Consider the following 57,671-nt stretch of genomic DNA (forward strand, 5'->3'; position numbering starts at 1 on the left):
GTCGACGATCAACACCATGGTCGACCAGCTCTCCGCCTTCGCCGACGAGGTCACCCGCGTCGCCCGCGAAGTCGGCACCGAAGGCAACCTCGGCGGACGGGCCCAGGTCAGAGGCGTCTCCGGGGTGTGGAAGGACCTCACCGACAACGTCAACTTCATGGCGGACAACCTGACCTCCCAGGTCCGCAACATCGCCCTCGTCTCCACGGCGGTCGCCCAGGGCGATCTCGGCAAGAAGATCACGGTCGAGGCGAAGGGCGAGATCCTGGAGCTCAAGTCGACGATCAACACCATGGTCGACCAGCTCTCCGCCTTCGCCGACGAGGTCACCCGCGTCGCCCGCGAAGTCGGCACCGAAGGCAACCTCGGCGGTCAGGCCCAGGTCAGAGGCGTCTCCGGGGTGTGGAAGGACCTCACCGACAACGTCAACTTCATGGCCCTGAACCTGACCTCCCAGGTCCGCAACATCGCCCAGGTCACCACCGCCGTCGCCAACGGCGACCTCTCCAAGAAGATCACCGTCGACGCGCGCGGCGAGATCCTGGAGCTGAAGGACACCGTCAACACGATGGTGGAGCAACTGCGGGCGTTCGCCGACGAGGTGACGAGGGTGGCCCGCGAGGTCGGCACCGACGGCCGGCTCGGCGGGCGCGCCCAGGTGCTGGGCGTGTCCGGTGTGTGGCGGGATCTGACCGACAACGTCAACTCCATGGCCGACAACCTGACCTCACAGGTCCGCAACATCGCCCAGGTGACGACGGCGGTCGCGAACGGCGATCTCTCCAAGAAGATCGACGTGGACGCGCGCGGCGAGATCCTCGAACTGAAGACCGCCATCAACACCATGGTCGACACCCTCTCCTCGTTCTCCTCCGAGGTCACCCGCGTCGCCCGCGAGGTCGGCTCCGAGGGCCAGCTCGGCGGGCAGGCAAGGGTCGAGGGCGTGTACGGCACCTGGAAGCGCCTCACGACGAACGTGAACGAACTCGCGCTGAACCTGACGACCCAGGTCCGCGCCATCGCCGAGGTCGCGTCGGCCGTGGCCCAGGGCGACATGTCCCGCTCGATCACGGTGGAGGCGCGTGGCGAGGTCGCCGAGCTGAAGGACAACATCAACCTGATGGTGGCCAACCTCCGCGAGACGACCCGCGCGAAGGACTGGCTGGAGTCCAACCTCGCCCGCCTCGCCGCCCTGATGCAGGGCCACCGTGATCTGATGGAGGTCGCCGATCTGATCCTGCGCGAGCTGACACCGCTGGTGAAGGCCCAGTACGGCGCCTTCTACCTGGCCGACCCCGACCAGGACGGCGCGGCGCTGCGCACGGTGGCCCCCGGCAAGGGCCTCGCCTTCATCGCGGGCTACGGGTCGGCGCAGGACGCGACGGTCGAGACCGGCGGTCTGCCCGTGCACGGTCTCGTCGCCCAGGCGGCCCGCGAGAAGAAGCGGATCCTGGTCGAGCAGACCCCGCCCGACTACATCAAGATCAACAGCGGTCTGGGGGAGGCGGCCCCGTCCAGCGTGGTCATCATCCCGATCCTCTTCGAGGACAAGCTCCTCGGCGTGATCGAACTCGCCTCGTTCTCCCGCTTCTCGGATGTCCATCTGGCGTTCTTCGACCAGTTCGTGAACACCATCGGCGTCGCGATCAACACCATCATCGCCAACTCCCGCACGGAGTCCCTCCTCGGTGAGTCCCAGCGCCTCGCCATGCAGCTCCAGGAACGCTCCGACGAGCTCCAGAAGCAGCAAGCGGAGCTCCAGCGATCGAACGCCGAACTGGAGGAGAAGGCGGCCCTGCTGGCGACCTCCTCCCAGTACAAGTCGGAGTTCCTGGCGAACATGTCGCACGAGCTGCGCACACCGCTCAACTCGCTGCTCATCCTGGCGCGCCTGCTCTCCGACAACCCGGACGGCCATCTCTCCGACCAGGAGGTGCAGTTCGCGTCGACGATCCACCGCTCGGGCTCCGACCTCCTGCAGCTGATCAACGACATCCTGGACCTGTCGAAGATCGAGGCGGGCCGGATGGACGTACGGCCGAAGCGGCTGCCGCTCATCAAGCTGCTGGACTACGTCCACGCCACGTTCCGCCCGCTCACCCTCGACCGGGGCCTGGCCTTCGAGGTCACGGTCGGCGAGGACGTACCGCGCGAGATGTACTCGGACGAGCAGCGCCTCCAGCAGATCCTGCGCAACCTGCTCTCCAACGCGATCAAGTTCACCGCGTCCGGCAGGGTCGAACTGACCGTCAGCCGCGTCAAGGATCCCGAGCACCGCTACGCCCGTGAGGACACCGACGAGGTGATCGCGTTCGCGGTCTCCGACACCGGCATCGGCATCGCGCCGGAGAAACTGCCGGTGATCTTCGAGGCGTTCCAGCAGGCCGACGGCACCACGAACCGCAAGTACGGCGGGACCGGCCTCGGGCTGTCCATCAGCCGGGAGATCGCGGGTCTGCTGGGCGGCCGGATCATCGCCGAGAGCATCCCCGGCAAGGGCTCGACGTTCACGCTGTACGTGCCCGTCTTCAGCCCCGGCCACACGGTGACCGGCGGCGCCGAGGACCCCGCCACGGCGCTGGTCCCCGACCAGTTGGCGGCCGAGCCGTACCCGGCCGCACCCGAGGACGACACCTGGCCCGCGCCCACCAAGCTGGAGGCGTGGAAGGCGGGGCGCGCGGGCCAGATCCTTCCGGGCCGCCGGGTGCTGATCGTGGACGACGACATCCGCAACGTCTTCGCGCTCACCCATGTCCTCGGCCGTGTCGGCATGCCGGTCCTGTACGCGGAGAACGGGCGGGAGGGCATCGAGACCCTGGAGCGCAACCCGGACGTCGAGCTGGTCCTGATGGACATCATGATGCCGGAGATGGACGGCTACGAGACGATCTCCGCCATCCGCCGCACGCCCCGCTGGGCCGGTCTGCCCATCGTCGCGCTGACCGCGAAGGCGATGCCCGGCGACCGCGAGAAGTCCATCGCCCGGGGCGCCAACGACTACGTACCCAAGCCGGTGGACGTCGACCAGCTGCTCACCGTGGTGTGCGCCGTCCTGGACCCCGAGGGCGTCGAGCCGTCGCCCGAGAAACGCACCGAAGAGAACGAGGCATCCTCACCATGACCACTCAGGACCGGACCGACGGACGCGCGGGCATCCTCCTCGTCGACGACATGGAGGACAACCTGATCGCGCTGGAGGCCGTCCTGGCATCGCTCAACGAGCCGCTGGTACGGGCCCGTTCCGGCGAGGAGGCCATGAAGGCCCTGCTCCGGCAGCGCTTCGCCGTCGTCCTCCTCGACATCCGCATGCCGGGTATGGACGGTTTCGAGACCGCGGCCAACATCAAGCGCCTCGACCAGACCAAGGACGTCCCGATCATCTTCCTCACCGGCACGGACGCCGAGATGGGCTACGCCTTCCGCGGCTACGCCACCGGCGCCGCCGACTATCTGACCAAGCCCTTCGACCCGTGGGTGCTGCGCGCGAAGGTCAGCGTCTTCCTGGAGCTGCACCGCAAGACCCGCAAGCTGGAGGCCCTGCGGGCACGGCAGAGGGAACAGGCGGAACAGGTCCTGTCCCGCCTGAGCGCCCTGGAGAAACAGCTGTCCGAGGAGTCCCCGGACCTGGCGGAGGCCCGCATCCAGGTCCAGGAACTCCGTTCCCTGGTGACCAGGGACCACACCGGCTGACCCGAAAGAAGCGCGGGGCGCTACTTCTCCCTGGTCCCCGCGTACATCTCGTCGATGAGGTGCTGGTACTCCCTCTCCACCACCGGCCGCTTCAGCTTCAGGCTCGGCGTCAGCTCACCGTGCTCGACGTCCAGGTCCCGCGGCAGCAGGCGGAACTTCTTGACGGTCTGCCACCGCTGCAAGCCCTGGTTGAGCTGGGTGACGTACCCCTCGATGAGCTCCACCGTGGCCGGGGCCGCGATGATCTGCTCGTACGACTTGCCCTCCAGGCCGTTCTCCTTGGCCCAGCCGAGGAGGGCCGGCTCGTCGAGGGCGATGAGGGCCGTGCAGAAGTTGCGGTCGGCGCCGATGACCATGACGTTGGACGTGAACGGGCACAGCGCCTTGAACTGGCCCTCGATCTCGGTCGGCGCGATGTACTTGCCGCCGGAGGTCTTGAACAGGTCCTTCTTGCGGTCGGTGATCCGCAGGTACCCGTCGGGCGACAGCTCGCCGATGTCACCGGTGTGGAACCAGCCGTCCGCCTCCAGGACCTCGGCGGTCTTGTCCGGCAGCCCGTGGTAGCCCTCCATGATGCCGGGGCCGCGCAGCAGGATCTCGCCGTCGTCCGCGATGCGCACCTCGCAGCCGGGCAGCGGCTTGCCGACCGTCCCCGTACGGAACGCCTCGCCGGGGTTGATGAACGACGCCGCGGAGGACTCGGTCAGGCCGTAGCCCTCCAGGATGGGGATGCCCGCGCCGGCGAAGAAGAAGCCGATCTCGGGTGCGAGTGCCACCGAGCCGGAGATACAGGCGCGCAGCCGCCCGCCGAACGCCTCACGCAGCTTCTTGTAGACCAGCGCGTCGGCGACCTTGTGCTTGGCCCCCAGCCCGAACGGCACGGACGCGGTGCCGGTGCGGCGGAAGTTGTCCTGGCTGACCTTGGCGTACTCGCGGGCGACCTCGGACGCCCACTGGAAGATCTTGTACTTGGCGGCGCCGCCCTCGCGGGCCTTCGCGGCGACACCGTTGTAGACCTTCTCGAAGATGCGCGGCACCGCGGCCATGTACGTCGGCTGCACGACCGGCAGATTCTCGATGATCTTGTCGACCCGGCCGTCGACGGCGGTGATGTGCCCGACCTCGATGTGCCCGGACAGCAGCACCTTGCCCATGACGTGCGCGAGCGGCAGCCACAGGTACTGCACGTCCTCCGCGCTGAGCAGACCGGTCGCGGCGATGGCCTTGCCCATGTACGCCCAGTTGTCGTGCGGGAGGCGCACGCCCTTGGGGCGGCCGGTGGTGCCCGAGGTGTAGATGAGGGTGGCGAGCTGGTCCTTGGTGATCGCGCCGACCTTCTCCTTGATCAGGTCGGGGTTCTTCTCCAGGTACGCCGTCCCGCGCTTCTCCAGCTCGGCGAGCGAGAGGATCCAGTCCTCCGAGAGGTCGGCGCCCTCGGGGTCGATGACGATCACATGGGTCAGCTCGGGCAGCTCGGCCTTCTTCTCCCGCGCCTTCTGAAGCTGCTCGGCGTTCTCCGCGATGAGGACCTTGCTGCCGGAGTCGGACAGGATGTACGCCGACTCCTCGGCGTTGGTCGACGGGTAGATCGTCGTATTGGCGGCGCCGGCGCACATGATGCCGAGGTCGCACAGGATCCACTCGATCCTCGTGGCGGAGGACAGCGCGATGCGCTCCTCCGGCTGTACGCCCAGCTCGACCAGGCCGGCCGCGATCGCGTCGACACGCGCGGCGGCCTCCGCCCAGGTCAGCGGCTTCCAGTCCGAAGGTCCCTGGCCTGAGGCCGGCGGCACCGGGTAGCGGAATGCCTCCGCGTCGGGCGTGGCCGCCACGCGCTCCAGGAAGAGGGACGCCATGGACGGCGGGCGGTTCTCGATCAGGGTCTGTGTGTCGCTCACGACATCCTCCGGGGCCCGCGACAGTGCGGCAGGGTCAGCATGGACTGTGCGGCTGGCTCAAAGCGGCTGTTGTTTAACTCGCGAGTAACCATCGAGTGGTGATCAGGGTAGAGCGAGGTTGGCTGGTTCGTAAGGGGCGGCGGGCCGTCACTTTTCACCGAGAACGACCGTACGAGCACGCGGCCGCCGCGCCCCGCAGACATGCGGGCCCGCCGCGCCGAAACGCGACGGGCCCGCATTCTGCCCAAGTTTCCGGGGGTAACAACGGCTACCGCCGGAACCTGAGGAGATCCCCGCAGGTGGCTACTTCTTGCCCTTGGCTCCACCGGCGCTGTCGTCACTGGACAGCACGGCGATGAATGCCTCCTGCGGAACCTCCACAGAGCCCACCATCTTCATCCGCTTCTTGCCCTCCTTCTGCTTCTCCAGCAGCTTCCGCTTCCGGGAGATGTCACCGCCGTAGCACTTGGCGAGGACGTCCTTGCGGATGGCGCGGATGGTCTCACGGGCGATGACCCGGGAGCCGATGGCGGCCTGGATCGGCACCTCGAAGGCCTGCCGCGGGATCAGCTCGCGCAGCTTGGCGACGAGCCGCACCCCGTACGCGTACGCGGCGTCCTTGTGGGTGATCGCCGAGAAGGCGTCCACCTTGTCGCCGTGCAGCAGGATGTCGACCTTGACCAGGGAGGACGTCTGCTCGCCTGTGGGCTCGTAGTCGAGCGAGGCGTAGCCGCGGGTCTTCGACTTCAGCTGGTCGAAGAAGTCGAAGACGATCTCCGCCAGGGGCAGCGTGTAGCGGATCTCGACGCGGTCCTCGGAGAGGTAGTCCATGCCGAGCAGGGTGCCGCGCCGGGTCTGGCACAGCTCCATGATCGAGCCGATGAACTCGGTGGGGGCGAGGATCGTGGCGCGCACGACCGGCTCGTACACCTCGTTGATCTTGCCCTCGGGGAACTCGCTCGGGTTGGTGACGGTGTGCTCGGTCCCGTCCTCCATCACGACCCGGTAGACCACGTTCGGCGCGGTCGCGATCAGGTCGAGGCCGAACTCGCGCTCCAGCCGCTCACGGATCACGTCGAGGTGCAGCAGCCCGAGGAAGCCGACGCGGAAGCCGAAGCCGAGCGCGGCGGACGTCTCCGGCTCGTAGACGAGCGCGGCGTCGTTGAGCTGGAGCTTGTCGAGGGCCTCGCGCAGCTCGGGGTAGTCGGACCCGTCCAGCGGATAGAGCCCGGAGAAGACCATGGGCTTGGGGTCCTTGTACCCGCCGAGGGCCTCCGTGGCGCCCTTCTGCTGGCTGGTGACGGTGTCACCGACCTTGGACTGGCGGACGTCCTTCACACCGGTGATGAGGTAGCCCACCTCACCGACGCCGAGGCCGTCGGCCCCCAGCATCTCGGGCGAGTTCGTGCCGATCTCCAGCAGCTCGTGCGTCGCGCCCGTCGACATCATCTTGATGCGCTCACGCTTGTTGAGCTGCCCGTCGATGACCCGGACGTACGTGACCACGCCGCGGTACGAGTCGTACACCGAGTCGAAGATCATCGCGCGGGCCGGGGCGTCCTTGACGCCGACCGGGGCGGGGACGTCGGCGACGACCCTGTCGAGCAGCGCGTCGACCCCGACACCGGTCTTGGCGGAGACCCGCAGCACGTCGTCGGGGTCGCACCCGACGAGGTTGGCGAGCTCCTCGGCGAACTTCTCCGGCTGGGCGGCCGGCAGGTCGATCTTGTTGAGGACCGGGATGATCGTGAGGTCGTTCTCCATCGCCAGGTACAGGTTGGCGAGGGTCTGCGCCTCGATGCCCTGCGCGGCGTCCACGAGCAGGACGGTCCCCTCGCACGCCGCCAGCGACCGTGACACCTCGTAGGTGAAGTCGACGTGCCCGGGGGTGTCGATCATGTTGAGGATGTGCGTGTTGCCCGGGTCGCCGGTCGGCGCCCAGGGCAGCCGCACCGCCTGGGACTTGATCGTGATGCCGCGCTCACGCTCGATGTCCATGCGGTCGAGGTACTGAGCACGCATCTGCCGCTGCTCGACCACACCGGTCAACTGGAGCATCCGGTCGGCGAGCGTGGACTTGCCGTGGTCGATGTGCGCGATGATGCAGAAATTGCGGATCAGAGCCGGGTCGGTACGGCTCGGCTCGGGCACATGGCTAGGGATCGCGGGCACGCAGGGTCCTGATTCTTGAGGCGTCCGCAGCCGTCTGCGGTCTCGGGTCGGATCTAGCGGGTCTGTACGAACGGGGTCTACCGGGTCTATGCGTAGGCTCCATGGTCCCACGGGCGCGGGGCTGGGGCGGGTTTGGGCCACTCGCGGAGCCACTGGTAGCCTGGGTGGCTGTGTCTCATGCCCTCTCTGCAGGAGGCACATCCCAAAGAAAACCAAAGGTGCCCGGGGTCCGCATGCCCTGCATGTCCTCGGTCGCCAGTAGCTGAGAAGGCTCATTCGTGGCGAACATCAAGTCCCAGATCAAGCGGAACAAGACCAACGAGAAGGCGCGCCTGCGCAACAAGGCCGTCAAGTCGTCGCTCAAGACCGCGATCCGCAAGGCCCGTGAGGCCGCTGCCGCGGGTGACGCCGAGAAGGCCACCGAGTACCAGCGCGCTGCCGCGCGTCAGCTCGACAAGGCCGTCTCGAAGGGCGTCATCCACAAGAACCAGGCCGCCAACAAGAAGTCGGCGCTTGCTTCCAAGGTCGCTTCCCTCAAGGGCTGAGCTTCACCTTTGATCTGACCGCCGGACGGACCCGTAGCGGGCCCTCTCTCATCCGCTCCCGCCCGGCACCCCTGGACCTGCACGCGGCCTGCGTTCGCCACGCGGGTGCAAGTCCACCATCGTGAAACGAGGACCCCGTCGCCCTCCCTTCCCCAGGGAGGGCGACGGGGTCCTCGCGTTGCGCGCCGGTGCGCGCCGGTCTTCGCGTGAGGGGCCGGTGCGCGCCGCGCGGGTGCGCGATCGTGCCGGGCCGCGGGCTCCGGGACCACTCACCCCCGGCGGGACCGCGCCGCCCGAGCGATGGTCACGACCGCCTTCTCCAGCGCGTACTCGGGGTCGTCCCCGCCGCCCTTGACTCCGGCGTCGGCCTCGGCGACGGCCCGCATCGCGACGGCGACCCCTTCCGGTGTCCAGCCCCGCATCTGCTGCCGCACCCGGTCGATCTTCCACGGCGGCATGCCCAGCTCCCGCGCCAGGTCCGCCGGCCTGCCGCCCCGCGCGGACGACAGCTTCCCGATGGCTCGGACGCCCTGCGCCAGCGCGCTGGTGATCAACACGGGCGCCACCCCGGTGGACAGGGACCACCTGAGCGCCTCCAGCGCCTCCGCCGCCCGTCCCTCGACGGCCCGGTCGGCGACCTCGAAGCTCGACGCCTCGGCCCGCCCGGTGTAGTACCGCCCGACCACGGCCTCGTCGATCGTCCCCTCGACATCGGCGACCAGCTGCGACGCCGCCGACGCCAGCTCCCGCAGATCGCTTCCGATCGCGTCGACCAGCGCCTGGCACGCCTCCGGTGTCGCGGACCGCCCGAGCGTGCGGAACTCCCCCCGCACGAACGCCAGCCGATCCGCCGGCTTCGTCATCTTCGGGCAGGCCACCTCCCGCGCCCCCGCCTTGCGCGCCGCGTCCAGCAGCCCCTTGCCCTTGGCGCCGCCCGCGTGCAGCAGCACGAGGGTGATCTCCTCGGCGGGGGAGCCCAGGTACGCCTTCACGTCCTTGACGGTGTCGGCCGACAGGTCCTGCGCGTCGCGCACGACCACGACCTTCCGCTCGGCGAACAGCGAGGGACTCGTCAGCTCGGCGAGCGTGCCCGGCTGCAACTGGTCCGAGGTGAGGTCCCGCACATCCGTGTCGGCGTCGGCGGCCCTGGCGGCGGCCACCACCTCCCGCACGGCCCGGTCGAGCAGCAGCTCCTCCTGCCCCACGGCGAGGGTGACAGAAGCGAGGGGATCATCGTGAGCGGTCTTCTTGGCCATCACGCACAGCATCCCACGGGGCACCGACAACGAGCCCTACGGCTCCTCACGCCACCCCTCCCACTCCCCCGCGAACTCGTCCAGGGCCACCGGGTCGAGCCGCCCGTCCTCGTCGCGCAGCACCAGCAGCCACTGGGCGTCCTCCGCGTCGTCCTCCCCGGCCAGTGCGTCCCGCACCAGCTGGGGCTCCTCGTTCAGCCGGAACCGTTCCCCGAGCGCTTCCGCCGCCTCTTCCGCGGCGTCACGATCGGGCAGCACCAGCACATGTCTCACATCGCTCACTCCCCCATTTTCCGCGACCCGCCCGCCACCCCACGCCGGGCATCCCCACGACGGGCACCCCCACGCCCGGCGCCCACGCCCGGCGCCCACGCCCGGGCCGGCCGGTGGCCGGGCCCGCCCTACTTCGTCCCGCGCACCTCCGGCACCCGCCCCAACTCCATCCCGAAGCGCTCCCGGTACACCGCCAGGACCTCCTCGTCCGTCCCCAGCTCGGTCACCTCCTTCTCGCCCTCCCGGGACGTGACCGTGAGGGTGCGGCCGCTGAGCGTCATCCGTCCACCGTCGTCACCGAGCCGCGAGCAGACCAGCGACCGGGTGAAGTGCGAGGCCGGAGAGGTGCTGTGCCACCACGCCCCGGCCACGAAGTCCCCGAGCACCCGCGGCCGCACCTCCAGCCGATACTGCGGCCTGCCGTCCCGCAGCACATCCAGGTCCCCGAACTCCCGCGCCCCGCTCTGCCGGTCCGCCTCCACCACCCGGAACGTCCCCGCCGGGTCCTCCTGCTCCCCTCTCCCCCCGAACTCCAGCGGATAGTGGCTGTTCGACCCGAACCCCACATCCGCCAGCCAGTCACCTCCGTCCACCGTCCGCACCCGCAGCGCGAGATGGTCGTACGGGATGCCCAGGCGCTTCTCGTCGTCGTAGACCCGTGCGGCGAGCAGCGTCACGTCGAAGCCCAGCGCCGCGAGCATCGCCCCGAACAGCCCGTTCAGTTCGTAGCAGAAGCCGCCCCTGCGCTCCCCGACGATCTTGTCGAGCAGCCGCTTCTCCTCCAGCACGATCTCCTCCCCGAGGTGGATCGACAGGTTCTCGAACGGCACCGTCCGCAGATGGCGCAGGTGCAGTTCACGCAGTACGTCCACGGTGGGCCAGGCCGGGTGCTCGGCTCCGATGCGGCGAAGGTAGGTTTCCAGCTCTGCGGTATCCATGACCTCAGTCTCTCGCCACCAGCAGCTCCTCGGCCGTACCCGCGACGGCGATCGCGCCGTCCTCGTCCGTACGCAGCACCGCGGCGCCCCCGCCCCGCAGCGCCGCGACCGTGCTCGGCGCCGGGTGGCCGTAGGGGTTGTCGGCACCCACCGAGATGAGCGCCAGCCGCGGCGCCATCGCCCGTATCAGGGTCGGGTCCTGATAGGCCGAACCGTGGTGGGCGACCTTCACCACATCCACCGCTGCCAGCTCCGCGACCGCCGGGGATCTCGACAGCTCCCGCTGCGCGGGCGGTTCGAGATCGCCGAGCAGCAGCAGGGTCAGCCCGGCCGAGCGGACGAGCATGGTCACACTGGCGTCGTTCGGCCCGTCCGGGGTGACCGCGTCGCCCGGCGGCCACAGCACCCGCCACGCGAGGCCCCCGGTACGCCGTTCCTGCCCGGCGACGGCGCGGGTCACCGGGACCCGCCGCGCCGCCGCCTCCCTGTGCACGAACTCGGCCTGGTCCGCGGGCTCCTGGAACCCCGTCGTCTCGATCGCCCCCACCGCCCGCCCCCGCAGCACCCCCGGCAACCCGGCCACATGGTCGGCGTGGAAGTGGGTGAGCACCACGAGAGGGATCTCGGTGATGCCGAGGGCCGTCAGGCAGCGGTCCACCAGCACCGGGTCGGGGCCGGCGTCCACGACCACCCCTGTGCCGTCGCCCGCCGCCAACACGGTCGCGTCTCCCTGCCCTACGTCGCACATCACGAACCGCCAACCGGGCGGGGGCCATCCCGTGATCACCCTCGTCAGGGGCGGCGGCTGCACCACGGCCAACAGGAACACCAGCAGGCAGGCCCCCACCAGCCACGGGCGGCCCACCAGCCGCCGCCCGAGGAACACCGCCACCACCGTGACGAGGGCCAGCAGTGCCGCGCCGGTCAGGCTGCCCGGCCAGTCCACCCCGGCGCCCGGCAGGGACGCCCCCGTGCGCGCGATGTCCGCGATCCATCCGGCGGGCCAACTCGCGCACCAGGCGATGCACTCGGCCACGGGCATCGCGATCGGCGCCGCCGCCAGCGTGGCGAACCCCAGCACCGTCGCCGGCGCCACGGCGAACTCCGCCAGCAGATTGCACGGCACCGCCACCAGGCTCACCTTCGCCGACAGCACCACCACGACCGGCGCGCACACCGCCTGCGCGGCCCCCGCCGCCGCCAGCGCCTCGGCGGGGCGGGGCGGCACCCGACGCCGCTGGAGCGCCGTGCTCCACCGCGGGGCGAGCAGGAGCAGCGCCCCGGTCGCCAGGACGGACAGCAGGAAGCCGTAACTCCGGGCGAGCCACGGGTCGTACAGCACCAGCAGCAGCACGGCCGTCGCCAGGGCGGGCACGAGCGATCTGCGGCGTCCCGTCACGATGGCCAGCAGCGCGATCGACCCGCAGGCCGCCGCGCGCACCACGCTCGGCTCCGGCCGGCACACGATCACGAAGCCGAGCGTCAGCGCACCGCCGACCAGCGCGGTCGCCCGCAGCGGGATCCCCAGCCGTGGCGCGAGCCCCCGCCGCTCCGCCCGCTGGGCGAGCCCCGGCGGGCCGATGAACAGGGCCAGCAGGATCGTGAAGTTGGCACCGCTGACCGCCAGGAGATGAGTGAGGTCCGTCGCCTTGAACGCCTCGTCCAACTCGGCCGGCACCCGCGAGGTGTCCCCCACGACGAACCCCGGCAACAACGCCCGCGCATCCCCGTCCAGCCCGTCCGTCGCCTCGCGCAGCCCCTCCCGCAACCGCCCCGCGAACCGCTGCGCCGCACTCGCCCCCTCCACCACCTCCGGGGGCCTGCCCCCTCGCACCCGCAGCACCGCCGCGACCCGGTCTCCCCCGGCCAACGCCGGTACGGCCCGCGCGGCCACCCGCACCCGCGTCGACGGCAGCAGCGTGAGCCACGGCGAACTGCCCCTCTCTCCCGCCGGCGACCGCCGTGCCATGTCGACGATCACCAGTACCGGCGTCCGTGTGTCCACGACCGCCCCGTCCGGCCCCTTCACCCTTCGAACCTCGGCCTGGAGGAGCACGGCCGTCGGGTTGGCGTGATTGCCGTTGATCCGCGGGCGGGTGAGCCGGGGATCCGACGTCAGCTCGACCTCAGCGGTGACCGGCGCGTACCGCTCGGCCAGCCGGGGAACCGGGCCACGCCGCAGATCCGCCCCGTGCAGCCCGGCGGAGACAGCCGAGGCGGCGACACAGAGCAGCACGGCGGCCACGGACACCTTCGCTCCCGCGGAGCAGGACGGCAGACGGGCCGAGACCCGATTCACCAGCGGCAAGGGATCCACCAACGGCACAGGGCCCACCTGCGGCTCGGGACCGCTCCTCGGCTGCGGGCACACGTGTGGGTTCGGGCCCACCTGGGGCTCCGGCGTCACTCCGGGTTCCGGCCTCATGCGAGGCTGCCGCCCGCCCCGGGGTTCCGGCCTGACGGGTGGCTGCCGCCGGGTCCGAGCTTCCGACCCCAGGCTAGGCGGCCGCCCGCCCCGAGGTTCCGGCCTCACACGAAGCTGCCGCCCGACCCGCGACGCCAACCCCCGCCCGCGGTGGGCCACGAGCAGCCCGACCCCCGTGACCAGGCTGACCGCGACCACGCCGACGACCCAGCCGGCCGAGGCGTGCACCATCAGCGCCGCCGTCCCCCACGCCGCCAGCGCCGGTGGCACCAGACGCAGGTCCGTCGGGCCCTCCTGTCTCGGATGGGCGACGCCGAGCCGGTGCTCGGAGGCCGCGTGCACGGCCGGACGGCGCGGACCCACCCGACCCACCCCGCTACGCGACTCGACACGCGCCCCGACCCGCACCTCGGCGGGCACCGACACCCCTGTCTCCGGCGCGCTCATGGCCGTACGAGGGTCCGCAGGTCGGCGAAGCGGCGGTCGCCGATGCCGTTCACCTCGCGCAGCTCGTCGACGGAGCGGAAGCCGCCGTGTGCGGTGCGGTAGGCGATGATGTGCTGCGCGAGGACGGGACCCACTCCGGGCAGCGTGTCGAGTTGCTCCGCGGTGGCGGTGTTGAGCGAGACGGGCGTCGCGGGCCCCGCTCCGGCGACCGTTCCACCAGCCCCGGCCCCGGATCCAGCCCCGGCCACACCGGCACCGCCCACCCCCGAGCCGGCACCCGCACCCGCACCCGCCCCTGCCGCCGCTGCCGGACCGCCGACCAGGACCTGCTCTCCGTCGACGAGGAGACGGGCGCGGTTGAGTCCGTCGGTGTTCGCGCCCGGCCGCACTCCGCCCGCGGCCCGTAGCGCGTCGGCGACACGGGAGCCGGCCGGCAGCCGCTGGATGCCGGGGCGGCGGACCTTCCCACTGACGTCGACGACGATCGACGGCCCGGCCGTGGGCGCACCGGTCCCGGTAGGAGCCCCCGCTCCGGCCGTCGGGCCACCGCTGTCCTCGCCGAACGACGCCGCCGGGGCCGACGGGGCTCCCGCCCGCACGACCTCGGGTGCGCTGACCTGCTGGGTCCGGCCGGCCCAGAAGTGCTGCCCCGCGAACACCGCGGCGACGACCAGCACGACGCTCAGCGCGACCACGCTCTTGCGCTCGATGCCGCACCGCGCCTGCAACCACAACGGCAACCGCTCCCGAACAGCCGGCCCCACCCGATCCCGCCGGCCGTCCCTCACACCTCCGCCGAGGGCATCACCGCCACCGTCGCCGCCAGGGTCCACGCCACCGCCCCGGCCGACGCCACCACCGCTGTCGAAGCCGCCACCACGGTCAAGGTCACCATCACGGCCGAGGTCACGCCCAGGGGCAACATCCCCATCCCTGCCACCTCCACCGCAGGCGTCCCCGTCCCCGGCATCCCCCGCCCCAGAATCCCCATCCCCGGCATCCCCGGCCCCCACGGCCGCCCCACCCCTCCGCCCACCCGGCGGCCCATGCCCCAACTCCCGTGGCTCGGCGGCGCTCTCCGGGAACAGCGCCTCCGCGCGCAACCTCAGCGTCTCCGCCGTGGCCCGGTGGCGGCCGGCACGGCCCCTCGGCCGCCGGGCGCGGTTGCGGGCGCGGCCGTCGGAGGACGGACCCCGCCCCGGCCCACTGGTGACTGTCGCTGTACGTGAACGTGATCGAAGTGCCATGCGACGAGGATGGGCCAATCCCGCACATCCACGATGATCTTGCTGAATTCCCGTGGATTACTACCCAGTTGTGGATAACTCCGTCACCCACACGAGCGACATGCCACACCAACAGCAGCAACCCGCCACCCGCCACCCCTCACCGAGGAGAGACAACCGCCGCCAGCAACCCCGGCCCCGTGTGCGCACCGATGACCGCTCCGACCTCGCTCACATGCAGATCGGCGAGCCCCGGAACCCGCTCCCGGAGTCGCTCCGCGAGCGCCGACGCCCGCTCGGGCGCGGCGAGATGGTGGACCGCGATGTCGACCGGCGCGGCACCGGCCCGCTCCGCGACGATCTCCTCCAGGCGGGCGATCGCCCTGGAGGCCGTGCGCACCTTCTCCAGCGGCTCGATGCGGCCGCCGTCCAGCCGCAGCAGCGGCTTCACCGCGAGCGCGGAGCCGAACAGGGCCTGCGCCGTGCCGATCCGGCCGCCCCGGCGCAGATAGTCGAGGGTGTCGACGTAGAAGAACGCGGACGTACCCGCCGCCCGCTTCTCGGCGGCTGTCACGGCCTCGTCGACCGTGCCGCCCGCCTCCGCGGCCCCGGCGGCGGCCAGCGCGCAGAACCCGAGGGCCATCGCGACCATCCCGGTGTCCACGACGCGCACCGGCACGGGTGCCTCGCGCGCGGCGAGCACGGCGGCGTCGTACGTGCCGGAGAACTCGGCGGACAGGTGGAGCGAGACGATGCCCGTGGCGCCCGCCTCGGCCACCTTGCGGTAGGTCTCCGCGAACAGCTCGGGGCTGGGGCGGGAGGTGGTGACGGGCCGTCGCTTCTGCAGTGCCTGGGCCAGGGAGCGGGCCGAGATCTCGGTCCCCTCCTCGAGCGCCTGGTCGCCGAGGACCACGGTCAACGGCACCGCGATGATGTCGTGACGCTCCATCGTCTGCGGCGGCAGATAGGCCGTGGAATCGGTGACGATCGCGACATGGCGGGACATGAGCTGGAGGTTACCCGCCAAGTCCCGTCGACGGCAGCCCGGCCCCACCGACCGCCTCGCCACCGCGTCGGGCCGCGCCGCACCTCATCAAGTCGTGCTCTCCGGGCGCGGCTTCTTCTGCCACGGATACGTCGGGCGGGGCCCGGGAGGGGTGATCGCCGGCCGGGGCGGCTCCTCGGTGGTGCGGGCCTCGGGGCTCTCCTGCCACTTCTGTCCACCGGAGGCGGTCGGCTCGGGCTTCGGCGCCTCGGGCCAGACGTGCGCGGGCTCGGTCGGATCGGTCGTCCAGTGCCGCAGCGCGCCCGCCTCGACGTCGATCTGGGCGCTGAGCGTCTCCAGGTCGTCCTCGGCGAACTTGCGGGCCCGGTCGTGGGCCGCCCAGCGCAGGGCGTCGGCCGACTTGATGATCTTCTCCGTGCGCGTGCGCAGATCGGGCAGCCGCTGGACCAGCTTCGCGCGGTCCGGCTCGGGCTCCAACCGCCTGAGCTCGTCGTCCAGCTCACGGCCGTGCCTGCTGAGCTGCTGGAACAGGGCGAGGGACTCCTTCAGGGACTCGTCCTCGCCTGCGCCCGCCTGGAGCGCCTCCTGGGTGGCCCGCATCGAGGTGCGCAACCTCAGGCGCAGGTCCGCGAGTTGGCCGACGGGGCCGGGCTGGGCGAGGCTCCTGGCGCGCAGGGTGGTGTCCTCGACCGTCCGCTTGGCCTGGGTGATCGTGCGGTCCACGCCGCGCTTGGCCGCGCCGACCGCCTTCACCGTGGCGTAGGCGCCCAGCACCACGCACAGCACGAAGAGCAGGGCGACGATTGCGATCACGGCTTCCACGGCGCGCTCCTCCTTCGACCGGCACGCCACATACTGCGGCGCTCTTCCACGGTAAACGCAACGGACAGGTCCACAGTTCCAGCAGAACCCCGAACCTGCCCGTAGGGGATCACCCCGAGTGACCGCACCACCGCACGACGCACGACCGCCCTCGGCCGTACGGCACCGGGGCATCGGGGCGCCGGGCCCTGCACAGGTCCGGCGCCCTACCAGCCGCCAGCCCTAGACGACGATGTTCACCAGCTTCGGCGCGCGCACGATCACCTTGCGGATCGGTGCGCCGGCCAGCGCCGCGACCACCTTCTCGTCGGCCAGGGCCACCTTCTCCAGCTCCTCCTCGGAGATGGCCGGCGGGACCTCCAGGCGGGCCTTGACCTTGCCCTTGATCTGGACGACGCAGGTGACGGCCTCGTCCACGACGTACGCCTGGTCGGCGACCGGGAAGTCCTGGTGGACGACGGTGTCGCTGTGGCCCAGCTTGCGCCACAGCTCCTCGGCGATGTGCGGGGCCAGCGGCGCCACCAGCAGGACCAGGGCCTCGGCGACGGACCGCGAGACCGGACCGCCCGCCTTGGTCAGGTGGTTGTTCAGCTCGGTGACCTTGGCGATCGCCGTGTTGAAGCGCAGGCCCTCCAGGTCCTGGCGCACCCCGTCGATCGCCTTGTGCAGCGCCCGCAGGGTGTCCTCGCCGGGCTCGGCGTCGACGACCGTGACCTCACCGGTCGCCTCGTCGACGATGTTGCGCCACAGCCGCTGCAGCAGCCGGAACTGGCCCACCACCGCGCGCGTGTCCCACGGCCGGGAGACGTCCAGCGGGCCCATCGCCATCTCGTACAGACGCAGGGTGTCGGCGCCGTACTCCTCGCAGATGGACTCCGGGGTGACCGCGTTCTTCAGGGACTTGCCCATCTTGCCCAGCAGACGGCTGACCTGCTCGCCCTCGTAGTAGAACGCTCCGTCGCGCTCCTCCACCTCGGCGGCGGGCACCGCGAAGCCCCGGCTGTCGCGGTAGACGAACGCCTGGATCATGCCCTGGTTGAACAGCTTGTGGAACGGCTCGGCGGACGAGACGTACCCCAGGTCGTACAGGACCTTGGACCAGAAGCGCGCGTACAGCAGGTGCAGCACGGCGTGCTCGGCGCCGCCGACGTACAGGTCGACACCGCCGTGCGGCCGATCCTCGCCCGGGCCCATCCAGTAGCGCTCGATCTCGGGGTCGACCATCTGCCGGTCGTTGTGCGGGTCCAGGTAGCGCAGCTCGTACCAGCAGGAACCGGCCCAGTTGGGCATGGTGTTGGTCTCGCGCCGGTACTTCTTCGGGCCGTCGCCCAGGTCCAGCGTGACGTCGACCCACTCCTCGTTCCGCGACAGCGGCGTCTCGGGCTGGGTGTCGGCGTCGTCCGGGTCGAAGGTGCGGGGCGAGTAGTCCTCGACCTCGGGCAGCTCCAGCGGCAGCATCGACTCCGGCAGGGAGTGGGCGACACCGTCCTCGTCGTAGACGATCGGGAAGGGCTCGCCCCAGTAGCGCTGGCGGCTGAACAGCCAGTCGCGCAGGCGGAAGTTGACGGTGCCCTCGCCGATGCCGGACCGCTCCAGCCACTCGGTGACGCGCGCCTTGGCCTCGACGACGCCCAGGCCGTCCAGGGAGACACCCTCGCCGGTGGAGTTGACGATCGTCGCGTCGTACGAGACGAAGGCGTCGTCCCACGTCGACGTGTCCGTGCCCCGGTCGTCCGTGGGTTCGACGACGCAGATGATCGGCAGCTCGAAGGCGCGCGCGAACGCGAAGTCGCGCGCGTCGTGCGCCGGGACGGCCATGATGGCGCCGGTGCCGTAGCCCATCAGGACGTAGTCGGCGATGAAGACGGGGATCTTCTCGCCGTTGACGGGGTTGGTGGCGTAGGAGCCGGTGAAGACGCCGGTCTTGTCCTTGGCCTCGGCCTGCCGCTCGACGTCGGACTTGGAGGCGGCCTGGGCGCGGTAGGCGGAGACGGCCTCGGCGGGGGTGGCGTGCCCGCCGGTCCACACGTCGTGGGTGCCCTCGGGCCAGGCGGCCGGGGTGAACTTGTCGACCAGCGGGTGCTCGGGGGCCAGCACCATGTAGCTCGCGCCGAACAGCGTGTCGGGGCGCGTGGTGAAGACGGTGATGTGCTCGCCGTCGATCGGGAAGTCGACGCGGGCGCCCTCGGAGCGGCCGATCCAGTTGCGCTGCTGCAGCTTGATGGCCTCGGGCCAGTCCAGCTCCTCCAGGTCCTCCAGCAGACGGTCGGCGTACGCCGTGATCCGCATGTTCCACTGGCGCAGCTTGGCCTTGAAGACGGGGAAGTTGCCGCGCTCGGAGCGGCCGTCGGCGGTGACCTCCTCGTTGGCCAGGACGGTGCCCAGGCCGGGGCACCAGTTGACCGGTGCGTCGGAGGCGTACGCCAGGCGGTACTCACCCAGGACGTCGGCGCGTTCGACGGCGCTCAGCGCGTTCCAGGAGCGCCCGCCGGGCACCCCGCGCTCACCCGACTCGAACTGGGCGACCAGTTCGGCGATGGGGCGGGCCTTCCTCGCCTCGTCGTCGTACCAGGAGTTGAAGATCTGCAGGAAGATCCACTGGGTCCACTTGTAGTAGTCAGGGTCGATCGTGGCGAACGACCGGCGCTTGTCGTGGCCCAGGCCCAGCCGGCGCAGCTGGGACTTCATGTTGGTGATGGCTGCCTCGGTGGTGACCCGGGGGTGCTCGCCGGTGGCCACCGCGTGCTGCTCGGCGGGCAGGCCGAAGGCGTCGAAGCCCAGGGTGTGCAGGACGTTGTGGCCGGTCATCCGCTGGTAGCGGGCGAAGACGTCGGTGGCGATGTACCCCAGCGGGTGACCGACGTGCAGGCCAGCGCCGGAGGGGTACGGGAACATGTCCATGATGAACTTCTTGGGACGGGCGGCCAGCTCCGGGTCACCCGCCAGGTCACCCTTGGGGTTCGGTGCCGCGTAGGTGCCCTCGGCGTCCCAGAAGTCCTGCCAGCGTGCCTCGATCTCGGCCGCGACGGCGGCCGTGTAGCGGTGCGGCGCGGTATCCACCGACGCTCCTGCGGCAGCGGGGTTCGTCTCGCTCATGATCCTCAAAGCTCCATCGATCGTCTCTGCCAGCGGTAGGTGTCGTCCGGAAACGAAAAATCCCCTCGCACAGGAGGGGACGCCGCGCCGATTCCGACCACGCCGTTCATCGGCGGTCGGGACTGATCAGCGCGGCTCGCTAAGCAGAAGGCGTACGGCACGCATGGGCTCAGGGTACCCCAGGGCCCACAGCCGTCGCGACGAGGTTCCGGGCTGTCATCGAACGGGACCAGCGGTGTGTCAGCCACCGGATCCGGCCAAAAAAGTTGAACAAAGTTCAAATCTTACTTCGCGTAACAACCACTAAGGGACATCACCGATGTGAGATTGACCCTTGATAACAGCGCAATAACTCAAACCACCTACTGCTCGGTTTGGCACCACTTACAGTTCGACGACGGGACCGCTTTCCCGAACTGTTCGGAGTTGCCCCCATGAACCCTCGTCGCAGTAACAGCACGCTGCCCCAGACCGGCCGTTCGGCCTACGGGATCGCGACCGCTGCCGCTCTGCTGCTGATACCCGTAAGTGTGCTGGTCGGAGGTGACGCGTACCGTGAGTTCCTCGACTTCGGCGCGGGCGTCCTCTCGCTGGTGTCGCTGACCCTGTCGGTGCTCTGGGGGCTCGTCGCCCAGGACCGCACCCTGCTCAGCGTGCGCCAGCGGATCATCGGCCAGGCCGTCCACCGGACGACCGCCATCGCGTCGGTCGCGTTCCTCGTCCTCCACGTCACCGTCAAGCTGGCGCTGGACCACGTCTCCGCGATCGCCCTGTTCCCCTTCGCCCTCGGCGTGACGGGTACGGGCGCACTCATCGGCTTCGGCGCGACCGCCGCGTCCCTGATGATCTTCGTCGCCATCACCGGCGCACTGCGCAGCAACTTCGCCTCCCCGGCGGAGACCGCGGCGCGCTGGCGGGCGATGCACATGCTGGCCTACGCGGCCTGGTGTTTCGCGCTCGTGCACGGACTCTACGCGGGTCGCGAAGCCAAGCCGATCTTCGTCACCCTCTACTCGCTGGGTCTGATCGCGGTGGCCGCGGCGCTGCTGCTGCGGGCGGCCCCCCGTTCGGTGAAGCGGCAGTTCATCGAGCGCATCACGGCCGTCCTGGGCACCGACGGCCAGCGGCCCCCCGAGGTCGAGGAGCTCGTCAAGTCCCGGGCCGCCCGCCAGGACCCGGGCGGGCGCCGCGAGGACGGACCGCGCGAGTCCCGGCAGCGGGACGCCGGGCAGTCGCAGCGGGACACCGGGGCGTTCCCCCTGCCGGGCTTCGGCGGCCAGGCCCCGGGCCCCACGCTGGGCGACAGCCTCGTCCCCCCGCCCCGCACGGGCGCGTCGGCCGACGGCCCCGGCTTCGCGGCGGCCTACCGCGCCGTGTCGATGACACCGCGCTCCCCGGAACCGACGGCGCCCTACCTGACCCAGCAGCAGCCCCCGCTGGACATGCAGCCCACGCAGGCCATGCCCCGTCTGGACGACGGTCCGGCCACGGGCACGCGCTGGCCGTCCCCGTCCCCGCCGCCGGTCGGCGAGGCACCCCCGTCGTCGTACGACCCGATGCAGGACACCTTCGCCGGGCAGCCCCTGGCCGGCCAGACCCTCGGCGGACAGGCGTACCCGGGCCAGACGTACCAGGGTGAGGCGTACCCCACGGGGGTCCCGGAAAGTTCCTACGGAACCGCTGAGACGAACGCCCCCTACGGCACGTACAACCCGAACGACACGTACAACAGCGGTCCCGCCACTGAAACGCTGCCCGGATACGACCAGCCGGGCTCAGGCGAACCCTGGAACGCGCCTTCCGGAGGCTTTAAGTGAACGAGGCCCTTCCCGACGTCCCCGAAGTCCGTGTGGTGGGGCTCCCCCAGCTCACCTCGGGCTTCGACCTCGTCGAGAGACTCGATCTCCCCATGCACCTGAAGGTGCACGGTCCGCTCGAACCCATGGGCGGGGAGCAGTTGGCCCAGCTCTCCGAGCGGATCAATCTGAAGGGCAGGGGCGGCGCGGGCTTCCCGTTCCACAAGAAGCTGCGCTCGGTCGCCGAGTCGGCGATCAAGCGCGGCATCCGGCCCGTCGTGGTCGTCAACGGCAGTGAGGACGAACCCGCCTGCCGCAAGGACACGGTGCTGATCAACCGTGCCCCGCACCTCATCCTGGACGGCGCCCTGCTGGTCGCGGAGGCCCTGGGCGCCCGCCAGCTGGTCGTCGGGGTGACACGTGAATCCACCCAGCGGTCGATGGAGGCCGCCCTCGCCGAGCGCGGCCTCGGCAACCGGCGCGGCGCGGCGATCCGCGCGAGCGTGCAGCGCAATCCGGTCCGCATGGTCACGGGCGCGGCCGCCTCGCTGATCCGTTCCATCGACGGGGGCCCGGCGATCCCGCCCGGCCGCAAGACCAGCGCGTCCAAGAGCGGTGTCGGAGGCGCGCCGACCCTGCTCTCGAACGCGGAGACCTTCGCCCAGCTCGCCATCGGCGCCCGCATCGGCGCCGAGCGGTACGGCAACACCGGCCTGTACGACGAGCCGGGCACCGTCATGCTCACCGTCTCCGGCGCGGTCGCCCGGCCCATGGTGATCGAGGCCCCGACCGGCGTGCCGCTGCGCTACATCCTGCAGCTCGCCGGCGCGCCGCCGGTCCCGCAGGGTGTGCTGACGGGCGGCTACCACGGCAAGTGGATCGACGCGGCGACGGTCAACGAGGCGGTGGTCTCCCGCAACTCCCTGGACGCGGTGGGCGGTGCGCTCGGCGCGGGCGCGATCCTGCCGATCAGCCAGGACACCTGCCCGCTCGGCGAGTCGCTCCAGGTCGCCAAGTGGCTCGCCGAGGAGAGCGCGGGACAGTGCGGCCCCTGCTACCTCGGTCTGCCGGCCGCCGCGCGCGGCATGGAGGACATCCTCAACGGCGGCGGACCGGCCGCCCTGGAGGCCCTCAAGCAGGTCGCCAAGAACGTCAAGCGGCGCGGGGCGTGTTCGCACCCCGACGGCTCCGCGATGTTCCTGGAGTCGACCATCAAGGCCTTCACCGACGACCTCGCCGCCCATGTCCTCGGCAACGGCTGCGGGCGGCCCGTGGAAGGTGTCCTGCCGCTGTTCGAGGGCGGCAGGGGACCCACGGGCCTCCCGGGCGGCGCGGGTCAGGAGGAGTCCGGCGCGAGCCGCCAGAAGATCTTCGTCGACTGGACGCTGTGCCGGGGGCACGGCCTGTGCGCGGACATCCTCCCGGAGGTCTTCCAGCTGGGCGCCGACGGCTTCCCCACGGTCGCCCAGGCGAAGGTCCCGCAGTACGCCGAGGCGAAGGCGCTGCGCGCGGTGCGGCGCTGCCCGGCGCTGGCCCTGCGCATCGAGGAGGACACCCGGGGCAACGCCCCGTCCCGCAACCTCCCGGTCCTCTCCCAGGGCCGCGGCCGCCGGGCTCTGGGCAGCGGCCGCTGAGACCCCGCTGAAGCGACGCGAGGGCGGGCCACCCCGGTACGGGGGCGGCCCGCCCTTTTCCGTCCCCCTGGCCACCGTCACAGGCGCTCTCAGGCCCCGTCACACGGCCGGTGGCCGGCACCACGAAACATCGTCAACAACATGAAGACCCCGTCCACTTGGACGGGGTCTTGTCTGTGGAGCTAAGGAGAATTGAACTCCTGACCTCCTGCATGCCATGCAGGCGCTCTACCAACTGAGCTATAGCCCCTTGCTGTTTCCGCCGGGTTCCCCCGGCGACATCGCCAACTTTACCGGTCCCCGCGCCGACCACCAAATCCTTTCCGGCCGGGGCACCTTATGGGCGATTTCAGCACATTACACCCGTTGCCGAGACGTCGAGTTGGCGTCGGGCCGCTCAGGCGGTCACGAACGAGTAGAAACGCTTGAGCGTGCAGTGCTCCTCGAGGAGCCGGCCGTAGATCGGCTCGCCCTCGAGCTCGCGGTACGTCTCGATGGGGTCGCCTTTTATGATCAGCGCCCGTGCGCATTCCTCGCACCAGTACTGGTAGTCGGCGTTGACGGGTTCCATGTCGCGGACGATCGGGGTGCCGCTGCCGCACCAGTCGCATTTCCTCCTGTGTGCGCCCATCGATCAGCTCCAGCTGTGGCCGCAGGCCGTGCACACGTAGGAAATACCTCCGTTGTCACCGAGTACTTGGGCAACGTGGAGCGAGCCGCAGGAAGGGCACAGGAGGGTGGTCTTGCTCCGCATCATCACAGCGGCGGGAAGGTCGTGGACCTTCCCGCGGATGCTCGCAGGCATCGCTTCTCCCTCCCGTCGGGCCGCGCCCCCTTCCGGCCGTTTGATTCTGCCACGGCCGGACCAATACGGTCAGCGACGCCTTCGTACCAGTCCGGACTCGCGGCGGGAAAGAAGGTCGTCCGCAGAGGTATACGCCCGTGGGGCGCCCCGCGCTCAAGGAGGTCACGGATCTCACACGAAAAATCCCGCCCCCTGCCGGGAACGGGATCTTCTGTCCGATTTGTGGAGCTAAGGAGAATTGAACTCCTGACCTCCTGCATGCCATGCAGGCGCTCTACCAACTGAGCTATAGCCCCTTGCCCCATGCGGCCGAAGCCGTATGGTGTTTCGCCCCGCTCGGCGGGGCGAACAAGAAGAACTTTAGCCTGCGACCTGCCGGAAAGTGAAATCCGGGCCGCGGCCCCGCCGCCGGGGGCCCGCGCGCCGCTCAGTCGTCGTCGCCGAGCACCGGCTCGGGGAGGGTGCCGGCGTTGTGCTCCAGCAGACGCCAGCCGCGGGCGCCCTCGCCGAGGACGGACCAGCAGCAGTTGGAGAGGCCGCCGAGGCTCTCCCAGTACTGCGGCTCCAGGCCGAGCAGGCGCCCGATGGTGGTGCGGATGGTGCCGCCGTGGCTGGTGACCACGAGGGTGCCGTTCTCCGGGAGCTTGTCGGCGTGCCGGAGCACCACGGGGGCGGCGCGGTCGGCGACCTCGGTCTCCAGTTCACCGCCGCCGCGACGGACCGCCTCGCCGCGCTTCCACGCGCCGTACTCCTCGCCGTACCGGGCGATGATCTCGTCGTGCGTGAGGCCCTGCCACACGCCCGCGTACGTCTCCCGCAGGCCCTCGTCGTGCGCGACCTCCAGGCCGGTGAGCGCGGCCAGCTCGGCGGCCGTCCGCGCGGCGCGCCGAAGGTCGGAGGCGACGATCGCGTCGGGCTTGAGGGAGGCGAGCAGCCGGGCGGCGCGGCGCGCCTGGCCGAGGCCGGTCTCGGTGAGCTCGACGTCGGTGGTGCCCTGGAAACGGCGCTCCACGTTCCACGAGGTCTGGCCGTGCCGCCACAGGATGATCCGGCGCCCGCGGCCCTTGCTGTCGGCCTGCTCGGCCCCCTGGGTCATCGCAGCTCCCCGCCCAGCTCGGCGGCCTCCTCGGCGGCCTGGAGCTTCGCGTGCTCCGCGGCCTTGCCCTTGGTGGCCTGCGCGTCGGCGGGCAGCTCCAGCTCGGGGCAGTCCTTCCAGAGCCGCTCCAGGGCGTAGAAGACGCGCTCCTCGCTGTGCTGGACGTGCACGACGATGTCGACGTAGTCCAGCAGCACCCAGCGGGCCTCGCGGTCGCCCTCACGGCGGACCGGCTTGGCGCCGAGCTCCTTGTTCAGCCGCTCCTCGATCTCGTCGACGATCGACTTGACCTGGCGGTCGTTGGGCGCGGAGGCGAGCAGGAAGGCGTCCGTGATGGAGAGCACATCGCTGACGTCGTACGCGATGATGTCGTGCGCGAGCTTGTCGGCGGCCGCCTGTGCGGCGGTGTGGATGAGCTCGAGGGAGCGGTCGGTGGCGGTCACTACATGGCTTTCCGTAGGCGGTCAGGAACCCTCACGGGCTACGACAAGGGTCTCACGGACCGCCGACACAGCCCCACGGGTTAAGCGATCAGGCCCCGGAACGCCGCCGTCGAGGCGGCTCCGGGGCCTGATCGCGATCGCTGCCGATCCGAGGGGGGTGAAGGTCAGCCGGTGGTCCCGGTCGTACCCGTAGTACCCGTAGTACTTGTGGCACCCGTGGTGCCGGTCGTACCCGTAGTACCCGCGCCCGTGGTCCCCGTAGTACCCGTGCCGCTCGTGCCCGTCGGGTCCGTCGTCTCGTAGTTCCGGCCGAGGACGACGGTGACGTCGGCGTTGGACGTGGTCTCGCCCTTCTTGACGGCGCTCGCGGGGAGGCCGAGGGTCTTGGCGACCTCGACGGCGTCCTGCTTGCGGGCCGCGTCGGAGTAGAGCACCCGGGAGGTGGCCGAGGCGGTGCCGACGGTGCCGGCGTCGAGGAAGGTGTAGCCGCCGTTGAGCAGGGCCACCCGGGCCTGTTCGGTGGCGTCCTTCTCGCCGGTGGCGTTGCGGATGCCGACCCAGACGGTGTCCCCGGCCTCGGGGCTCCTGGCGGTGCCGCCGAGCAGCTTCTTGACCACGCTGTCGGAGTCCTCGGCGCTGAGGGTGCCGTCCTGCTGGACGGGGAGCAGTTCGGACGTGTAGTCGCCGCCCTTGGCGCGGTCGGCGAGCTTGGCGAGGAACGCGCCGAGATCCTTCTCGCCGAGCGACGGGTCGAGGATCTGGCCGAGGGTCTGCACGGTGACCGTGGCCGCCTGGGCGTCGGAGGACAGCTTGCGCAGCACCCCCTGCATGACCTGCCCGAACCGCTTCAGCTGGGCGTCCTGCGACTCGCCGGAGGCCCTGTAGGTGGCGTACGCGACGGCCATCTTGCCGCTGAGCGTCTGGTTCTCGCCCTTGGTGACGAGGGGCGCCTCGCCCTTCTTCGCCTCCGGGTCCGGTACCGAGGTGTCGGTGTCGAGGTCGATGTTGCCGACGAGTTCGACGAGGTTGCTCAAGAAGGGGGTGTCCAGGCGCCAGGTGCCCTCGATGTCGGTGCCGAGGACGGTGTCGAGTTCCTCGCGGGTGCCGGCGGAGCCGTCGTCCTCGACGGACTTGGCGAGCGTGGTCGTGGTGCCGTCGTCGCCGGTGAGGGCGAGGGAGTTGGGCAGCAGGACGGCCGCGCCCCGCTTGGTGGTGGTGTTGTCGACGAGCAGCGCCGTGGAGGTGCCGCCCTTCTTGGTGTCGTGCAGGTGGACGGCGATGACGTCGCGCTTCTGGGCGCCCGCGGCGGTCGTCGTGCCGGTCTTCTGGCCGGAGGAGGAGCCGGGCAGCACGCCCGCGAACCACAGGTAGCCGACGCCGCCGACCGCGACCAGCGCAAGCACGACCACGAGGGCGATCATGCGGCTCTTGGCGCGCCGCTTGGCCTCCTCACGGCGCTCGGTGCGGTTCTCGGTGAAGTTCAGCCAGTCGATGACGTCCTCGGAGTCGCCGTCGGGCTGGTCGACGAAGGCGAACTGCTCGGTGCGGTACTCCGGGTCGCCGGTTTCCGCGCCGGTCTCGGGACCGCCGTCCTCGGCGGTCTCCTGCGGGCCCGTCTGCTGCGGGATGTGGGCGGTCTGCTCGGTGACCGGGGCCTGAAGGCCGGTGACCGCGGTCTGCTCGTACGGGTCGTACGAGTCGTAGGGGTCGTACGCGGGTGCCGGTGCCTGCTGGCCCGTGTCGTAGGCGGTGCCGTAGCCCTGGGCGGGCTGCTGCTGGACCTGGCCGGTCGCGTACGGGTCGTACCCGTAGCCCTGTCCGTACCCGCCCTGTCCGTAGTGCTGGCCGTAATCCTGGCCGTAGCCCTGCTGCTGCCCGTAGGGGTCGTACGTCTGTTGCTGAGGCACCTGCTGGGGGGGCGCCTGTCGGTACACCGGCTGTCCGAACTCGTCATAGCCGACGAGTTCGTACGGCTGGTCGCCCCCGTGGCCAGCGTCGTATCGGTCGTTCACCGGTGCCCCTCTCGGCTCACTCGCCGCGGTACAGCTGCCGCTTGTCGATGTAGCGCACCACTCCGTCCGGCACCAGATACCAGACGGGGTCGCCCTTCGCGACCCTCGCACGGCAGTCGGTGGACGAGATGGCCAGCGCCGGAACCTCAACGAGCGTGACCCCGCCCGCGGGCAGGCCGGGGTCGGCCAAAGTGTGGCCGGGACGGGTGACCCCGATGAAGTGCGCGAGGGAGAACAGCTCCTCGGCGTCGCGCCAGGTGAGGATCTGGCCGAGCGCGTCGGCGCCCGTGATGAAGAAGAGGTCCGTGTCCGGGTTGAGTTCGTGCAGCTCGCGCAGGGTGTCGATGGTGTACGTGGGGCCCTTGCGGTCGACGTCGATGCGGCTGACGGAGAACTGGGGGTTCTCGGCCGTCGCGATGACCGTCATCAGGTACCGGTCCTCGGCGGCCGACACCGTGCGGTGGGACTTCTGCCAGGGCTGGCCGGTCGGTACGAACACGACCTCGTCGAGACCGAACTGCGCGGCGACCTCCTGGGCCGCGACGAGGTGCCCGTGGTGGATCGGGTCGAACGTCCCGCCCATGACGCCGAGGCGCCTGCGCCCCGTCGGCTTCGTGTTCGACGGGGTGTCTTCCGGTGCCGTGCCGGTGCTGTCGGCCCGGCCGCCGGTGGTCTCGTTCGCCTGGTCGTTCGCCGTGTCGTGCTCCGGACCGGTAGGCGGTTCCTGCTCTCCCATGCGTCGAGACACTACCGGCCCGGCGGACACACTCTGTTCGAATGACCTTTTGCCCGGATCAGCGGTCCCGGTTGAAGCGCGTGGTGATCCACAGCAGCAGGAGCAGGGCGAAGAGGGCTCCGCCGCCGGTCAGGTAGGGGCTGAGACTCTCGTGGTTGCCGCCGTGCTCCCCGCCGCCCTCGGCGGCGAAAGTGACCAAGTCGGCAGCGGTGCTGTGGAAGCTCATCGTCGGCAGGACCTATCCGTGTGGGATCGGGATAAAGACTCGGCCCATCGTAAGCGGGGGCCGCGTCGGCGATCACGCCGACTCCGCCCCTGAATGAACGGACGGGGCTCCGTCTCCGTACCGTCAGTCGTCCCGCTTGTATCCGCGCAGGAGGAACCAGGCCGTCAGGACCGACCCCAGGACCATCACGATCAGCACCACACGCAGCAGGTTTCCCGCGCCCTGCTCCTTGGCGGCGGCGCCCGCGGCCTCGGTGAACCAGGGGGCCACCGTGACATGGGGGAGATGCTCCATGAGATCGCTCCTTACGGTTGATGCCCTGCCACGGTAACTCCGCCTAGGCTGGTCTCCGCTTCGGGGGCAATATGGGCAATCAAACGCATGGGGGAAACATGCCGGACGACAGCCACGAGCAGAACGGGCACGAGAACGTGCCGAGCAGGCAGCGCAGGCGCTTCGAGGGAATCTCCTCGCGGGCGTACGAACACCCCGCGGACCGCTCGGCGCTGGTGGCGCTGCGCAAGCTCAGCGGCTTCGACACGGTGTTCAAGGCACTCAGCGGTCTGCTGCCCGAGCGCAGCCTCAGGCTGCTGTTCCTGTCCGACTCCGTACGGGTCTCGGACCAGCAGTTCGCGCACCTCAACGACATGCTGCGGGACGCCTGTTACATCCTGGACCTGGAGAAGGTCCCGCCGATGTACGTCAACCAGGACCCGCAGCCCAACGCGATGTGCATCGGCCTGGACGAGCCGATCATCGTCGTCACGACCGGGCTCGTCGAGCTGCTCGACGAGGAGGAGATGCGGGCCGTCATCGGGCACGAGGTGGGCCACGCCCTCTCCGGCCACTCGGTGTACCGCACGATCCTGCTGTTCCTGACGAGCCTCGCGCTGAAGGTCGCCTGGATCCCGCTGGGCAACCTCGCGATCATGGCGATCGTGACCGCGCTGCGGGAGTGGTTCCGCAAGTCGGAGCTGTCCGCCGACCGTGCCGGGCTGCTGGTCGGCCAGGATCTGAAGGCCTCGATGCGCGGTCTGATGAAGATCGCGGGCGGCAACCACCTGCACGAGATGAACGTCGACGCGTTCCTCGCGCAGGCCGAGGAGTACGAGGCCGGGGGCGACCTGCGCGACTCCGTGCTGAAGATCCTCAATGTGCTGCCCCGGTCGCACCCCTTCACCACCGTGCGCGCGGCCGAGCTGAAGAAGTGGGCGGAGTCCCGCGACTTCCAGCGGATCATGGACGGCCACTACCCGCGGCGCAGCGAGGACAAGGACACCTCGGTGACCGACTCCTTCCGTGAGTCGGCGGAGCACTACACGAGCCATGTGAAGAGCTCCAAGGACCCGCTGATGAAGCTGGTCACGGACATCGCGGGCGGCGCGGGCGACCTCGGCGGCCGGGTGCGGCGCGGCTTCAGCGGCTTCGCCAACGGCGGCGGCTCGGCGTCGGGCGGCACGGCGTCGGGCGGCGGTACGACCACGGACACCACCGACGACAGGCGCCCGGACGACGAGTGACGCGGCGGACACCGCCGGTGCGCTGAGAGCGCCCGGCCCGGAGGTTCCCCTCCGGGCCGGGCGCTTCGTCATGGTCAGACCTTCGGCATGGGTCACATAGTCGACGTCGTGGTCACACCTTCGGCTGGGCGCTCTGGGCCAGGGAGCCGCACAGGGCCGTGGCGCCGCCGGTGGCGTACGGGTCGGTGCCGGCCGGGCCGCCGGCCTTGTCCCGCTGGCCGGCGAGCAGCGGCCGCAGATGGTTCGTGGCGTCGTCGGCGCAGGCCAGCGGCCCGGCCTGGACGTAGGAGACGACGACCTCGGCCTGGCGGGTGCGCAGGTCGTCCTGGTCGAAGCGGAAGTGCAGCTCGCGCCGCACGGTGAACAGGGACGCCTCGGCCCCGGCACGGGGGCCCGCCGGGCGCAGTGCGTACACGAAGGTGTGCGCGGCGACGACCTCCAGGGTGCCGGAGTCGAGCTCCGCCGCCTGGAGGGTGCCCTGGACGCGGATCCTGGTGTCGGCGAGCTGGGCGCGGGAGGGGTCGAAGCGGACCAGCCAGCCGGTGGGCGCGTGGCGTCCGTCGGCGGTGGGGTGGTCGAAGCTCTGGTCGAACTGGTCGAGCTGGTCGGAGTCGAGCAGCCGTCGTACCGGCTCGACGGTGGTGCCGGCGAGCACCTGCGGGTCGAGCGCGGAGGCGACCAGGTACTCCTTGGCGACGATCAGCGAGGTGACGACCTGGCTGTCGGAGAAGTGCTCGGTGCGGCGGGTGGCCGGCATCGTGATGCCGTCGGCGCCGGTGCGGAAGTGGGCGGCGGGACTGTTGTCGTACAGCCTTTCGGGGTCGGCGGCGCCCGGGACAGGTGCCTGGGGAGCCAGCGGGATCACGGTCATCCGCAGCGGCTCGGTGGGAGTCGTGGCCCGGGGTTGGTACGGATGGCGGACGCCCATGTAGATGGCGGTGCCGAAGGCGACGGCGATCAGCAGGACGAGGACCAGTGCCTGCCGGGAGAAGCCACGGCGCACGGGCGGGCGGCGGCGGACGGCGGGGGCGTGGTCGGTGAGGCGTTCCTGGGCGGAGAACTCCTGGAGACGGGCAGCGCGAACGAACGATTCGTCGAACACGACGGATCGGTATTCGTCCTCGCCTCCACCGCCGGGGGTGCCCTCGGGTGTCCCCTCGGGTGGGTCTCCAGGCCCGCCCATACCTTCAGGGTAGGTCTGCCGGAGCTCCGATAAACGCCGAGGTGCGCGACAACTTGTGACAGGTTCTCACCAGGTTTTCGAACGTCTCGTCGAAGCGGCTGTCAGGGTCGGCGCGGGTCCGCCGAGGCCGCCGGCTGGGAGTAGTCCGCGGAGGCTGAGGGACCGGCCGAGGTGCCCTGTTCGACTCCGGTGGTGGCGGGGGGCGGGACCTCGTCGCCGCGGCTGGAGGAGGCGCCCCGGTAGACGGCGGTGAAGGCCAGGGCGACCATGCCGATGCCCATGACCAGGGCGAGGAGCCAGGCGACGGGGCGGTGCCAGCGGGTCTGCTTGCCGTAGGGCCCGTCGGGGCCGAAGCGGCCCTCCAGGATCTCGGGGTCGTCCAGATCGTCGAGGTCGTGGCCGAAGTCCGGGCCGTCGGCGAAGCCGTCGTCGTAGTCGTCGCCCCGGGGGCCTCTGGAGTGGGCCCTGCGGGCCTCCGCCTCCTGGGCCGCGGCACGGGCCTCCGCGGCGGCGAGCAGCCGCTCGACCGCGGTCGGCTCATGGACCACGGCCGCCCGTACGAAGTCCTCGTCGAAGACCACGGAGGCGAACTCTTCGTCCATACCTCCGCGGTCGCGGTCGTCGTCGGGCTCCCAGCCGTCAGGGAACGGCGTGCCCCCCACGTCCTCCGGCACGGATCCAGAGTAGACCGGGGTGGTCAATTTGGGCAGACGGTAAGGAAATTCATCCGTTCTGCTCAGCGGGTCACCGGTCGTTCCCCGGGAAGGGACCGGCGCCCCACGAGGCGCGTACGCCCCGCCGGGCGCCGTACGCGCCGGGTGTCGGCCGGATGTCAGCGGCGTACGTGCCCGTCGCCCGTGACGATGTACTTGGTGCTGGTCATCTCGGGCAGGCCCATCGGGCCGCGGGCGTGCAGCTTCTGGGTGGAGATGCCGATCTCCGCGCCGAAGCCGAACTGACCGCCGTCGGTGAAGCGGGTGGAGGCGTTGACGGCGACGGTCGTGGAGTCCACCAACTGGGTGAAGCGGCGGGCGGCCTGCTGGGAGGTCGTCACGATCGCCTCGGTGTGCCCGGAGCTCCACAGCCGGATGTGCTCCACGGCCCGGTCCAGCGAGTCGACGACGGCGGCGGCGATGTCGTACGAGAGGTACTCGGTCTCCCAGTCCTCCGTGGTGGCCTCGACGACCGTGGCACGGGTCTCCTTGGCATACGCGAGGACGCGCTCGTCGCCGTGGACGGTGACGCCGGCGTCGGCGAGGGCGTCCAGGGCGCGGGGCAGGAACTCGGGCGCGATGTCCTGGTGGACCAGGAGGGTCTCGGCGGCGTTGCAGACGCTGACCCGCTGGGCCTTGGAGTTGATCAGGATCTCGACCGCCGTGTCGAGGTCGGCATTGGCGTCGACGTAGACATGGCAGTTGCCGGTGCCGGTCTCGATCACCGGGACGGTGGACTCCTCGACGACCGTGCGGATCAGGGAGGCGCCGCCGCGCGGGATGAGCACGTCGACCAGGCCGCGGGCGCGCATCAGCTCGCGCACGGAGTCACGACTCTCGCCGGGGACGAGCTGGATGGCGTCGGCGGGCAGCCCGGCGCCGCCGACGGCGTCGCGCAGGACGCGGACGAGGGCGGTGTTGGACTCGTAGGCGGAGGACGAGCCGCGCAGCAGGACCGCGTTGCCCGACTTCAGGCAGAGGGCGGCGGCGTCGACGGTGACGTTCGGGCGGGCCTCGTAGATGATGCCGACGACACCGAGCGGGACGCGGACCTGGCGCAGGTCGATGCCGTTCGGCAGGGTCGAGCCTCGGACGACCTCGCCGACCGGGTCGGGCAGCGCGGCGACGTCGCGCACATCGGCGGCGATCGCCCGGATCCGCTCGGGGGTGAGCGTCAGCCGGTCGATGACCGACTCGCTGGTGCCGGCCTCACGGGCGCGCTCGATGTCCTTGGCGTTGGCCTCGACGACCTCACTCGTACGGACTTCCAGCGCGTCGGCGATGGCGAGCAGCGCGTCGTCCTTGTCGGCGCGCGGGAGCGGCGCGAGGTCGGCGGCGGCGGCCTTGGCGCGATAGGCGGCCCGGGTGACCGGGGACATGGAGTCGTACGGCGAAAGCGTGGTCATAAAGGAAGGGTAGTGCGCCGCGGGAGACGGCCCCAGTCGCCGTCCCACAAGCCGAGACGCCCCCGGCCGCGCCCCCGCGCGGCGCGCCCTAAGTCGTGTCCGGCCCTAGTAGGGGTGGACGCCTACGCGGGCCGCCGGTGGGGGGCCGCAGCCCTCGGCGACGCGCTGGTGGTAGGTCTGGCGGTCGATGACCTCCAGGCCGACGATCTCCCACGGCGGCAGTCCGGCCGTGCGGCGGTGCTCGCCCCACAGGCGCAGGGCGACGGCGGCCGCGTCATGGAGGTCGCGGGCCTCCTCCCAGTAGCGGATCTCGGCGTGGTCGTTGGCATAGCGGCTGGTCAGCAGGAAGGGATGGTCGTGGGCGAGCTGTTCCAGGCCGCGCCGCACCTCCTTCAGCGGGGCCTCGGGCCCGGAGACGCTCAGCGTGACGTGCCACAGCCGGGGCAGGTCCTGCGGCTCCTCGGCGCCGCCCTCGTACGCGTCCGAGGAGGTGACGCTGGTGAGCGTCCGCTCCTCGCCTGCCGCACGGGAGGTACCACCACCACGGGACGCCGTGGCCCCGGGGCGCACTCGTCTCACGACGGCCTCCTTCGCAACGATGCGGGCTTCGCATGGGGTGGTGCGGAATGCCCCTGGGACAAAGTTGAGCAGGCTCAAGGGCTCCATGGGGCGGTTTTACGGAACGCGCACCGGCGCGGGCCCTGCTGCGGCACCCTTCGCGGGGCGGCTGGTCAGGGGTGCAGGAGCACCAGGTCGTCCCTGTGTACGACCTCTCGTTCGTACGCGGGACCCAGCTCGCGCGCCAGTTCCCGGGTCGAGCGGCCGATCAGCTGGGGGATCTCCTTGGCGTCGAAATTGACCAGCCCGCGGGCCACGGCCCGGCCCGCTCCGTCGCGCAGCTCGACCGGGTCCCCGGCGCTGAAGTCGCCGTCGACGGCCGCGATGCCGGCCGGCAGCAGCGACTTGCGGCGCTCGACGACCGCTCGCACGGCGCCGTCGTCCAGGGTGAGCGCGCCCTGCGGGGTGGACGCGTGCTGGAGCCACAGCAGCCGGTCGGCGGAGCGTTTCCCGGTGGGGTGGAAGTAGGTGCCGGTGTCACGGCCGGCGAGGGCGTCCGCGGCGTGGATGGCGCTGGTCAGGACCACGGGGATACCCGCGCCCGTGGCGATCCCGGCCGCCTCGACCTTGGTGACCATGCCGCCGGTGCCGACGCCGGCCTTGCCCGCGCTGCCGATCTCCACGTGCGCGAGGTCCTCGGGACCCCGTACCTCCGCTATCCGCGAGGTGCCCGGCCTGCTGGGGTCGCCGTCGTACACGCCGTCGACGTCCGAGAGCAGGACCAGCAGGTCGGCGCGGACGAGGTGGGCGACGAGGGCGGCGAGACGGTCGTTGTCACCGAAGCGGATCTCGTCCGTGGCAACCGTGTCGTTCTCGTTGACGACGGGCAGCGCGCCCATCGCGAGGAGCTTGTCGAGGGTGCGGGAGGCGTTGCGGTGGTGGGAGCGACGGCTCATGTCGTCGGAGGTGAGGAGCACCTGGCCGACGCGGATGCCGTAGCGGGCGCAGGAGGCCGTGTAGCGGGCCACCAGGAGACCCTGGCCGACGCTGGCGGCGGCCTGCTGCCGGGCGAGGTCCTTGGGGCGGCGGCGCAGGCCCAGCGGCGCGAGCCCGGCGGCGATGGCACCGGACGAGACGAGGACGATCTCCCGCTCTCCCCCACTGCGGGCCTTGGCGAGGACGTCCACCAAGGCGTCCACCCGGTCCGCGTCGAGGCCCCCGGAGGCCGTCGTCAGCGACGAGGAGCCCACCTTGACGACGATCCGGTGGGCTTGCGCCACTCCCTGCCTTGCCGCTGACACCTGTATCCCCAATGTTCCGAACCAGCCCGGTGTGTGCAGTGCGCAATCTACGGGAGCGGCCGGGCCGGACGCGTCCTCATTTCGAGGGGCGGACGGCACACGTCCACCCGGTCCGGCGCGGAGCCCTCACGGGGCGGGACGTGAGAAACACCTCGGCTTTCCGGGCGATATGCCCGATTGCTGGTGACTGATCTCACGGGAGATTGCTCCTCGACCGCCCTAGGTCATACGGTCAGGATCGGCCTTCCTCATCTCGCGCGGCATTCCTGGGTCGGAAGGCGCCCGGGGGTGCACGCACCGTGGCGGGCCACCCCCACTACTCTCATTCCCCCCTTCCGTCCGTCGCACCCTCCGCAGGAGCCCCGCCCGTGCCCTCCGCAGGCCTCGTACCCCGCCGCGTCGTGCAGCTGTCAGCGCTGTTCGCGATGTTCGCGCTCTTCACGGTCCAGATCGTCTCCGCGCTGCTGCCGAACATTCCCCTGTTCGTCGCCGCCGGCGCGGCGGGCCTCGTCCTGGACACGTATCTGCAGTACCGGGACCCCGGACTCCTCGCGCTGCTGGGCAAGGTCCGCTTCGACGCGCTGGTGCGCCAGCTGCTGCGCGACATGCTGATCCTGGTGGGCCTGCTGCGCATCGACGGCATCGACCCGCTGCGCGAGCAGGCACCCCTGCTGGTCGGCCTGTGCCTCTTCTACGCGGTGCACTTCGCCTGCCAGGGCGTCTCCGTGCTGGTCCGCCGCACCCGGACGCTGCCGATCGTCACGCGCAACATCGACGCCTCCGCGCTGCGCCTGACCGCCGCCCCGCCGCGCATCCTGGCCCGCCGCCAGGCCCACCGGCTGCTGACCTTCTCGCTGCCGATCACCGCCGGTCTGCTGACCACGGCGGCCACGAAGGACGCCACCTGGGGCGGTCTCGGCCTCGGCTTCGGCCTCACCCTCCTCGTCGGGGGCACGGCGTACCTGGCGACCTGGCTGCTGCCCAAGAAGCGGGCGAAGAGCGAGCAGCAGGTCATGGAGTGGCTGGACGCCTGGCTGGAGCGCTACCAGCCGACCGTCGCCATGTACTTCTCCGGCGGCACGACCTCGGCGTACCAGGCGAACATGTGGCTCTCCACGCTGTCCCAGCTGGACAAGCCGCTGATCGTGCTGCGTGAGCGCTTCATGGTCCAGAAGATCGACGCGACCGACGTCCCGATCATCTGCTTCCCGAAGGTCGCGACGATGTTCTCCCTGGAGAACTCGACCCTGAAGATGATGCTGCACCCGGCGAACGCCGCGAAGACCTCCCAGGTGCTGCGCATCCCCACCATCAAGCACGCCTTCATCAACCACGGCGAGAGCGACAAGCTGTCCTCCTGCAACCCGTACGCGAAGGCGTACGACGAGGTGTGGGTCGCCGGTCCCGCCGCGCGCGAGCGGTACGCGCTCGCCGAGGTCGGTGTCGAGGACAAGGACATCGTCGAGGTGGGCCGCCCGCAGCTGGCCCCGATCCGCCCGTACGCGGGCCCGCCGACCGGCACGTACACGACCGTCCTGTACGCCCCCACCTGGGAGGGCTGGGACGGCAACCCCGGCAACACCTCGGTGGTCCTGGCCGGTGAGAACATCGTCCGCGCGCTGCTCGCCGACGACAGGGTCCGGCTGCTGTACAAGCCGCACCCGATGACCGGCTCGGTCGACCCGCGCGCGGGCGCCGCGAACGAGCGCATCAAGGCGATGATCCGCGAGGCCAACACGAAGCGGTCGGGGGCGCGGCCGGGTGCCGAGGCCGCCGAGGAGCTGGCGCGCCGCACGGCCGAGCTGGACAGGCTGACGTCGACGTCGTTCCGGCCCAGCGCGGACGAGATGGAGCGGATGCTGCTCCAGGGCACGCCGAGCGGTGACCGTGAGGCGGCCATCGCCGAGGCCACGCTGGCCTGGGAAAGGGCGTACTGGGCGTCGTTCCCGGAGTGGGAGCACTTGATCATCACCGAGGCCCGGCCGGCGATCTTCGCCTGCTTCAACGCGTCCGACCTGCTCATCAGCGATGTCTCGTCGGTGGTGTCGGACTGGTTGTCCAGCGAGAAGCCGTACGCCGTGGGCAACACCTCCGGGCTGCCGGAGGCGGCGTTCCGCGCGGCGTTCCCGACCGTGTCGGCGGGTGTCGTGATCACGCCGGACGCGCGTGAGGTGCCGGGGCTGCTGGACGCGGTGCGCAACCCGGAGAAGGACCACTTCACCAAGGCCCGCGCCGACCTCAAGGAGCAGCTGCTCGGTCCGTCGGACCCGCCGTCCATCGTCCGGTTCGGCGCGGCCGTCCGGACGCTCTGCGCCAAGGCAGACGACCGCCGGGTCCGTATGGAGTCCCGCCTCGCCAACGAGATCCCCTCCCCGCGCGAGTCCCGGGACGAGGTGATGGCGGAGGGCGAGGCCACCGACGCGGAGGCGCTCCGCTAGGTTCCGCCGAAAAGGGCCTCCGGGGTGAGACTCCGGGGGCCCTTTGCTGTTGCCGAGGGTGGGGGTGGGTTCCGTCTGCCGGGCCTTGGGGGTGCGGTGCGCCCAGGAACTCGGGGGTGCGCGTCGTGCGGCGGCTGCGGGTGCGTTGTGGTTCGTCGCGCAGTTCCCCGCGCCCCTTGGGGGGCTGGCCCCCGGCTTCGCAAGGGTGCCGTGGGGACGGTTGTCCCGTCACGACATGCCCCCGCACGCCGCAGCAGCCCGCCCGCGAGGGCACAGGGCTCGCCCCTGCCCCCGCGAGTCGCACCTGCCCGCTCAGGCCGCACGTGCCCCCTCGGGTCGCGCCTGGCCCCTCAGGCCGCCGCCCCCTCGGGCCGCGTCCGTCCCGTCGGGCAGCCACCGGGCCTCGGGCCGCCCCCCGCCCTCTCGGGTCGTACGTGTCCTCTCGGGTGTCGCCCGCCCCGTCGGGCAGCAGCCCCTGCCCCCTCGGGCCGCATCTGCCCCCTCAGGCCGTACGTGCCCCCTTTAGAAGGGCTCGAAGTCGTCGTACGCCTGGTCGAGTTCGTCGCGTTCCGCCTGGCGGTCGCGGCGGCGTTGGACGGCGGGGCGGGCCTCTTCGAAGCGGTGGTCCTCGCCGCGGCGGCCGAGCATCTCCGCGCCGGCCGTGACGGACGGCTCCCAGTCGAAGACGACCGCGTTGTCCTCGGGGCCGATGGCGACGCCGTCGCCGGAGCGGGCGCCCGCCTTCATCAGCTCGTCCTCGACGCCGAGCCGGTTCAGACGGTCGGCGAGGTAGCCCACCGCCTCGTCGTTGTTGAAGTCGGTCTGGCGCACCCAGCGCTCCGGCTTCTCGCCGCGCACCCGGAAGAGACCGTCCTCCTCGCGCGTGACGGTGAAGCCCGCGTCGTCGACCGCCTTCGGGCGGATGACGATCCGGGTCGCCTCCTCCTTCGGCTTGGCGGCCCGCGCCTTGCCGACGAGGTCCGCGAGGGCGAAGGACAGCTCCTTCAGCCCCGTGTGGGCGACCGCGGACACCTCGAAGACCCGGTAGCCGCGGGCCTCCAGGTCCGGCCGCACCATCTCGGCGAGGTCCTTGCCGTCGGGCACGTCGATCTTGTTGAGGACGACGATGCGCGGCCGGTTGTCGAGCCCGCCGTACTCCTTCAGCTCCTCCTCGATGATGTCGAGGTCGGAGACGGGGTCGCGGTCGGACTCCAGCGTCGCCGTGTCCAGGACATGGACGAGGACGCTGCAGCGCTCCACGTGCCGGAGGAACTCCAGGCCGAGACCCTTGCCCTGGCTGGCGCCGGGGATCAGACCCGGCACGTCGGCGATCGTGTAGACCGTCGAGCCGGCCGTCACCACGCCCAGGTTGGGGACGAGGGTCGTGAACGGATAGTCCGCGATCTTCGGCTTGGCGGCGCTCAGCACCGAGATCAGCGAGGACTTGCCCGCGCTCGGGTAACCGACCAGCGCCACATCGGCGACGGTCTTCAGCTCCAGGACGATGTCGCGCAGGTCCCCCGGCTCACCGAGCAGCGCGAAACCGGGCGCCTTGCGGCGGGCGGAGGCGAGGGCCGCGTTGCCGAGGCCGCCCCGGCCGCCCTGCGCGGCGACGAAGGAGGTGCCGTGGCCGACGAGGTCGGCGAGGACGTTGCCCTGCTTGTCGAGAACCACCGTGCCGTCCGGTACGGACAGGACGAGGTCCTGGCCGTCCTTGCCTGAGCGGTTGCCACCCTCGCCCGGCTTGCCGTTGGTGGCCTTGCGGTGCGGGGAGTGGTGGTACTCGAGCAGCGTGGTGACGGACTGGTCCACGGTGAGGATCACATCGCCGCCGCGGCCGCCGTTGCCCCCGTCGGGGCCGCCCAGCGGCTTGAACTTCTCACGGTGGACGGAGGCACAGCCGTGGCCTCCGTTACCCGCGGCGACATGCAGCTCGACGCGGTCCACGAAGGTGGTCATGGTGGGTGCCTCCAGTTACGCGCAATGCGTGGTGTACGGAATTGTCTTAGCTGTAACACGTCAAAGGCGGACCCGCTTCCCGTACGGGAAGTGAGGTCCGCCTCGACGAAATCGCTCTACGGAAGCCCTGGTCGGAAGACTCAGGCGACCGGAACGATGTTCACGACCTTGCGGCCACGGCTGGTGCCGAACTGCACCGCACCGGCGTTCAGCGCGAACAGCGTGTCGTCGCCACCACGGCCGACGCCCGCGCCGGGGTGGAAGTGGGTGCCACGCTGGCGGACCAGGATCTCACCCGCGCTCACGACCTGACCGCCGAAGCGCTTCACGCCGAGCCGCTGGGCATTCGAGTCGCGACCGTTCCGGGTGGACGATGCGCCCTTCTTGTGTGCCATGTCTTCTCAGTCCCTTACTTCGCAGCCGCGGGGATCTCAGTGACCTTGATCGCCGTGTACTGCTGGCGGTGGCCCTGACGACGGCGGTAGCCGGTCTTGTTCTTGTAGCGCAGAATGTCGATCTTCTGGCCCTTGTGGTGGTCCACGACCTCGGCCTGGACCTTGATGCCGGCCAGCACCCACGGGTCGCTGGTCACAGCGTCGCCGTCGACAACGAGCAGGGTCGAGAGCTCGACCGTGTCGCCAACCTTGGCGGTGGAAATCTTGTCAACCTCAACGATGTCGCCGACAGCAACCTTGTGCTGGCGACCACCGCTGCGCACGATGGCGTACACGCGGATCTCACTCTCTCGCTCGGGAACGGCACCCCCGCAGTCCAGCCACCCGACATGCGTGCGGCCTCTCCCGAGGCGCCCGGCGCCCGGAAGGATGAGGTTTACGGGGATGTGGCGCGTCTGCTTACGGACACGCCGACGGTCAAGGTTACGGGGCGACGCTCGAACGGGTCAAACCGAGCCCCGCCCGGCGCCCGTGGCCTCACCGGGTCGGCTTCTCGCCGTCCGCCGGCAGCGGCTTCACTCCCTTACAGAGGTCCGTGGTGTCGGACTTGCCCGGATGGGCGACCTTGATCACCTGGTCGAAGTGGGCCTTGTACATGTCGTGCACGGCGTCGTCGTCGACCTTGACGATCGACTCGTCGTTCTCGCGCAGCGCGGGACCGGTGTAGTTCCCGGACCCGGTGAAGCTGATCTTGTTGCGCACCCCGTCGTACGCGCCGTCCACCAGGATGTACTTGGAGTGGATGATGTACGGCGTGGTCAGCTTCTGCCCCGGGTTCAGCGGGTCCCGGTCGTCGTTGTAGCAGCGCACGGTCGGCCCGCCGGAGGTGTGCATCTTCTCCCAGGTGCCCGGCGTGCCGCCCGAACTCTTGGCGCTGTCCGACTCGGCGTACACGATGCTCACGTTGCAGCCGGCCTTCTTCAGCGCGACCAGCTTCTCGGCGATCGCCATCCGCGTGATCTTGAAGATCGCCACCCGTACCCACGTCTTCCGGGTGACCCCGGCGGTGTCCTTGTAGGAGCACTGCACGTTGTTGAGCACCGAGTACACGCTGTCGGTGGCCCGTGTGCTCCCCGCCCGGGGGAAGAAGTAGGCCTTGTACAGGCCGTTGCTGACGGTCCGGTACTCCCAGCCCGCCCAGTCCCGGCCCACCATCGTGTCGAAGTAGTCCGCGTAGGCGTCGTACATCGTCGGGTTGTTCGGCAGCAGCAGCGCGTCGTTGAAGAACTTGGTGTGCGCGGAGGGCGTCGAGTTCGAGGTCGTCTGCACGACGACGTTCGTTGCGCCCTCGACCGCCGAGAACAGCCAGAACTTGTTGTGCATGATCGACTGCCCGTACTTCGGGTCGCCGAGGCAGGACCTGTCGACGGGGCAGGTCGCGATGTACGAGCCCTTCGTGCGGTCGGTGCCGAGCGCGGCGACGAGGCTGCCGTACGCGGTGTTGGCGGGGCGGTCGCTGACGCTCGACTCGTCCAGCAGTACCTGGACGTTGACGCCCCGGTCCTTGGCGGCGACGAGCGCGTCGACGACGGGCGCCTCCCACACGTGGTAGACGGCGACCTTGATGGTGGAGCCGGGCAGCGCGGCCGCCGTCAGGTCGATGAGACGCGTACGTATCGCGAGTTGCTCGCTCTCCTCGCCCAACGGGTCGTTGAAGACGGGCCCTTCGGTCCAGGTGGGGGCGGCCTGCGCGGTTCCGGCGGAGACCGCGGTCTGCACCCCGGCCGCCGACAGGACCGTGGCCAGCGCCAGCGCCTTGCGCGCGGCCCCGGCCGGCCCCCCAGGGCGGTGCCGCCTCGTGCTCGTCAGGCGCACACGCGCCATGCGATCCCCTCCCCGTTCCCCGCTCACGGTCCCGGGTGCTCGCCCCCGCAGGCGGACCGTGCGTCGAGGTAGTGCTTCAACGCTCTTGCTCGTACAACTAGGTGAGTTTTGCAGGCGTCTGCGGGTGATCCAAGAGGCAGGGGGTGCTTACGCGCCAAAAGTGTGGCCCAAACCGCCCCAAACATCGCCGCGTTGTGTGAGCTTTCTCGCCCCTGTCCGGGCAACGCGAAGGCCCCCGCCCGGCAGTTGATCCGCCGGACGGGGGCCTCGGTGCGGGGCGGGCCGTGGCCCGCCCCGTGGGGCTCAGCTCTCGTCGGTCGAAGCGGTGACCGTGTTCGACGCCTGCTCGGCGGCGACCGTGGTCTTCTTCGAGGCCGACTTCTTCGTCGCCACCTTCTTGGCCGTGGCCTTCTTGGCGACCGTCTTCTTGGCCGCCGTCTTCTTCGTGGCGGCCTTCTTCGCCGTCGCCTTCTTGGCCGTCTTCCGCGCCGCCGCCTTCTTGGCGGGCGCCTCGGACTCCTCCGCGACCGCGGCGGCGTCCTCGGCCGGAGCCTGCGCCGTCTCCTCCGCGGAGGACGGCACGACCACTACCGCGGTCTCCTCCGACGCGGTGGGCGCCGTCGCCTTGCGCACGGCACGCCGCCTCGGGCGGGCCGGAGCCGCGCTCTCGGCGGGGACCGTCTCGGGCTGCTCCGCCGCCGCTTCCACGACCGGCTCGGCCACGGCCTCGACGACCGGCTCCGCGACGGACTCGGCCACGGTCACCACGGCGTCGTCCGCGGCCGTCCCGGCGGGGGCACCCGCGGGCGCGGAGACCTTCCGGGTCGCCCGCCGACGCGTACGGCCCTTGGGCGCGGCCTCCTCGGCGCTCACCGCGGCCGGCGTCTCGACGACCGGGTCCTCCACCGCGACCGGCTCGGCCTCGGCGGCCTCACGCGACTTGGGAGCCCGCTCCTCGGCGTCCTCGGACGGGGCGACCTCCACGGTCTCCCGGCGCTTCGGCGCACCCGAGGGCGCGGAGGCCCGACGGGTCACCCGGCGCCGCGAACGGCCGCGTGTGACCGCGGCCTCCGCCTCGGCGACGCTGCTGTACAGCTCCTCGTCCGGCTCGAACTCGGGCGAGGGCAGCGCCACGGGCTCGGCGACCTCGGCGGCCACCTCCGCGACCTCGGCCGGCTCCACCGTCTCGGCGGCCTCCGGCTCGACGGCCTCGGGCGCGGCCACGTGCTCGTGGTCCTGCTCCGCGCCGCCACGCCCGCGCTTGCGGCGCTTGCCACCGCCACCGGCGGCCGTCGGCTGGTCCATGTGCACGATCACGCCGCGCCCGTTGCAGTGGACGCAGGTCTCGGAGAAGGACTCCAGCAGACCCTGCCCGACCCGCTTGCGGGTCATCTGCACCAGGCCCAGCGAGGTGACCTCGGCGACCTGGTGCTTCGTACGGTCGCGGCCCAGGCACTCCAGCAGGCGCCGCAGCACCAGGTCCCGGTTGGACTCCAGCACCATGTCGATGAAGTCGATGACGACGATGCCGCCGAGGTCGCGCAGCCGCAGTTGGCGCACGATCTCCTCGGCCGCCTCCAGGTTGTTCCTGGTGACCGTCTCCTCCAGGTTGCCGCCCTGGCCGGTGAACTTGCCGGTGTTGACGTCGATCACGACCATGGCCTCGGTCTTGTCGATCACCAGCGAACCGCCGCTGGGCAGCCACACCTTGCGGTCCAGCGCCTTCATCAGCTGCTCGTCGATGCGGTACGTGGCGAAGACGTCGACTTCGGAGGTCCACTTCTGCAGCCGGTCCGCGAGGTCGGGCGCGACGTGGGAGACGTATCCGTGGATGGTCTCCCAGGCGTCTTCGCCGCTGACGATGACCTTGGAGAAGTCCTCGTTGAAGATGTCGCGGACGACACGGACGGTCATGTCCGGCTCGCCGTACAGCAGCGTCGGGGCGTTGCCGTTCTTCGCCTTCTTCTGGATGTCCTCCCACTGCGCCTGGAGCCGTTCGACGTCACGGCGCAGCTCGTCCTCGCTCGCACCCTCGGCGGCGGTGCGCACGATGACGCCCGCGTCCTCGGGGACGATCTTCTTGAGGATGGTCTTCAGCCGGGCCCGCTCGGTGTCGGGCAGCTTGCGGCTGATACCGGTCATCGACCCCTCGGGGACGTAGACGAGGTAGCGGCCGGGCAGCGAGACCTGGCTGGTCAGGCGGGCGCCCTTGTGTCCGATCGGGTCCTTGGTGACCTGGACGAGCACGGACTGCCCGGACTTCAGCGCGGACTCGATACGGCGCGGCCCGTTGGCCATGCCGAGTGCCTCGAAGTTCACCTCACCGGCGTACAGGACGGCGTTGCGGCCCTTGCCGATGTCGATGAACGCGGCCTCCATCGACGGCAGCACGTTCTGCACCTTGCCGAGGTAGACGTTGCCGACGTACGAGGTGGCCTGCTCCTTGTTGACGTAGTGCTCGACGAGCACGTTGTCCTCGAGTACGCCGATCTGGGTGCGCTCGCCGCTCTGGCGGACGACCATGACGCGCTCGACGGCCTCGCGGCGGGCGAGGAACTCGGCCTCGGTGATGATCGGGACGCGACGGCGCCCCTGCTCACGGCCTTCCCTGCGGCGCTGCTTCTTCGCCTCCAGACGGGTCGAGCCCTTGATGGACTGCACCTCGTCCGACGGCTCGGTCTCCTTGGCGCGCCGCTCACGCGGCTCGCGGACCTTGACGACGGTGCGCTCGGGGTCGTCCGACGCGGCGTCGGCCTCACCGGAGGAGTCCCCGGCGCGACGGCGACGGCGACGGCGGCGACGGCTGCTGCTGGAGCCGGAGGCCTCGTCGCGCTCGTCGGAGTCGCCCTCGTCCTCGGCGTCCTCGTCGACCTGCTCGGCGGTGTCCTCGGCGTCCTGCGCGGCCTGCTCGGCGGCGACCTCGTCGCCCTCGCCCTCGGCCGACTCGCCCCGGCGACGGCGACGGCCGCCACGGCGGCGGCGACGCCGCGACCCGGTGGTCTCCTCCTCGCCGAACTCGTCGTCGGCACCGTCCTCGGACGCCCCCTCGGGCTCCTCGGACTCGTCCGACTCCTCGGCCTCGTCGGCCTCGGTGGGCTCGGGGGCCTCGTCGGCCGTCACGGGCTCCGCCTCGGCGGGCTCGCCGCGGCGGCGGCGCCGACGACGCGACCCGCCGGTGGTCTCCTCCTGGGCGTACCCGCCGGGCTCGGTGGTCTCGTCGCTCTCGGCGACCTCCGCCTCGGCCTCGGCGGCGGCCTGTGCGGCGGCCCGCTCCGGCGTCTGGAACATCGGCTCGGTGAACACCGGGGCACGGAACACGGCCACGGCGGGCCGGGCGGGCCGCGCGGGCGCGTCCTCGGCCGCGGACGCCGTCGGCTCGGAGAACCCGACGGCCGCCTTACGGGCGACCCGGCGCCGGGCGCGCCGCGCCCCGCCGTCCTCGCTCTCGACGGACGCCTGCGCGGCCGGGGCGGAGGGCGCCTGGGCGGGCGCGGGCTCGGCGGTGGCCTGAGCTGTGGCGGCCGGGGTCTCGACGGCGGGGGCCTCGGCCGACGGGGTGCCGGTGGAGGTCTCGCTCTCGGGGGCGCCCGTGGGGGCGGTCACCCGGCGCGTGGCGCGACGGCGTGTCCGGCGCGGCGCGGCCTCCTCGGCCGCCGCCTCGACGGGCGCGGCGTCCTGAGCGGGCTCGGCGGCGGCCTCGTCCGCGACGGCGGCGGGCGCGGCCTCCACGGGGGCCGCGGTCTCCGGGGCCTGCGGGGTCTCGGCGGGGGCCTCCACGGCCTCGGCCGCCTTCGGCTCACCGGCGGGCGCGGAGGCGCGGCGCGTGGCACGACGGCGCGTACGCCCGGCGGGCGTGGCCTCGGCGACCTCTGCGGCCTCGGCGGCGGGCTCGGCGGTCTTGCTGTCGGTTGCCCCGGCGGAGGCGTCGGCGGCGGTCTCGGGCGCGGCCGCCCCGGTGCTCTCGGCGGCGACCACGGTCTCGGCGGCCTGGGGGGCGCCGACGGGGGCCGACGCGCGGCGGGTGGCGCGGCGACGCGGACGTGCGGCGGGGGCGGACACCTCGGCGGGCGCGGCATCCTCGGCGGGGGCGGACACCTCGGCGGCAGCGGACGCCTCGGTGACGGCGGCGCTCTCCTCGGCGGGGGCCGGCACGACGGTCTCGGCGATCTCGGCGGCCTCGGCACCCTTGGGGGCGCCGGCGGGCGCGGAGGCGCGGCGCGTGGCACGACGGCGCGTGCGCCCGGCGGGCGCGGCCTCGGCGACCTCTGCGGCCTCGGAAGACACCTCGGTCTCCTCGGCCTCCTGCGCCTTGTCGGTCGCGGCAGCCGCATCGCTCTGGGCGGCCACGACGTTCTCGTCCGTCACAGCGGCCTCACCGGGGTCGGTGCTCGCGAGGTCCGCGGCCTCCGCCACCGGCACGGTCGGCTCGACGGTCTCGGCGGACGCCTCGTTCGCCGCGGACGGCGGTCCCGCCGGGCGGGACGCGGCACGGCGGCGACGGCGCGGCGGCAGGGTGTCGCTGGGCGTGTTGCGGTCGGAGCCCTGCGCGGACTCCGCGTTCTCGATCTGTTCGGGCATGCGGGCGTTTCTCCCGTCAGGCTCCCGGGCGCCGCACCCGGGTCCGGCGTGGCCGGTGACGTCCGCGGCTCGCGTCGTACGCGTCTGCCGCCGTCCGGGGCGCGGGCGCCGCTCGGGAGCTCTCTGTGTCCTGTCTCGCCGGTTCCGTACGCCGTGTTGCGTACGGCCTGGCGAAAGTCTTGTGGTCGGTGCGCTGCCCGACCCAGGTGGCTCCCGGATACGAGGGCGGCGCTACGACGTCCGTCCTACGCGGGGCCGACCGGCTCCGACGCCTTCGCGGCGGCAGTGGGGGCGGCCGTTGTGAGGGCCGCCGCTGCCTCGCGGTCGGGCGCGAGCGGGTCGGTCACCGAGCCGGTCTCTTCATCGAACAGCCCCTGCGCCAGCCTGGTCACCGCTGCGGGGACCGGCGGCGCCAGGTCGGCCACGGCGCGGAGACCGGACAGGACGTCGTCGGGTCGTACGGCAGGCGTCACGTGCCGAACAACCAGCCGCAGTATCGCACAGGGCTGGTCGGTCGGCCTATCAGCCTCGGGACTCGGCGTCTCGGCGCCGTCGACCCGGTCGAGTTCGACCACGGCGGCACGGGCGTCGAACGTCCGTACGCCGTTCTTGGTCATGCGCTGGACCTCGACGGCGTCGGCCGCGTTGAAGGCCGCCACCGCGCGGGCGGCGTCCGCCGGGTCCACGCCGTCCAGCCGCAGCTCCCAGACGGAGGCCGTGAGCCGGTCGGCGAGGCCGGAGGTGCGGGCCTCGACCGCGTCGACGATGTCGAGCCCGGTGGGCAGCGACTCGTCGAGGAGGATCCGGAGCTTCTCCGGGTCGCGCGCCTCGGTGAGCGCGATCTCGAGGTACTCCGCCTCGCTGCCCGTGCCGGTGGGTGCGGCATTGGCGTACGACACCTTCGGATGCGGCGTGAACCCCGCCGAGTACGCCATGGGCACCTCGGCGCGGCGCAGCGCACGCTCGAAGGCGCGCTGGAAGTCACGGTGGCTGGTGAACCGGAGGCGGCCGCGCTTGGTGTAACGCAGTCGGATGCGCTGCACCGCGGGTGCGGGCGGCGGGCCTTCGGGCTGTCGCTTGCCCAGTGTCGTTCATTCCTTCGTGAGAGCGGTCGTACTGCTACCAAGAGTACGTGCCTCGGCGGCTCGCGGTTCCCGCCGGGCGACCGGCACCGGTTCCATGGGCCGCGCTAGGAGTGCCTGGCGCACACTGGCGCGGGCCTGCCGGAGGGACGCGCGGGCGGTGTCCAGGGTCTGGCGGGCGGTGCGGTCGACGGCGCGGGCGGCAGCGGCGGCGGGCTTCCAGATCATGTCCCGTACGACATGGCCGACGGGGGTGAGGACGGTGCGGTACACCCAGCGCGTCGGCTCGGCGACGAGCCGGCGGAAGAGGGTGGCCAGGGCCCGCCCGACGGCGAGGGAGAGGTGTCCGGCGATCCGCCAGGCATGGCCGAGCGCGTCCAGGACCTCGCGTCCGACGACGGCGAGGGCGCGCCCGACCGGGGCGAGCACCCACCGCCACAGCGCGAGCGCGGGCAGCACGAGCAGGACGCGCAGCGTCCAGTAGAGGCCGAGCCCGGCCCCGGTGAGGATCATCCGTATGAGCCAGAGGACTCCCCCGGCGGTCCACGCGAGGGCACGGCCCACGGGCGTCAGCACCCATCGGTACAGCCACCCGGCCGGTACGACGACGAGGTACCGCACCAGCCAGGCCACGACCGCGAACACCCCGAGCCCGAAGGCGGCGATCCCGCGCCACAGCCCCCTGGCCAGCCAGGCGAGGCCCCGCCCCAGCGGAACCAGCGTCCACCCGTACAGCCACCCGAGCCCGGCCCGGATACCGGTGGCGGCCCAAACCACCCCGGCCCACGTGCCGGTGGCGGCCCAAACCACCCCGGTCCAGACACCGCACGCCGCCCACGCGACGGCGCGGCCGATCGGGGACAGGACGTACCCAAAGAGCCAGACCAGTGGAAGGACGAGCAGCCAGTACCCGAGCCGGCCGAGCCCCTTGGCGGCCGGCACGACGACATGGCGCCACAGCGCCACCCACGGCCACACCAGCACGGCCTCGGCGAGCCACAGCAGGGCCCGCCCCATCGGCCGCAGCACGGTGTCGTCGAGGAACCGGCCCACGACGACGAGCGCGTCCCACGCCATCCGCACCGGGAGGACCAGCACGAGCACCACGATCCGTACGGGAATCCGGATCGCCGCGGTGAGGCACCCCTCGGGCGCCTGCGGTGCGGGCGTCGGCCGCGGGGGCGTCCGGCGCGCCGGCTCGGCGGGCTGCGGTGCGGGCCGTTTCTCCAGGTCCATGACGACGGAGACGCATCGGCGACCTGTCCGGATGCAGCCCAGCCCCCTCGACTTCCCCACCGGCCGGGGGGCGGCCGCCCACGCCGGTGGAGTCACTCAGCGCTTCCGCCCCCAGGACCTCGCGGCCTTGCCGGCCGTGGACTTCGGGCGGCGTGTCGCGGTGGCCGGCCGGGCAGCGCGACGGCGTGTTGCGCGGAGGACTGCCGGTTGAACTCGACCTGTCGGTGGACATCCGACATCGGGCGGCACACCCTGACGGGCAACGACGGGGTGGACAGGAACAGACGCCCGGCACCGAACGCCGTCAACAGGCGGGAGCGAAACCGTCGTCACCTGACGGGCCCCGTCCCCGTATCACGCGCGAGACCCCCGGCCGGTCAGGACAGGGGTCTCGCGCACGAGGTGTACCGGGTCGCTCACCCCGCCGGGACGGACTTCTTCACGGTCAGCGGCAGCAGCTTCTTGCCGGTGGGGCCGATCTGGATGTGGGTGTCCATCTGCGGCCATAAACCAACAGGACTAAATCTGAGCTAGCCTGGCGACATGGTGAAGCAGGCGGCACGCGCAGCAGGACAGCGGCAGTACGACGTGGAGACGGAGTGGACGGAGACGGACCTTGCCCTTCTAGAGGAGCTGAAGCACGCGGAGGCGCTGTTACCCGACGACGCCCCGCGCGCACTCCTGTCCGTTCGCCTGTCCGTGCTCACCGAGGACACGACGTCGCCAGTGCGGCAGGAACTCGATCTGCGCATGCTGGCCAGGGAGCGCGGGTGTCGAGTGGTCGGCGTCGCCAGCGACCTGAACGTGTCGGCGACGAAGGTCCCACCGTGGAAGCGCAAGTCCCTCGGGGAATGGCTCAACAACCGGGCACCGGAGTTCGACGAGATCCTCTTCTGGAAGCTTGACCGCTTCGTACGACGGCTCTCCGATCTCAGCGTCATGATCGACTGGTGCCTGAAGTACGGGAAGAATCTCGTCTCCAAGCACGACTCGATCGACCTGACGACGACGGCCGGAAAGATCATGGTCACGGTCATCGGCGGCATCGCCGAGATCGAGGCGACCAACACGAGCACACGCGTCACGAGCCTCTGGGACTACACGAAGACGCAGAGCGAATGGCTTGTGGGCAAGCCGGCGTACGGCTACACGACGAGCAAGAACAAGGACGACAAGACAGTTCTCGTCATCGACCGCGACGCTTACAGGGCGCTGCACTGGTGCCGCAAGGCCACGATGCGAGAGCGACCCGCTTCCGCCCGGCGCATGGTCAAGGTCCTCGTGCGAGCAGGTCTCTGCGGGCCGGGGCTCACAGCGTCGACCTTGCTGCGCCGCCTCAGGAACGCCGCCCTCCTGGGATACCGCGTGGAGGAGAACAAGAGCGGAGGCGTACGCCGGTCCAAGGTCATCCTGGGCAACGACGGGAAGCCCATCCGCGTAGCAGACCCCGTGTTCACCGAGGCAGAGTTCGAGAGCCTGCAAAAGGCCTTGGACAGGCGCGGGAAGAACCAACCGACGCGCAACCCCGATGGAGCGACGAAGTTCCTCGGAGTCCTGCTCTGCGAGGACTGCGGCACCAACATGACCGTGCAGAAGACCAGCAACAAAGGCAGGTCGTACGAATACCTGCGGTGCGGCAAGTGCCGAAGCGGAGGCCAGGGCGCGCCCAACCCGGAGGAGATCTACGGTCAGCTCGTCGACGACGTGCTGAGGGTCCTCGGGGACGAGCCGGTCATGGTGCGCGAGTACCACCAGGGCGCAGAGGCCCGCAGGGAGCTGAAGCAGCTCGAAGAGTCCATCAGCTACTACATGGCTGGTCTGGAGCCCGGAGGACGCTTCACGAAGACCCGGTTCACCAAGGAGAGGGCTGAGAAGACTCTCGACGACCTGATCAAGAAGTTGGAGGCCATTGACCCCGAGTCCACCACCGACCGCTGGGTTGCCGTGCACAACGGCAAGTCGTTCCGGGCCCACTGGGAGGAAGGCGGCATGGAGGCCATGGCTGCCGACCTTCTTCGCGTCGGCGTGAAGTGCAAGATCAAGCGGACCAAGGTCAAGGGCGTACGCGCTCCGCGCATCCATATGAAACTCATGATCCCGAGGGATGTGAGAGACCGCCTGGTGCTCAAGGAAGACGACTTCGCGGAAGCCTTCTGAAACCGCCCAGCCAGTACGCATGCGGAGCCGCCTCCCGAAGGGCAAAGGGAGGCGGCTTCTCGTCTCACGCAGACCAGGATGCGGAGTCAAACGGTTCCTCCGTACCGTCATCGTCGACGATCACGATCTCGCTCTCGATGTGGCTCGCAACCCTGCGGACGCCCGACCGCGACAGCCGCGACCACCAAGGCTCTTGCAGCTCACGTTCAGGCGGAGCGGTTATCGAACCCACTCCCCTCTTTCAGTGCCTCCGCGCCGAGCCGCCGGGACGCCGCAAGGTCGTCGGCGACTCCGGCAGCGATGAGCGCGGCGCCGGGTGTATGACCGGAGCCGATGTAGCGCCATTGACCCTCAGTGACTGCGCCGGGGACTTCGGCATGGCCGACGTGGTGGGCGCGTTCAGCGCGTAGCGCGGCGTACGTCGTCGAGTAAGCGCGGGATTTGGTGAGGATGTGGCCCCGGTAGCCGAGGGTGTGGGCCCAAGCCCGCAGGTGCAGGGGCGCGTACTCGGGGAGGCCGCCGAGGCGCCAGCACGTACGCATGAGGGTGCGGATGTGTCTGCTCACGGGTGCGGTGTCGAGGTCATCGCAGGTGGAGAGCTTGTGGTCGGTGCCGGCGCCTGTCTCGCTGGCTCCCTTGGTGACGTACTTGGCGACGTATGCAGCTACGGCGTCGTCTGCGGACCCGTCGCCGTCGGTGTGCAGGGGGCGCGTGTCGATCTGGGAGCCCCAGTGGAGGGCGAGTTCGCCGACGGCGGGGCTGTAGGGAGTGCGGACGAGGACCCGCTCCGCGGAGGCTTGCACGGCGTCGGCGATCTGGTCGGCGGTGCCCCAGGCTGGGGGTTCGTCGCTGGGTCCGTTCGGGCCATCGAGGCGGACGACGGCGTGCACGTGGACGGCCGCCCGCTTCTGGTACTCGGCGACGCGAGCGAAGGACAGCCGGGTGTGGTCGGAGAAGCGGGACTGAACGAGGCCTGCCGAGGTGGCGAGGTGTCGCCGTACGCCGATGACGAAGCGGTCCCACAGTTTGCCTGCGTGCGCGTGCCAGAGCACGTGGGCTGTGTAGTCGTAACAGTCGGTGCAGAGCGGTTGACCGACGGCAGAAGCGTCCGGGGCGTGGACCGCAGCGCAGCCCGAGGGGCGCCCGTGTTCGCAGGTGCCGCCGTCGCGGCGGGGGCGGCATCGGTCGTTTCCGGCGCGGTGGACCGGGCCGAAGGAGGGAGCGGTGAGGGTGATGAAGAGCCGGGGCCGGTGGCGGACTGTGGCAGGGACGTTCTTGCCACCGGTAAGACCCGCGCGGACGAGATGAAAGGTGTCGCCCGCGTGGAGTCGGGAGCAAGGGGCGCAGACGGTAGCGCGTCTGTTGCGACAGCGGACGAGGAGGCGTTCGCCGGGTTCGCTGCGAGTGTCGTAGTGGTGCAGGATCTCGCCGGTCGTGCCGTCCAGCGTGGTGGTTGAGCCGGAGAGGTGGACGGGGTGGGCGCAGCCACCGGTTGCGGTGATCTGGTCGAGCCAGCGGGCGAACTGGGGATCTTGAGCGAGGCGGATTGCGTCGCGGTCTGTTTCGGGGAGCTGACGCAGGCGCGCCGCGCGGTCGAGGACGGCGCGCCTGTCAGCCGGGGTGTCTGCCGGGGTGATGGTGGGGCCCTTTCGGGGTGGGCCGCCGAAGCGGCACGGGTGAGGGGTGGTCGTGCGCGGTGGGTCATGGGGATCACCTCCGTTGAATGGCTGTGGTGGGTGGGTTCAGCGGATGGTTCCGGTCCCCCGGCAGACGCGGCAGCGGTGGCGTCGGCCGGTCCAGGTCCTACGGGCCCCGTCGCCCTTGCAGAAGGGGCACCTCACGCGCGGCATGGGCATGTCTCGCTCCGTTCTGTCAGGTGTGGGAGAAGCCGGTGATCAGCCAGGTGACGAAGCCGTGGACGGTGTAGATCACGGGTGTCTGGCCGAGGTAGAGGCCGAAGAGTCCGACGCAGACCGCTTCCCAGGCGCGGACGTCACGGGAGCGGACGAGGAGGACGGTGATGATTCCGAAGATCACCGCGAACGTGAACGCCGTTCCTACGCTGATCACTTGTCGTCTCCTTCCAGCGCCGCCAGGGCGCGGCCGAGGTCGGGCAGTTCCGGGACCATCTCCGCGTGCTTCCGGGCGGTCGACACGGCTTGCTCGGTCGTCGTGAGGTGGGAGCGGGCACGGCTCCAGCCGCCGTCAGGGTTGGTGCAGACGGCCACGCCCTGTTCCTCCGCAGTGATCGACTGAGCCACGGCCACGGCGTCCTTGTTCAGGTCGCCCAACGTCATTTCGGCCGTGCCGGGATCGTTGACCCGGTGGCAGATGCGTCCGATGAGCTGCGCCCGCAGCGCGGTGACACCAGGCCCGAGGTCGGAGCCGACGCGTTGCCCGGCGACGACCAGGTGCAGGCCGAGCGCGGCCCCGAGCTGCGCCAGGCGTAGCAGGAGGGTGGAGCACTGTTCGGCTTCTGCCTTGCTCTCGCGGGTGCCGTCCGAGAGGTACAGCTCGGCGATCTCGTCGACGATGACCACGACCGGGACGGGCCGGAGCTTGTCGGGCAGTTCCCAGATGGAGCGGACGCCGGCCGACTGGCAGGCTGCCATGCGGTCCTGCATGTCGACGACGAGTGTGCTGAGGACGGCGACTGCTTCACGGCGGCAGGTCGCGAGGGCGCTCAGCCGCCCGGCGAACAGGCCGAGTTCCATGCCGCCCTTGCAGTCGATGCCGACCAGGGCGACGGGTTGCGGTGCGAGTTGCGTGATGAGCCGGGCCAGCAGGGTGGACTTGCCCGACCGGGTTGCGCCCGTGATGAGCCAGTGCGGGACGAGCCGAAGGTCCATCACCCACGCACCACCGCTTTCCAGTGCACCGATGAGGGCGGACAGCAGAGCAGCGGGCGCGGTGGCTAAGCCGGGCCGGGCCAGTGGATCGGATGCGGTCGCCGTCAGGAGCACGAGGCCGCGTTCTGGCGAGGTGACCCGCACCGCGTGCACACGCCAGGCATGCACGAGCGCGTCCGCCGCTTTCAGATATGTCGCCGGGGTCTGGCCTGCATGCAGCCGTACGAGGACAGTCAGGCCCATGCGTGTGGCACGTGGGAAGGAGATCCGCGGAGCGATCGGGCGCAGTGGATCACCTTTGACCACCACATCCCCGAGCAGCCCGCGCGGCGGGCGCTTGGAGACGGTGAGGTCGTTGAGCATGGCGACCTTGCGCCAGGTGAATATCACCCGGCAGGCGGTCGCCGGATAGCCGGCCAGGTACCAGTGCCAGAGGGGACGGTGCCGACGTGCCAGGTCACCCACGACAAGCACCCACGCCAGTACGGCAAGCCCGAAGGCGAGCACGATGGAAGCGCTCATCACGCGCCACCGCCCTTGGCGGGTGCCGGAGTTGCGTGCACGGGCGTGACGGCGTCGGCGCGGAAACTGATCCCGTGCCGGTCACCCATCGCCCAGGCGAACGCCGTCAGCCCGGTGACCTTGACGATCTGCCCTTCCTCGATCCCCTTCGGCTCACCGCTCACGGCGATCTCGATCACGGAGATGCGCCGCCTGTCCTGCCGCACGGTGACGGCCACGGTGTAGACGGGGTTGCCCTCGCGATCCCTCTTGACCTCCTGTGTCTCGGAGTTGCTGACCTTCACTTCGGGCGCAATGGCGCACCGCAGTACGCCCAGTCGCGCCGTGTCCACGGGAATGGACTGCATGTTGTTCGGCCTCCTTGGCCAGTTCGGACGCCCGACACATTCAGACGTCACTTGTCCTTACGAGTTATGACTATGAGGTCCTGTACGGCGAGAGAGCAACTACTTATGCTGACGAGTGACGTCGAGCGTGCGACGTGCCTATGACCTCAACCCGAAGGTGTCGAGATGACAGAGATCCAGCGCCCCGGAGCCCTGTACCAACAGGTCGCCGCCGCCATCCGCGAAGCGATCCTGTCCGGCGAGTTCGCACCCGCTTCCCTGCTGCCGTCCGAGGCGCAGCTCATGGCGCGCTACCAGGTCTCGCGCCCGACCGTTCGCAACGCGATCGCGGCTCTGCGAGCGGAAGGCCTGATCGACGTCCGGCACGGCAAGGGCAGCTTCGTACGCTCCGAGCCCCGGCCCGTCGTCAGCCTCTCCGGGCATGTAGGCCGAACGCCCGATGCGCGTTTCGTGCTGCATGGCGTGGCCACCTGGGAGCAGGCCGAAGAACCGAGCACCTACCGCACGCATGCCACCGAAGTCACAGCGCACCTGCTGGAACTTGAAGCAGAGGAAGCGCTCTTCGGCTGTGACCGGCTGTTGATCGACCCCGCCACCGGCAGCCGCGCCATGCACCGCACGCTGATCCCGTTCGCCACGGCGGAGGCCGTACCCGACCTCGCCGAAGCACCGGACGCCGAACCCGCGACCGTGTACGCAATGCTGACGAAGGCCGGACACGAGCTGTGGTGGTCCGAGACGGTCCGCGCCCGCATGCCGCTCCCCGACGAACGCACCGCGTTGCGGCTGCCCGACGCGACCCCGGTCCTGCATCTGTCGCGAGTCACGTGCGGCATCGACGACGCCCCGCTGATCCTCGAAGAACTCCGCATCGGCGCGGACCGTGCCGAACTTGCCTACCGGATCACCGCCGACCAGCAGCCCGCCCGACGCACCCGCAACTGAGCACCGACGGCGATCGGTCGAATCTGTCTTCACTTCCTCAAGGGTGCGCCTGCGGCGCACCGGGACGCCCGGCCGCCCCGGCCGGGCGTGCGGCGTGACCGCCGGTCCCGTCCGGACGCCGGTCGCCCCCGGCCTCAGCCGACCCGAGGAGGTAAGGCGTCGACCTGTCGTCACGAGTCGGGGTGTGGGTGGCCGGGGGTCGCCGGCCGCAGAGACTTTAGGCAGCTCCCATGGGGCGAGCCTCGAAGAACAGGGGGCCCATCGGGCACAACCGCGGGCAGGGCAGGTGCCTGCCCGATTCGCCGGGCGAGCGTAAGGCCCCCTGTTCACTCGCCCCATGGCAGCTACCGCCCAAAGTCTCTGCGGCCGGCGACGTGCCCACGCGCGCCACTCATCAGCGGAAACGCTCCTCACGAGGCACCGCCCTCGCCGTCCGTGACGGCCTCCAAGATCACGGCGAGCCGATCCACGGCATCGAGCGAGGCCACCAGCCGCACGACTCCGCGCCCCTCCTCATCCGTCGCAGCGACCGTCCGCGACTCCGACAACTCAAACCCGGCACCCAGCAACGCCCGGTTCAATCGTTCGGCAGACTCCCGAGCCACGCGCCACCCTGCTAGGTAGTCGACGCCCGGAACCCACAGCCCGGACTCCACTCCCCGCACGTCGTCGAGCCCATCTCTCAGCCAGTTCTCACCCGCACCCGTCACTACGTCCACCTCAGCCCAGATCCCACGTGATGGTTCGTCAACTGCCGTGATGCGAGGGCCAGTAGCGACGCAACGCGACGGCCCCGGTACCATCAGGCACCGGGTACCGTCGCGTCCCCTGCCGGGCCACCCTTCGCTTTCCAGGGCTGACGGGGTGGCCCGGTCTCGGTATGTGGTTGTGAGGCGCGGCCCCCTTCTCGGGTGGGGAACCCTCCTGAAAGGAACCGCGCCTCTGGGTCGGGGAAGGTCAGCCCCGGCCCGGATCCGGGTCACCGTCCGCTCCCGATCGCGTAGGAGCAGACCGGCACGGCGACCCGGCGCTTGTCAGCCCCACCTCTCGGACCAGAGCCGCTCAAGGTCCAGGCGAGCCCACACGTGCTTGCCCCCGCCGCTCCGGGGTGACCACCACACCGCGTCAGCCAGGCGCTGAACGATCAGCAGCCCACGGCCCCGATCCGGCAACAAGGCCTCAGAGAAGTCACCCGCCAACTCGGGCGAGATGAACTCACCCGCCGCCAGCTCAGGCGGAGTCGAATCCTCATCACCGACGCCGATGAACAACAGCTCCGGGTACGTCATCAGCGACACGTCGATACGTCGCGCAGCGCCCGGCAGCGTGAGCCGTTGATCCGGCACCGCGTGATGGACGACGTTGCCAACCAGCTCCGACACGATGAGCACCGAGTCGTCGACCGCGTGCGGCAGCTTCCAGGTCTCCAGGTAGGAGCGGACCAGGTCCCGCGTGGCCTTGACGCAGTCCGGTGACTCGGCGAAGAGCGTCAGCGCCCGATAGTGACCAGTCGACGGATCATGTGCCGAGCGACGGCGCGGGGGAGGCACCTCCGAGGCATTCGCCAGGCGTTTGCTCTGCTGCGTTTCCACCGCATTCCCTCCCGAGCATTGACGAGCCCTGTAGCCCGCCGAACTGTGGCGACCAGTGAACGACGCAGAGCCTGCGACCGGGAGCGTTCATCAGGGGGTTCACGTGAACACCGGCAAACGTGAAGGGGGTTCACCAATGAACCCCCAAGACGGTTCGGCTGTGACACGATGAACACTCGCTGTCATTCTCGGGTTGGCAGGGGAGCATGAGCCGAGAGCCGAACGCGCAGTTGATCGCCGTCATGGAAGCGGCTGGAGTCTCGAACAAGGGTCTCGCCAAGCGGATGCGCGATGCCGCAGCGCAGCGGGGCATCCCTCTCGGGACGACCCATGTCGCCGTACAGCGATGGCGAGACGGCGCAGGCATCCAGCCCCAGACAGCAGCGATCGCAGCGGACGTGCTCAGCGCCAAGTTAGGACGCCTCATCACACCCGGCGATCTGGGATTCTTCGGCCCGTCCCGC

The 57,671-nt window shown here is 70.8% G+C and carries 45 protein-coding genes and 2 tRNA genes (1 of these 47 only partly in view); 10 read left to right on the plus strand and 37 right to left on the minus strand.

Annotated elements, in window-relative coordinates; all coding sequences use genetic code 11:
• Positions 1-3,121: HAMP domain-containing protein (locus tag ACZ4Z3_RS01100; RefSeq protein ID WP_468499068.1), on the plus strand; the 3,121-nt coding region annotated here is incomplete at its 5' end.
• Entirely contained in the window at positions 3,118-3,690 is a 573-nt protein-coding gene (locus ACZ4Z3_RS01105) for a response regulator (RefSeq protein ID WP_468499069.1), read from the plus strand. The genes ACZ4Z3_RS01100 and ACZ4Z3_RS01105, both read left to right, overlap by 4 nt.
• 20 nt (positions 3,691-3,710) lie before the next feature.
• Here ACZ4Z3_RS01105 and ACZ4Z3_RS01110 read toward each other — a convergent pair whose 3' ends face one another.
• Positions 3,711-5,588, minus strand: a complete 1,878-nt coding sequence (locus ACZ4Z3_RS01110; protein ID WP_468499070.1) for an AMP-dependent synthetase/ligase — start codon at positions 5,586-5,588, stop codon at positions 3,711-3,713.
• 303 nt (positions 5,589-5,891) lie between these two features.
• Positions 5,892-7,760 (minus strand): translation elongation factor 4, encoded by a 1,869-nt coding sequence (lepA, locus tag ACZ4Z3_RS01115; RefSeq protein WP_055541237.1) that lies wholly within the window; start codon positions 7,758-7,760, stop codon positions 5,892-5,894.
• Positions 7,761-8,038: 278 nt separating this feature from the next.
• On the opposite strand from lepA, the gene rpsT reads away from it, so the two are divergent.
• Positions 8,039-8,305 carry a 30S ribosomal protein S20 gene (gene rpsT / locus ACZ4Z3_RS01120; protein WP_055515178.1) on the plus strand — a complete coding sequence of 89 codons (267 nt, stop codon included), beginning with the start codon at positions 8,039-8,041 and terminating at the stop codon, positions 8,303-8,305.
• 269 nt (positions 8,306-8,574) lie between these two features.
• Here rpsT and holA read toward each other — a convergent pair whose 3' ends face one another.
• The 8 genes from holA to leuS form a co-directional block, all read right to left on the minus strand.
• Positions 8,575-9,561 (minus strand): DNA polymerase III subunit delta, encoded by a 987-nt coding sequence (gene holA / locus ACZ4Z3_RS01125; protein WP_468499071.1) that lies wholly within the window; start codon positions 9,559-9,561, stop codon positions 8,575-8,577.
• A gap of 36 nt (positions 9,562-9,597) precedes the next feature.
• A complete protein-coding gene (locus tag ACZ4Z3_RS01130; protein ID WP_468499072.1) occupies positions 9,598-9,843 on the minus strand; it encodes a hypothetical protein in 246 nt (81 codons plus the stop codon).
• Positions 9,844-9,962: 119 nt separating this feature from the next.
• Positions 9,963-10,772: an arylamine N-acetyltransferase family protein gene (locus ACZ4Z3_RS01135; protein WP_468499073.1), complete on the minus strand. Its 810-nt coding sequence runs from the start codon at positions 10,770-10,772 to the stop codon at positions 9,963-9,965.
• 4 nt (positions 10,773-10,776) lie between these two features.
• Positions 10,777-13,428 carry a ComEC/Rec2 family competence protein gene (locus tag ACZ4Z3_RS01140; protein ID WP_468499510.1) on the minus strand — a complete coding sequence of 884 codons (2,652 nt, stop codon included), beginning with the start codon at positions 13,426-13,428 and terminating at the stop codon, positions 10,777-10,779.
• 212 nt (positions 13,429-13,640) lie between these two features.
• Positions 13,641-14,891, minus strand: coding sequence for a ComEA family DNA-binding protein (locus tag ACZ4Z3_RS01145; protein ID WP_468499074.1), 1,251 nt, complete (start codon positions 14,889-14,891; stop codon positions 13,641-13,643).
• A 139-nt stretch (positions 14,892-15,030) separates the two neighbouring features.
• A complete protein-coding gene (locus ACZ4Z3_RS01150; RefSeq protein WP_468499075.1) occupies positions 15,031-15,876 on the minus strand; it encodes a DegV family protein in 846 nt (281 codons plus the stop codon).
• An 87-nt stretch (positions 15,877-15,963) separates the two neighbouring features.
• A complete protein-coding gene (locus tag ACZ4Z3_RS01155) occupies positions 15,964-16,698 on the minus strand; it encodes a hypothetical protein (RefSeq protein ID WP_468499076.1) in 735 nt (244 codons plus the stop codon).
• A gap of 222 nt (positions 16,699-16,920) precedes the next feature.
• Positions 16,921-19,794 carry a leucine--tRNA ligase gene (gene leuS, locus ACZ4Z3_RS01160; RefSeq protein WP_468499077.1) on the minus strand — a complete coding sequence of 958 codons (2,874 nt, stop codon included), beginning with the start codon at positions 19,792-19,794 and terminating at the stop codon, positions 16,921-16,923.
• Between the two features lie 434 nt (positions 19,795-20,228).
• Between leuS and ACZ4Z3_RS01165 the strand changes: the two genes are divergently transcribed.
• Complete coding sequence (locus ACZ4Z3_RS01165) at positions 20,229-21,611, plus strand: cytochrome b/b6 domain-containing protein (protein WP_468499078.1); 1,383 nt, start codon at positions 20,229-20,231, stop codon at positions 21,609-21,611.
• Positions 21,608-23,224, plus strand: coding sequence for an NADH-ubiquinone oxidoreductase-F iron-sulfur binding region domain-containing protein (locus ACZ4Z3_RS01170; protein ID WP_468499079.1), 1,617 nt, complete (start codon positions 21,608-21,610; stop codon positions 23,222-23,224). The genes ACZ4Z3_RS01165 and ACZ4Z3_RS01170 overlap by 4 nt, the downstream gene beginning before the upstream one ends.
• Positions 23,225-23,401: 177 nt before the next feature.
• On the opposite strand, the gene ACZ4Z3_RS01175 is transcribed toward ACZ4Z3_RS01170, so the two are convergent.
• From ACZ4Z3_RS01175 to ACZ4Z3_RS01215, 9 genes are all read right to left on the minus strand, one after another.
• Positions 23,402-23,474: transfer RNA gene (locus ACZ4Z3_RS01175), tRNA-Ala, on the minus strand.
• A 147-nt stretch (positions 23,475-23,621) separates the two neighbouring features.
• The gene (locus tag ACZ4Z3_RS01180; RefSeq protein WP_005479297.1) at positions 23,622-23,855 is read right to left on the minus strand and encodes a hypothetical protein; all 234 of its coding nucleotides are present in this window, start codon (positions 23,853-23,855) and stop codon (positions 23,622-23,624) included.
• Positions 23,856-24,252: 397 nt separating this feature from the next.
• Positions 24,253-24,325: transfer RNA gene (locus ACZ4Z3_RS01185), tRNA-Ala, on the minus strand.
• 131 nt (positions 24,326-24,456) lie between these two features.
• Positions 24,457-25,125, minus strand: coding sequence for a histidine phosphatase family protein (locus ACZ4Z3_RS01190; protein ID WP_468499080.1), 669 nt, complete (start codon positions 25,123-25,125; stop codon positions 24,457-24,459).
• Positions 25,122-25,568 carry a ribosome silencing factor gene (rsfS, locus tag ACZ4Z3_RS01195; RefSeq protein WP_055540605.1) on the minus strand — a complete coding sequence of 149 codons (447 nt, stop codon included), beginning with the start codon at positions 25,566-25,568 and terminating at the stop codon, positions 25,122-25,124. The genes ACZ4Z3_RS01190 and rsfS overlap by 4 nt, the downstream gene beginning before the upstream one ends.
• Before the next feature lie 164 nt (positions 25,569-25,732).
• On the minus strand, positions 25,733-27,580 hold the full coding sequence (locus ACZ4Z3_RS01200; protein ID WP_468499081.1) for an LCP family protein: 1,848 nt from the start codon (positions 27,578-27,580) through the stop codon (positions 25,733-25,735).
• 16 nt (positions 27,581-27,596) lie between these two features.
• Positions 27,597-28,316 carry a nicotinate-nucleotide adenylyltransferase gene (nadD, locus tag ACZ4Z3_RS01205; protein ID WP_468499082.1) on the minus strand — a complete coding sequence of 240 codons (720 nt, stop codon included), beginning with the start codon at positions 28,314-28,316 and terminating at the stop codon, positions 27,597-27,599.
• Between the two features lie 58 nt (positions 28,317-28,374).
• Complete coding sequence (locus ACZ4Z3_RS01210; protein WP_099964502.1) at positions 28,375-28,542, minus strand: hypothetical protein; 168 nt, start codon at positions 28,540-28,542, stop codon at positions 28,375-28,377.
• A 123-nt stretch (positions 28,543-28,665) separates the two neighbouring features.
• Positions 28,666-28,836: a hypothetical protein gene (locus ACZ4Z3_RS01215; protein WP_468499083.1), complete on the minus strand. Its 171-nt coding sequence runs from the start codon at positions 28,834-28,836 to the stop codon at positions 28,666-28,668.
• Positions 28,837-28,934: 98 nt separating this feature from the next.
• On the opposite strand from ACZ4Z3_RS01215, the gene ACZ4Z3_RS01220 reads away from it, so the two are divergent.
• Positions 28,935-30,062, plus strand: a complete 1,128-nt coding sequence (locus ACZ4Z3_RS01220) for a M48 family metallopeptidase (RefSeq protein WP_468499084.1) — start codon at positions 28,935-28,937, stop codon at positions 30,060-30,062.
• A gap of 112 nt (positions 30,063-30,174) precedes the next feature.
• On the opposite strand, the gene ACZ4Z3_RS01225 is transcribed toward ACZ4Z3_RS01220, so the two are convergent.
• From ACZ4Z3_RS01225 to proB, 5 genes are all read right to left on the minus strand, one after another.
• Positions 30,175-31,245 carry an SCO2583 family membrane protein gene (locus ACZ4Z3_RS01225; RefSeq protein ID WP_468499085.1) on the minus strand — a complete coding sequence of 357 codons (1,071 nt, stop codon included), beginning with the start codon at positions 31,243-31,245 and terminating at the stop codon, positions 30,175-30,177.
• A 101-nt stretch (positions 31,246-31,346) separates the two neighbouring features.
• Positions 31,347-31,919, minus strand: a complete 573-nt coding sequence (locus tag ACZ4Z3_RS01230; RefSeq protein ID WP_468499086.1) for an SCO2584 family spore wall biosynthesis protein — start codon at positions 31,917-31,919, stop codon at positions 31,347-31,349.
• Positions 31,920-32,077: 158 nt separating this feature from the next.
• On the minus strand, positions 32,078-33,364 hold the full coding sequence (locus ACZ4Z3_RS01235) for a glutamate-5-semialdehyde dehydrogenase (RefSeq protein WP_468499087.1): 1,287 nt from the start codon (positions 33,362-33,364) through the stop codon (positions 32,078-32,080).
• A gap of 105 nt (positions 33,365-33,469) precedes the next feature.
• A complete protein-coding gene (locus tag ACZ4Z3_RS01240; protein ID WP_468499511.1) occupies positions 33,470-33,934 on the minus strand; it encodes a hypothetical protein in 465 nt (154 codons plus the stop codon).
• A 161-nt stretch (positions 33,935-34,095) separates the two neighbouring features.
• The gene (proB, locus tag ACZ4Z3_RS01245) at positions 34,096-35,202 is read right to left on the minus strand and encodes a glutamate 5-kinase (protein WP_055716061.1); all 1,107 of its coding nucleotides are present in this window, start codon (positions 35,200-35,202) and stop codon (positions 34,096-34,098) included.
• A gap of 389 nt (positions 35,203-35,591) precedes the next feature.
• On the opposite strand from proB, the gene ACZ4Z3_RS01250 reads away from it, so the two are divergent.
• Positions 35,592-37,661, plus strand: coding sequence for a hypothetical protein (locus ACZ4Z3_RS01250; protein WP_468499088.1), 2,070 nt, complete (start codon positions 35,592-35,594; stop codon positions 37,659-37,661).
• Positions 37,662-38,183: 522 nt separating this feature from the next.
• Here the strand turns inward: ACZ4Z3_RS01250 and obgE are convergent.
• The 7 genes from obgE to ACZ4Z3_RS01285 all read right to left on the minus strand — a co-directional run bounded on the left by obgE (position 38,184) and on the right by ACZ4Z3_RS01285 (position 48,795).
• Positions 38,184-39,620 carry a GTPase ObgE gene (gene obgE, locus ACZ4Z3_RS01255; protein WP_468499089.1) on the minus strand — a complete coding sequence of 479 codons (1,437 nt, stop codon included), beginning with the start codon at positions 39,618-39,620 and terminating at the stop codon, positions 38,184-38,186.
• A gap of 140 nt (positions 39,621-39,760) precedes the next feature.
• Positions 39,761-40,015, minus strand: a complete 255-nt coding sequence (gene rpmA, locus ACZ4Z3_RS01260) for a 50S ribosomal protein L27 (RefSeq protein ID WP_055515300.1) — start codon at positions 40,013-40,015, stop codon at positions 39,761-39,763.
• A gap of 14 nt (positions 40,016-40,029) precedes the next feature.
• On the minus strand, positions 40,030-40,350 hold the full coding sequence (gene rplU, locus ACZ4Z3_RS01265; RefSeq protein WP_004931419.1) for a 50S ribosomal protein L21: 321 nt from the start codon (positions 40,348-40,350) through the stop codon (positions 40,030-40,032).
• A 202-nt stretch (positions 40,351-40,552) separates the two neighbouring features.
• A complete protein-coding gene (locus ACZ4Z3_RS01270; protein ID WP_468499090.1) occupies positions 40,553-41,899 on the minus strand; it encodes a phospholipase D-like domain-containing protein in 1,347 nt (448 codons plus the stop codon).
• Positions 41,900-42,202: 303 nt separating this feature from the next.
• A complete protein-coding gene (locus ACZ4Z3_RS01275) occupies positions 42,203-46,477 on the minus strand; it encodes an Rne/Rng family ribonuclease (protein WP_468499091.1) in 4,275 nt (1,424 codons plus the stop codon).
• Positions 46,478-46,722: 245 nt separating this feature from the next.
• Positions 46,723-47,520: a TIGR03936 family radical SAM-associated protein gene (locus ACZ4Z3_RS01280; protein ID WP_468499092.1), complete on the minus strand. Its 798-nt coding sequence runs from the start codon at positions 47,518-47,520 to the stop codon at positions 46,723-46,725.
• 48 nt (positions 47,521-47,568) lie between these two features.
• Positions 47,569-48,795 carry a hypothetical protein gene (locus ACZ4Z3_RS01285; RefSeq protein ID WP_468499093.1) on the minus strand — a complete coding sequence of 409 codons (1,227 nt, stop codon included), beginning with the start codon at positions 48,793-48,795 and terminating at the stop codon, positions 47,569-47,571.
• 543 nt (positions 48,796-49,338) lie between these two features.
• Between ACZ4Z3_RS01285 and ACZ4Z3_RS01290 the strand changes: the two genes are divergently transcribed.
• A complete protein-coding gene (locus ACZ4Z3_RS01290) occupies positions 49,339-50,952 on the plus strand; it encodes a recombinase family protein (protein ID WP_468499094.1) in 1,614 nt (537 codons plus the stop codon).
• A 206-nt stretch (positions 50,953-51,158) separates the two neighbouring features.
• Here ACZ4Z3_RS01290 and ACZ4Z3_RS01295 read toward each other — a convergent pair whose 3' ends face one another.
• The 4 genes from ACZ4Z3_RS01295 to ACZ4Z3_RS01310 form a co-directional block, all read right to left on the minus strand.
• Positions 51,159-52,532, minus strand: a complete 1,374-nt coding sequence (locus ACZ4Z3_RS01295) for a replication initiator (RefSeq protein WP_468499512.1) — start codon at positions 52,530-52,532, stop codon at positions 51,159-51,161.
• A 292-nt stretch (positions 52,533-52,824) separates the two neighbouring features.
• Positions 52,825-53,022 carry a hypothetical protein gene (locus ACZ4Z3_RS01300; protein WP_009331928.1) on the minus strand — a complete coding sequence of 66 codons (198 nt, stop codon included), beginning with the start codon at positions 53,020-53,022 and terminating at the stop codon, positions 52,825-52,827.
• Positions 53,019-54,323: an FtsK/SpoIIIE domain-containing protein gene (locus ACZ4Z3_RS01305; protein ID WP_468499095.1), complete on the minus strand. Its 1,305-nt coding sequence runs from the start codon at positions 54,321-54,323 to the stop codon at positions 53,019-53,021. Before ACZ4Z3_RS01305 ends, ACZ4Z3_RS01300 begins: the two co-directional genes overlap by 4 nt.
• Positions 54,323-54,670: an SCO3933 family regulatory protein gene (locus ACZ4Z3_RS01310; RefSeq protein WP_468499096.1), complete on the minus strand. Its 348-nt coding sequence runs from the start codon at positions 54,668-54,670 to the stop codon at positions 54,323-54,325. The genes ACZ4Z3_RS01305 and ACZ4Z3_RS01310 overlap by 1 nt, the downstream gene beginning before the upstream one ends.
• 165 nt (positions 54,671-54,835) lie before the next feature.
• Between ACZ4Z3_RS01310 and ACZ4Z3_RS01315 the strand changes: the two genes are divergently transcribed.
• Positions 54,836-55,615, plus strand: a complete 780-nt coding sequence (locus ACZ4Z3_RS01315; protein ID WP_468499097.1) for a GntR family transcriptional regulator — start codon at positions 54,836-54,838, stop codon at positions 55,613-55,615.
• A gap of 410 nt (positions 55,616-56,025) precedes the next feature.
• Here the strand turns inward: ACZ4Z3_RS01315 and ACZ4Z3_RS01320 are convergent, their stop codons facing one another.
• Entirely contained in the window at positions 56,026-56,325 is a 300-nt protein-coding gene (locus ACZ4Z3_RS01320; RefSeq protein ID WP_468499513.1) for a hypothetical protein, read from the minus strand.
• Between the two features lie 324 nt (positions 56,326-56,649).
• Positions 56,650-57,207, minus strand: coding sequence for an ATP-binding protein (locus tag ACZ4Z3_RS01325; RefSeq protein WP_468499098.1), 558 nt, complete (start codon positions 57,205-57,207; stop codon positions 56,650-56,652).
• A gap of 206 nt (positions 57,208-57,413) precedes the next feature.
• Between ACZ4Z3_RS01325 and ACZ4Z3_RS01330 the strand changes: the two genes are divergently transcribed.
• Positions 57,414-57,671: the start of a sporulation protein gene (locus tag ACZ4Z3_RS01330; protein WP_468499099.1), read on the plus strand. It continues 1,119 nt past the right edge of the window; only the first 258 of its 1,377 coding nucleotides appear in the window; the start codon lies at positions 57,414-57,416; its stop codon lies off the right edge, out of view.

This window comes from Streptomyces sp. NPDC030296, from assembly GCF_055572815.1.

Excerpts from the sequence above, each read along its gene's own strand:
- ACZ4Z3_RS01150 (WP_468499075.1), bottom strand. The coding sequence starts at position 15,876 with ATGTCCCGCCATGTCGCGATCGTCACCGATTCCACGGCCTATCTGCCG.
- ACZ4Z3_RS01190 (WP_468499080.1), bottom strand. The coding sequence starts at position 25,125 with ATGACCCAGGGGGCCGAGCAGGCCGACAGCAAGGGCCGCGGGCGCCGG.
- ACZ4Z3_RS01105 (WP_468499069.1), top strand. The coding sequence starts at position 3,118 with ATGACCACTCAGGACCGGACCGACGGACGCGCGGGCATCCTCCTCGTC.
- rpmA (WP_055515300.1), bottom strand. The coding sequence starts at position 40,015 with ATGGCACACAAGAAGGGCGCATCGTCCACCCGGAACGGTCGCGACTCG.
- ACZ4Z3_RS01275 (WP_468499091.1), bottom strand. The coding sequence starts at position 46,477 with ATGCCCGAACAGATCGAGAACGCGGAGTCCGCGCAGGGCTCCGACCGC.
- leuS (WP_468499077.1), bottom strand. The coding sequence starts at position 19,794 with ATGAGCGAGACGAACCCCGCTGCCGCAGGAGCGTCGGTGGATACCGCG.
- ACZ4Z3_RS01180 (WP_005479297.1), bottom strand. The coding sequence starts at position 23,855 with ATGGGCGCACACAGGAGGAAATGCGACTGGTGCGGCAGCGGCACCCCG.
- ACZ4Z3_RS01315 (WP_468499097.1), top strand. The coding sequence starts at position 54,836 with ATGACAGAGATCCAGCGCCCCGGAGCCCTGTACCAACAGGTCGCCGCC.
- obgE (WP_468499089.1), bottom strand. The coding sequence starts at position 39,620 with ATGACCACCTTCGTGGACCGCGTCGAGCTGCATGTCGCCGCGGGTAAC.
- ACZ4Z3_RS01305 (WP_468499095.1), bottom strand. The coding sequence starts at position 54,323 with ATGAGCGCTTCCATCGTGCTCGCCTTCGGGCTTGCCGTACTGGCGTGG.
- ACZ4Z3_RS01290 (WP_468499094.1), top strand. The coding sequence starts at position 49,339 with ATGGTGAAGCAGGCGGCACGCGCAGCAGGACAGCGGCAGTACGACGTG.
- ACZ4Z3_RS01310 (WP_468499096.1), bottom strand. The coding sequence starts at position 54,670 with ATGCAGTCCATTCCCGTGGACACGGCGCGACTGGGCGTACTGCGGTGC.
- ACZ4Z3_RS01210 (WP_099964502.1), bottom strand. The coding sequence starts at position 28,542 with ATGAGCTTCCACAGCACCGCTGCCGACTTGGTCACTTTCGCCGCCGAG.
- ACZ4Z3_RS01145 (WP_468499074.1), bottom strand. The coding sequence starts at position 14,891 with ATGGCACTTCGATCACGTTCACGTACAGCGACAGTCACCAGTGGGCCG.
- ACZ4Z3_RS01220 (WP_468499084.1), top strand. The coding sequence starts at position 28,935 with ATGCCGGACGACAGCCACGAGCAGAACGGGCACGAGAACGTGCCGAGC.
- nadD (WP_468499082.1), bottom strand. The coding sequence starts at position 28,316 with ATGGGAGAGCAGGAACCGCCTACCGGTCCGGAGCACGACACGGCGAAC.
- ACZ4Z3_RS01285 (WP_468499093.1), bottom strand. The coding sequence starts at position 48,795 with ATGGACCTGGAGAAACGGCCCGCACCGCAGCCCGCCGAGCCGGCGCGC.
- ACZ4Z3_RS01235 (WP_468499087.1), bottom strand. The coding sequence starts at position 33,364 with ATGACCACGCTTTCGCCGTACGACTCCATGTCCCCGGTCACCCGGGCC.
- ACZ4Z3_RS01225 (WP_468499085.1), bottom strand. The coding sequence starts at position 31,245 with ATGGGCGGGCCTGGAGACCCACCCGAGGGGACACCCGAGGGCACCCCC.
- holA (WP_468499071.1), bottom strand. The coding sequence starts at position 9,561 with ATGGCCAAGAAGACCGCTCACGATGATCCCCTCGCTTCTGTCACCCTC.
- ACZ4Z3_RS01215 (WP_468499083.1), bottom strand. The coding sequence starts at position 28,836 with ATGGAGCATCTCCCCCATGTCACGGTGGCCCCCTGGTTCACCGAGGCC.
- ACZ4Z3_RS01165 (WP_468499078.1), top strand. The coding sequence starts at position 20,229 with ATGAACCCTCGTCGCAGTAACAGCACGCTGCCCCAGACCGGCCGTTCG.
- ACZ4Z3_RS01270 (WP_468499090.1), bottom strand. The coding sequence starts at position 41,899 with ATGGCGCGTGTGCGCCTGACGAGCACGAGGCGGCACCGCCCTGGGGGG.
- ACZ4Z3_RS01135 (WP_468499073.1), bottom strand. The coding sequence starts at position 10,772 with ATGGATACCGCAGAGCTGGAAACCTACCTTCGCCGCATCGGAGCCGAG.
- ACZ4Z3_RS01140 (WP_468499510.1), bottom strand. The coding sequence starts at position 13,428 with ATGGTGCACGCCTCGGCCGGCTGGGTCGTCGGCGTGGTCGCGGTCAGC.